Annotated in this window: 55 protein-coding genes, 1 tRNA gene and 2 pseudogenes; 26 read left to right on the top strand and 32 right to left on the bottom strand. The window is 59.9% G+C overall.

Annotated elements, in window-relative coordinates; translation table 11 throughout:
- Position 1 precedes the first annotated feature (1 nt).
- The 4 genes and pseudogenes from FH08_RS0126685 to FH08_RS0126670 form a co-directional block, all read left to right on the top strand.
- Positions 2 to 673, top strand: a pseudogene (locus tag FH08_RS0126685) (VOC family protein); the annotation flags it as partial.
- A gap of 425 nt (positions 674 to 1,098) precedes the next feature.
- Positions 1,099 to 2,295, top strand: coding sequence for a PLP-dependent aminotransferase family protein (locus FH08_RS0126680; protein ID WP_031361290.1), 1,197 nt, complete (start codon positions 1,099 to 1,101; stop codon positions 2,293 to 2,295).
- Positions 2,296 to 2,380: 85 nt separating this feature from the next.
- On the top strand, positions 2,381 to 2,845 hold the full coding sequence (locus tag FH08_RS0126675) for a RidA family protein (RefSeq protein WP_031361289.1): 465 nt from the start codon (positions 2,381 to 2,383) through the stop codon (positions 2,843 to 2,845).
- A gap of 609 nt (positions 2,846 to 3,454) precedes the next feature.
- A complete protein-coding gene (locus FH08_RS0126670) occupies positions 3,455 to 5,863 on the top strand; it encodes an EAL domain-containing protein (RefSeq protein WP_075583382.1) in 2,409 nt (802 codons plus the stop codon).
- 84 nt (positions 5,864 to 5,947) lie between these two features.
- Here FH08_RS0126670 and FH08_RS0126665 read toward each other — a convergent pair whose 3' ends face one another.
- From FH08_RS0126665 to FH08_RS0126640, 6 genes are all read right to left on the bottom strand, one after another.
- Positions 5,948 to 9,811: an autotransporter domain-containing protein gene (locus tag FH08_RS0126665; protein WP_031361287.1), complete on the bottom strand. Its 3,864-nt coding sequence runs from the start codon at positions 9,809 to 9,811 to the stop codon at positions 5,948 to 5,950.
- Between the two features lie 151 nt (positions 9,812 to 9,962).
- Complete coding sequence (locus FH08_RS0126660; RefSeq protein ID WP_031361286.1) at positions 9,963 to 10,421, bottom strand: CopD family protein; 459 nt, start codon at positions 10,419 to 10,421, stop codon at positions 9,963 to 9,965.
- Between the two features lie 211 nt (positions 10,422 to 10,632).
- Positions 10,633 to 12,945, bottom strand: coding sequence for a DNA topoisomerase IV subunit A (gene parC, locus FH08_RS0126655; RefSeq protein ID WP_031361285.1), 2,313 nt, complete (start codon positions 12,943 to 12,945; stop codon positions 10,633 to 10,635).
- A gap of 86 nt (positions 12,946 to 13,031) precedes the next feature.
- Positions 13,032 to 15,047, bottom strand: coding sequence for a DNA topoisomerase IV subunit B (locus FH08_RS0126650; RefSeq protein ID WP_031361284.1), 2,016 nt, complete (start codon positions 15,045 to 15,047; stop codon positions 13,032 to 13,034).
- Between the two features lie 336 nt (positions 15,048 to 15,383).
- A complete protein-coding gene (locus FH08_RS0126645) occupies positions 15,384 to 17,318 on the bottom strand; it encodes an ATP-binding cassette domain-containing protein (protein ID WP_031361283.1) in 1,935 nt (644 codons plus the stop codon).
- Between the two features lie 223 nt (positions 17,319 to 17,541).
- On the bottom strand, positions 17,542 to 17,946 hold the full coding sequence (locus tag FH08_RS0126640) for a DUF4399 domain-containing protein (protein ID WP_075583385.1): 405 nt from the start codon (positions 17,944 to 17,946) through the stop codon (positions 17,542 to 17,544).
- 375 nt (positions 17,947 to 18,321) lie between these two features.
- Between FH08_RS0126640 and FH08_RS0126635 the strand changes: the two genes are divergently transcribed.
- The gene (locus FH08_RS0126635; RefSeq protein WP_031361281.1) at positions 18,322 to 18,504 is read left to right on the top strand and encodes a rubredoxin; all 183 of its coding nucleotides are present in this window, start codon (positions 18,322 to 18,324) and stop codon (positions 18,502 to 18,504) included.
- Positions 18,505 to 18,539: 35 nt separating this feature from the next.
- On the opposite strand, the gene FH08_RS0126630 is transcribed toward FH08_RS0126635, so the two are convergent.
- Together FH08_RS0126630 and FH08_RS0126625 are read right to left on the bottom strand one after the other, a co-directional pair.
- A complete protein-coding gene (locus tag FH08_RS0126630; protein WP_235210510.1) occupies positions 18,540 to 19,304 on the bottom strand; it encodes a class I SAM-dependent methyltransferase in 765 nt (254 codons plus the stop codon).
- A gap of 17 nt (positions 19,305 to 19,321) precedes the next feature.
- Positions 19,322 to 20,125 carry a DUF4239 domain-containing protein gene (locus FH08_RS0126625; RefSeq protein ID WP_031361279.1) on the bottom strand — a complete coding sequence of 268 codons (804 nt, stop codon included), beginning with the start codon at positions 20,123 to 20,125 and terminating at the stop codon, positions 19,322 to 19,324.
- 159 nt (positions 20,126 to 20,284) lie between these two features.
- Between FH08_RS0126625 and FH08_RS0126620 the strand changes: the two genes are divergently transcribed.
- The 3 genes from FH08_RS0126620 to FH08_RS0126605 all read left to right on the top strand — a co-directional run bounded on the left by FH08_RS0126620 (position 20,285) and on the right by FH08_RS0126605 (position 24,568).
- The gene (locus FH08_RS0126620) at positions 20,285 to 20,569 is read left to right on the top strand and encodes a hypothetical protein (RefSeq protein WP_031361278.1); all 285 of its coding nucleotides are present in this window, start codon (positions 20,285 to 20,287) and stop codon (positions 20,567 to 20,569) included.
- Between the two features lie 433 nt (positions 20,570 to 21,002).
- Entirely contained in the window at positions 21,003 to 22,202 is a 1,200-nt protein-coding gene (locus tag FH08_RS0126615; protein WP_031361277.1) for a GGDEF domain-containing protein, read from the top strand.
- 443 nt (positions 22,203 to 22,645) lie between these two features.
- Positions 22,646 to 24,568, top strand: a complete 1,923-nt coding sequence (locus FH08_RS0126605; protein WP_031361276.1) for a hybrid sensor histidine kinase/response regulator — start codon at positions 22,646 to 22,648, stop codon at positions 24,566 to 24,568.
- 255 nt (positions 24,569 to 24,823) lie between these two features.
- On the opposite strand, the gene FH08_RS0126600 is transcribed toward FH08_RS0126605, so the two are convergent.
- The gene (locus FH08_RS0126600) at positions 24,824 to 25,945 is read right to left on the bottom strand and encodes a sensor histidine kinase (RefSeq protein ID WP_031361275.1); all 1,122 of its coding nucleotides are present in this window, start codon (positions 25,943 to 25,945) and stop codon (positions 24,824 to 24,826) included.
- Positions 25,946 to 26,068: 123 nt separating this feature from the next.
- Here FH08_RS0126600 and FH08_RS0126595 point away from each other — a divergent pair, with 123 nt between their 5' ends.
- Positions 26,069 to 26,467 carry a response regulator transcription factor gene (locus FH08_RS0126595; protein ID WP_035567211.1) on the top strand — a complete coding sequence of 133 codons (399 nt, stop codon included), beginning with the start codon at positions 26,069 to 26,071 and terminating at the stop codon, positions 26,465 to 26,467.
- A 252-nt stretch (positions 26,468 to 26,719) separates the two neighbouring features.
- Here FH08_RS0126595 and FH08_RS0126590 read toward each other — a convergent pair whose 3' ends face one another.
- Positions 26,720 to 27,499, bottom strand: a complete 780-nt coding sequence (locus FH08_RS0126590; protein WP_051888567.1) for a hypothetical protein — start codon at positions 27,497 to 27,499, stop codon at positions 26,720 to 26,722.
- Between the two features lie 109 nt (positions 27,500 to 27,608).
- Here FH08_RS0126590 and FH08_RS53550 point away from each other — a divergent pair.
- Positions 27,609 to 28,359: pseudogene (locus FH08_RS53550) on the top strand (IS30 family transposase); the annotation flags it as partial.
- 118 nt (positions 28,360 to 28,477) lie between these two features.
- Here FH08_RS53550 and FH08_RS0126580 read toward each other — a convergent pair.
- Positions 28,478 to 29,437, bottom strand: coding sequence for an SOS response-associated peptidase family protein (locus FH08_RS0126580; RefSeq protein WP_031361272.1), 960 nt, complete (start codon positions 29,435 to 29,437; stop codon positions 28,478 to 28,480).
- A 386-nt stretch (positions 29,438 to 29,823) separates the two neighbouring features.
- On the opposite strand from FH08_RS0126580, the gene FH08_RS0126575 reads away from it, so the two are divergent.
- Positions 29,824 to 29,898 (top strand) — tRNA-Arg (locus tag FH08_RS0126575).
- Between the two features lie 243 nt (positions 29,899 to 30,141).
- Positions 30,142 to 30,402, top strand: coding sequence for a hypothetical protein (locus tag FH08_RS0126570; RefSeq protein ID WP_031361271.1), 261 nt, complete (start codon positions 30,142 to 30,144; stop codon positions 30,400 to 30,402).
- 83 nt (positions 30,403 to 30,485) lie between these two features.
- Here FH08_RS0126570 and FH08_RS52650 read toward each other — a convergent pair whose 3' ends face one another.
- From FH08_RS52650 to FH08_RS0126545, 5 genes are all read right to left on the bottom strand, one after another.
- Positions 30,486 to 30,662 carry a hypothetical protein gene (locus FH08_RS52650; RefSeq protein ID WP_160172507.1) on the bottom strand — a complete coding sequence of 59 codons (177 nt, stop codon included), beginning with the start codon at positions 30,660 to 30,662 and terminating at the stop codon, positions 30,486 to 30,488.
- Positions 30,663 to 30,849: 187 nt separating this feature from the next.
- A complete protein-coding gene (locus tag FH08_RS0126560) occupies positions 30,850 to 31,128 on the bottom strand; it encodes a hypothetical protein (protein ID WP_031361270.1) in 279 nt (92 codons plus the stop codon).
- A gap of 37 nt (positions 31,129 to 31,165) precedes the next feature.
- Complete coding sequence (locus FH08_RS52645) at positions 31,166 to 31,339, bottom strand: hypothetical protein (protein ID WP_160172506.1); 174 nt, start codon at positions 31,337 to 31,339, stop codon at positions 31,166 to 31,168.
- A gap of 105 nt (positions 31,340 to 31,444) precedes the next feature.
- On the bottom strand, positions 31,445 to 31,648 hold the full coding sequence (locus FH08_RS0126550) for a hypothetical protein (protein WP_031361269.1): 204 nt from the start codon (positions 31,646 to 31,648) through the stop codon (positions 31,445 to 31,447).
- A gap of 43 nt (positions 31,649 to 31,691) precedes the next feature.
- Entirely contained in the window at positions 31,692 to 31,913 is a 222-nt protein-coding gene (locus tag FH08_RS0126545; RefSeq protein WP_031361268.1) for a hypothetical protein, read from the bottom strand.
- Positions 31,914 to 32,193: 280 nt separating this feature from the next.
- Between FH08_RS0126545 and FH08_RS0126540 the strand changes: the two genes are divergently transcribed.
- Together FH08_RS0126540 and FH08_RS52995 are read left to right on the top strand one after the other, a co-directional pair.
- The gene (locus FH08_RS0126540) at positions 32,194 to 32,592 is read left to right on the top strand and encodes a DUF1090 family protein (protein ID WP_031361267.1); all 399 of its coding nucleotides are present in this window, start codon (positions 32,194 to 32,196) and stop codon (positions 32,590 to 32,592) included.
- A gap of 94 nt (positions 32,593 to 32,686) precedes the next feature.
- A complete protein-coding gene (locus FH08_RS52995) occupies positions 32,687 to 33,031 on the top strand; it encodes a hypothetical protein (protein ID WP_200878791.1) in 345 nt (114 codons plus the stop codon).
- Between the two features lie 17 nt (positions 33,032 to 33,048).
- On the opposite strand, the gene FH08_RS52640 is transcribed toward FH08_RS52995, so the two are convergent.
- On the bottom strand, positions 33,049 to 33,216 hold the full coding sequence (locus FH08_RS52640) for a hypothetical protein (RefSeq protein ID WP_160172505.1): 168 nt from the start codon (positions 33,214 to 33,216) through the stop codon (positions 33,049 to 33,051).
- Between the two features lie 136 nt (positions 33,217 to 33,352).
- Positions 33,353 to 34,036: a TetR/AcrR family transcriptional regulator gene (locus tag FH08_RS0126525; RefSeq protein WP_031361265.1), complete on the bottom strand. Its 684-nt coding sequence runs from the start codon at positions 34,034 to 34,036 to the stop codon at positions 33,353 to 33,355.
- Positions 34,037 to 34,208: 172 nt separating this feature from the next.
- On the opposite strand from FH08_RS0126525, the gene FH08_RS0126520 reads away from it, so the two are divergent.
- Positions 34,209 to 34,706, top strand: coding sequence for a hypothetical protein (locus tag FH08_RS0126520; RefSeq protein ID WP_235210509.1), 498 nt, complete (start codon positions 34,209 to 34,211; stop codon positions 34,704 to 34,706).
- Between the two features lie 31 nt (positions 34,707 to 34,737).
- Here FH08_RS0126520 and FH08_RS0126515 read toward each other — a convergent pair whose 3' ends face one another.
- Positions 34,738 to 36,147, bottom strand: a complete 1,410-nt coding sequence (locus tag FH08_RS0126515) for a sensor domain-containing diguanylate cyclase (RefSeq protein WP_200878793.1) — start codon at positions 36,145 to 36,147, stop codon at positions 34,738 to 34,740.
- A 364-nt stretch (positions 36,148 to 36,511) separates the two neighbouring features.
- On the opposite strand from FH08_RS0126515, the gene FH08_RS0126505 reads away from it, so the two are divergent.
- From FH08_RS0126505 to FH08_RS0126480, 6 genes are all read left to right on the top strand, one after another.
- The gene (locus FH08_RS0126505) at positions 36,512 to 37,015 is read left to right on the top strand and encodes a YbhB/YbcL family Raf kinase inhibitor-like protein (RefSeq protein WP_031361261.1); all 504 of its coding nucleotides are present in this window, start codon (positions 36,512 to 36,514) and stop codon (positions 37,013 to 37,015) included.
- A 124-nt stretch (positions 37,016 to 37,139) separates the two neighbouring features.
- Positions 37,140 to 38,507, top strand: a complete 1,368-nt coding sequence (locus FH08_RS0126500) for an MFS transporter (RefSeq protein ID WP_031361260.1) — start codon at positions 37,140 to 37,142, stop codon at positions 38,505 to 38,507.
- 128 nt (positions 38,508 to 38,635) lie between these two features.
- Positions 38,636 to 39,190, top strand: a complete 555-nt coding sequence (locus FH08_RS0126495) for a type 1 glutamine amidotransferase domain-containing protein (protein ID WP_031361259.1) — start codon at positions 38,636 to 38,638, stop codon at positions 39,188 to 39,190.
- Positions 39,191 to 39,233: 43 nt separating this feature from the next.
- Positions 39,234 to 39,914 carry a DUF4142 domain-containing protein gene (locus FH08_RS0126490; RefSeq protein ID WP_235210508.1) on the top strand — a complete coding sequence of 227 codons (681 nt, stop codon included), beginning with the start codon at positions 39,234 to 39,236 and terminating at the stop codon, positions 39,912 to 39,914.
- A 65-nt stretch (positions 39,915 to 39,979) separates the two neighbouring features.
- A complete protein-coding gene (locus FH08_RS0126485) occupies positions 39,980 to 40,267 on the top strand; it encodes a DUF1488 domain-containing protein (RefSeq protein ID WP_081889584.1) in 288 nt (95 codons plus the stop codon).
- A gap of 77 nt (positions 40,268 to 40,344) precedes the next feature.
- A complete protein-coding gene (locus FH08_RS0126480) occupies positions 40,345 to 40,950 on the top strand; it encodes a hypothetical protein (protein WP_031361256.1) in 606 nt (201 codons plus the stop codon).
- 82 nt (positions 40,951 to 41,032) lie between these two features.
- Here FH08_RS0126480 and FH08_RS0126475 read toward each other — a convergent pair whose 3' ends face one another.
- The gene (locus FH08_RS0126475) at positions 41,033 to 41,278 is read right to left on the bottom strand and encodes a hypothetical protein (RefSeq protein ID WP_031361255.1); all 246 of its coding nucleotides are present in this window, start codon (positions 41,276 to 41,278) and stop codon (positions 41,033 to 41,035) included.
- Between the two features lie 235 nt (positions 41,279 to 41,513).
- On the opposite strand from FH08_RS0126475, the gene FH08_RS0126470 reads away from it, so the two are divergent.
- Complete coding sequence (locus FH08_RS0126470; RefSeq protein WP_031361254.1) at positions 41,514 to 41,966, top strand: PA2169 family four-helix-bundle protein; 453 nt, start codon at positions 41,514 to 41,516, stop codon at positions 41,964 to 41,966.
- Between the two features lie 213 nt (positions 41,967 to 42,179).
- On the opposite strand, the gene FH08_RS0126465 is transcribed toward FH08_RS0126470, so the two are convergent.
- Complete coding sequence (locus tag FH08_RS0126465; protein ID WP_031361253.1) at positions 42,180 to 42,497, bottom strand: hypothetical protein; 318 nt, start codon at positions 42,495 to 42,497, stop codon at positions 42,180 to 42,182.
- Positions 42,498 to 42,698: 201 nt separating this feature from the next.
- A complete protein-coding gene (locus FH08_RS0126460) occupies positions 42,699 to 43,031 on the bottom strand; it encodes a BON domain-containing protein (protein WP_031361252.1) in 333 nt (110 codons plus the stop codon).
- Between the two features lie 492 nt (positions 43,032 to 43,523).
- Here FH08_RS0126460 and FH08_RS0126455 point away from each other — a divergent pair, with 492 nt between their 5' ends.
- A complete protein-coding gene (locus tag FH08_RS0126455) occupies positions 43,524 to 45,008 on the top strand; it encodes an RNA polymerase factor sigma-54 (protein WP_031361251.1) in 1,485 nt (494 codons plus the stop codon).
- A 62-nt stretch (positions 45,009 to 45,070) separates the two neighbouring features.
- Here the strand turns inward: FH08_RS0126455 and FH08_RS0126450 are convergent, their stop codons facing one another.
- The 9 genes from FH08_RS0126450 to FH08_RS0126400 all read right to left on the bottom strand — a co-directional run bounded on the left by FH08_RS0126450 (position 45,071) and on the right by FH08_RS0126400 (position 52,208).
- Positions 45,071 to 45,952, bottom strand: a complete 882-nt coding sequence (locus FH08_RS0126450; protein ID WP_235210507.1) for a YihY/virulence factor BrkB family protein — start codon at positions 45,950 to 45,952, stop codon at positions 45,071 to 45,073.
- A gap of 189 nt (positions 45,953 to 46,141) precedes the next feature.
- Positions 46,142 to 46,498, bottom strand: a complete 357-nt coding sequence (locus tag FH08_RS0126445; protein ID WP_035567204.1) for a hypothetical protein — start codon at positions 46,496 to 46,498, stop codon at positions 46,142 to 46,144.
- 115 nt (positions 46,499 to 46,613) lie between these two features.
- Positions 46,614 to 48,068, bottom strand: a complete 1,455-nt coding sequence (otsA, locus tag FH08_RS0126440; RefSeq protein ID WP_031361248.1) for an alpha,alpha-trehalose-phosphate synthase (UDP-forming) — start codon at positions 48,066 to 48,068, stop codon at positions 46,614 to 46,616.
- Positions 48,069 to 48,268: 200 nt separating this feature from the next.
- On the bottom strand, positions 48,269 to 48,532 hold the full coding sequence (locus FH08_RS0126430; protein ID WP_031361247.1) for a hypothetical protein: 264 nt from the start codon (positions 48,530 to 48,532) through the stop codon (positions 48,269 to 48,271).
- A gap of 177 nt (positions 48,533 to 48,709) precedes the next feature.
- Entirely contained in the window at positions 48,710 to 48,994 is a 285-nt protein-coding gene (locus tag FH08_RS0126420) for a hypothetical protein (protein ID WP_235210506.1), read from the bottom strand.
- A 351-nt stretch (positions 48,995 to 49,345) separates the two neighbouring features.
- The gene (locus tag FH08_RS0126415; protein ID WP_031361245.1) at positions 49,346 to 50,752 is read right to left on the bottom strand and encodes a sigma-54-dependent transcriptional regulator; all 1,407 of its coding nucleotides are present in this window, start codon (positions 50,750 to 50,752) and stop codon (positions 49,346 to 49,348) included.
- A gap of 381 nt (positions 50,753 to 51,133) precedes the next feature.
- On the bottom strand, positions 51,134 to 51,412 hold the full coding sequence (locus tag FH08_RS0126410; protein WP_031361244.1) for a hypothetical protein: 279 nt from the start codon (positions 51,410 to 51,412) through the stop codon (positions 51,134 to 51,136).
- 71 nt (positions 51,413 to 51,483) lie between these two features.
- On the bottom strand, positions 51,484 to 51,801 hold the full coding sequence (locus FH08_RS0126405) for a DUF883 family protein (RefSeq protein ID WP_031361243.1): 318 nt from the start codon (positions 51,799 to 51,801) through the stop codon (positions 51,484 to 51,486).
- Positions 51,802 to 51,875: 74 nt separating this feature from the next.
- Positions 51,876 to 52,208: a hypothetical protein gene (locus tag FH08_RS0126400; RefSeq protein ID WP_051888564.1), complete on the bottom strand. Its 333-nt coding sequence runs from the start codon at positions 52,206 to 52,208 to the stop codon at positions 51,876 to 51,878.
- 488 nt (positions 52,209 to 52,696) lie between these two features.
- Between FH08_RS0126400 and FH08_RS0126395 the strand changes: the two genes are divergently transcribed.
- From FH08_RS0126395 to FH08_RS0126385, 3 genes are all read left to right on the top strand, one after another.
- On the top strand, positions 52,697 to 53,767 hold the full coding sequence (locus FH08_RS0126395) for a sigma-54 interaction domain-containing protein (RefSeq protein ID WP_031361241.1): 1,071 nt from the start codon (positions 52,697 to 52,699) through the stop codon (positions 53,765 to 53,767).
- Positions 53,768 to 54,036: 269 nt separating this feature from the next.
- Positions 54,037 to 54,591: a hypothetical protein gene (locus FH08_RS0126390; protein WP_031361240.1), complete on the top strand. Its 555-nt coding sequence runs from the start codon at positions 54,037 to 54,039 to the stop codon at positions 54,589 to 54,591.
- Complete coding sequence (locus tag FH08_RS0126385) at positions 54,588 to 55,103, top strand: hypothetical protein (protein ID WP_031361239.1); 516 nt, start codon at positions 54,588 to 54,590, stop codon at positions 55,101 to 55,103. Before FH08_RS0126390 ends, FH08_RS0126385 begins: the two co-directional genes overlap by 4 nt.
- Before the next feature lie 49 nt (positions 55,104 to 55,152).
- Here FH08_RS0126385 and FH08_RS0126380 read toward each other — a convergent pair whose 3' ends face one another.
- Positions 55,153 to 56,184, bottom strand: coding sequence for an autotransporter outer membrane beta-barrel domain-containing protein (locus FH08_RS0126380; RefSeq protein ID WP_075583381.1), 1,032 nt, complete (start codon positions 56,182 to 56,184; stop codon positions 55,153 to 55,155).
- Positions 56,185 to 56,324: the final 140 nt, after the last annotated feature.

Genomic DNA, 56,324 nt, shown 5'->3' with positions numbered 1-56,324 from the left:
TATGACCGCTCATCCGCTGCAACTCGACCACCTCGTTATCGCCGCCCGCACGCTGGAGGAAGGCGCGGATTTTATCGCCGCGAAACTTGGCGTGGAGATGACCGGAGGCGGCGCGCATCCGCTGATGCGCACGCATAACCGCCTGCTGAACCTGTGGGGCGGCGCGTATCTCGAAGTGATCGCGATCGACCCGAACGCGGAGCCAATCGAAACACCGGAAACACCGCGCCCTCGCCTCTTTGCACTCGACGACCCGGCGCAGCGCAAGCGTCTCGAAGCCGGCCCGCAACTCGTGCACTGGGTCGTGGGGGTGAACCGGCCGAAGTCGCTGACGCGCTGGCAGGCGCAATATCCGGAGCGCATTCCGGCTGTCGTAGCCATGACACGCGGCGGGAACGCATGGGGTCTCACCGTCCCGGGCGATGGCGCTTTTCCAGCGTGGCAAGGTGCCGGTGACGGGCTCCTGCCATCGCTGATCCAGTGGGACACGCCGCAGCATCCGAGCGAATCGTTACCGGAAACGGGTATTGCGCTGAAGTCACTCACGGGGTTCCATCCGCGTGCGCACCTGATCTCCGAGCAACTGGCATGGCTCGGGGTATCGCACTTGATGCAGGTCGAGGTGACGGCGGGCACGCCGGTACTGGTCGCCGAATTTGAGTTGGCGGACGGTTCCGTCGTTACGCTGGGTGAATCGGCGGAAGCGATCGAAGCGGTCAGACAGGCAGAGGTCGCGCCGGCAAAGCCCGCCCGCAAGCGCGCAAAGAGCAAGAAGACCGAGGACGCAACCACAGCGCATGACGTGGACACGCCAGAGGACACGGCCGAGCCTGTGCAAGACGAAACAGCGCGGGAAGACGAACAATAGACCATCCGGCTTGCTTCTTACCGCTGCTGGGTTTGACAAACGGGTTTAACAAACGGGTTTGACAAACGACCCCGACCAGCGGAACACCAGGCACGCGATAATAAGCGTCCGCCGCCGTTCATCTGTCGCGCTGAATTGCAGTACGCAAAACCTTATTCGAAGCACCGTGCAGCATTTTTATCAACCCGCATGCGCATTAAAACCGCTCACCGAGACCAACCGAGGACCCCATGAATCAAGCCGACCTTCAAGCCCAGCCGTGGCAACTTTCCGAACGTGCGAGAAAGCTCACCAGTTCGGCGATTCGCGAAATCCTGAAGGTCACCGAGCGGCCCGAGGTCATTTCATTCGCGGGTGGATTGCCGTCGCCGGCTACGTTTCCTGTCGAGGAAATGCGCGTGGCGTGCGACCGCATCCTGCGTGACAGCCCCGCCGCCGCGCTGCAATACAGCGCCACCGAAGGCTATCTGCCGCTGCGCGAATGGGTCGCGCATCGCTACTCGGTCAACGGCGCGTCGATCCGGCCATCTCAAGTGCTGATCACAACAGGATCGCAACAAGCGCTCGACCTGCTCGGCAAAGTGCTGATCGACCCCGCCAGCCGCGTGCTGGTCGAAACGCCCACGTATCTCGGCGCGCTGCAGTCGTTTTCCATGTATGAGCCAAACTACGTGCAAGTCCCGACCGACGAACACGGCTTGATCCCGTCCTCGCTCAACGCCACGCTGACGGCTAGTGCGCGCCTGCTGTACGCGCAGCCCAATTTCCAGAATCCGACGGGCCGTCGCCTGTCGCTGGAGCGCCGCACCGCACTGGCCGCGTTCGCGCAACGCGCCGGCTTCCCGGTGATCGAGGACGATCCGTACGGCGCCCTCGACTACGCGGGCGCACCCCTGCCAACCATGCTGTCGATGGCGCCCGATCACATCGTGCATCTGGGGTCGTTCTCGAAGGTCCTGTCGCCCGGCATGCGCGTGGGTTACATCATTGCGCCCGAAGAGTTGCACTTCAAGCTGGTGCAAGCGAAGCAGGCAACCGACCTGCATACGCCGAGCCTCACGCAACGCATCGTGCACGAGGTCGTCAAAGATGGCTTTCTTGAAACGCATATCCCGAAGATCCGCGCGCTGTATCGCGACCAATGCGCGGCCATGCTGGCGTCGCTCGAACAGCACATGCCGGCGGGCGTTGAGTGGAACCGTCCGGAAGGCGGCATGTTCGTGTGGGTGAATCTACCGAAACACATCGATACAATGAAGCTGCTCGAGCAGGCAATCGAGCAGCACGTCGCGTTCGTGCCCGGCGGCCCGTTCTTCGCGAATGAAGCGCAACACAACACGCTGCGCCTGTCGTTCGTGACCGTGCCGCCGGCGAAAATCGACGAAGGTGTCGCCAAGCTCGGCGCGCTGATCCGCGCGCTGGTCTGATCTCGTCGCACTGCAAGCGTGCCGCGGCGGGACGACCGCCCTGGCACGCTCTCGCTTCATCCTTTCCATTTCTAGGGAATACCCCATGGCCCAACTGAATGTCTACGACAAGCTGAAGGAACTCGGCATTGAATTGCCGACGGCCGGCGCCCCCGCCGCCGCCTACGTGATGAGCGCGCAAAGCGGCAACACGGTTTATCTGTCCGGCCACATCGCGAAGAAAGACGGCAAGGTGTGGGCGGGCAAACTGGGCGCCACGCTCACGACCGAGGAAGGCCGTGCCGCCGCGCGCTCCATTGCCATCGACCTGATCGCGACGCTGCACGCACACGTCGGCGACCTGAACCGGGTGACGCGGATCGTGAAGGTGATGAGCCTTGTCAACTCCACGTTCGAGTTCACCGAGCAGCATCTGGTGACCAACGGCGCGTCCGAGTTGATCGCCGATATTTTCGGTGAGGCCGGCAAACATGCACGCTCGGCATTCGGCGTAGCGCAGATTCCGCTGGGCGCGTGTGTCGAAATCGAATTGATTGCCGAAGTGAGCTGAAAGCGCTGCTTTAAACGCTTAAGAAGCATAAATCGCTGCAACGAATTTTAGTCTTGTTCTTAATCCCGATGCCGCCCGGCATCGGGATTCAAAATACCGCACTTCGCTCGCTTAAATTCACTTTCCAGAAACATGCGCCGCCCCGGCCGGAACCCCTCCAGATAAGCGCTTCAGCCTATCCGTGTATACCTCGATACATCGCCTCGCCGCCGCGCTTCCTTAAATGGGTGGCCTTCAGTAATATCTAAGCCGGCTGTCATTGGTATTATCTGACTCAGCCGCCATTATGGAAATCAGCCTCACGCGGGGGAGACTGGATAACCAGCGGCTATCGGTCAACCCGGGCCAACGCCGGACGGAGTTCTAAAAGCAGTAATACCAAAACCATCGTAAGCGAAATGCAAGCGTGCTTAACGCGCACGCTGGTCCCAGTCTGCGAAGAGGGGCTGCAAAATAAACTCGAACGATGGCCCGGATTTATTGGAAATCGGCAATAACACCCCGCCTCACCGGCATTGGACGCATTACTGCAATGCCGACACTCATTTGTGTTGTTCCGGACGCACTATCGGCGCAACCCGTCACAGGGTCCATGGACTGACCAAACCCATGAATCGATTACGGCCCAAAGCGCCACGCGACATGAAACAAGCGGATTTTCCGCGACGGCGCCGCGCATTGTTCGCCATTCCAGCGCTGGGCGCGCTCGTGCTCGTCCTGCTGTGGACGGTGATCTTCGCGCGCCTGTCGGTGGAGCGCGACGCCGCCACGCATGCGTCGATGGCCTCGGCGGCCATCCTCTCGTCCGCGCTCGAGCAACACACGATCAAGGCCATTCATCAGGTCGACCAGATCACGCGTTTCGTCAAATACGAGTTCGAGAAGACGCCTGGACAGTTCAACCTCGCAAGCACGGTTGAAAAAGGCGTGGTGCAAAGCGACACGCTCGTGCAGGTTTCCTTGATCGATGAACACGGCATGCTGATCGGGTCCACAGCCGGCGCTATAGCAAAACCAGTCGATCTTTCCGATCGGGAACATTTCCGGATTCACCAGCTTTCCAACGACGACCTGCTTTACATCAGCAAGCCCGTACTCGGCCGCGTTTCCCGCCAATGGACCTTGCAGATCACGCGCCGCCTGAATCATCCCGATGGGTCGTTTGCCGGCGTCGTGGTGGTGTCCGAAGATCCCAGCTACTTCACAAGCGACTTCTACAACGTGGCGTCGATCGGACGCGACGGCGTGGTTGCCGTGATTTCGGACAACGGCTCGGTACTCGCGCGCAGCACGGGTGTAGGTCCTGGTCCGGGCCCGGCGTCCGTCTCACCGGATGGCCGCCCGATGAAACAGGTCGACGGCAACGATCCGCGCGGCGGGTTCACAGCAAGCGGCGTGTACCCGACTTCCGAGCATGCGTCCGGCATCTATGTCGATCCGATCGACAACGTCACGCGCATCGTTTCGTATCGGCACATAGATGGCTATCCGCTCGGTGTGCTTGTCGGTCTGTCGCAGGCAGAAGAATTCACCGACTTCAATCACACGCGGCGCGTTTATCTGCTGATGGCGACTTTCATCTCGCTCGCCATGCTTGGCTTTTTCGCGGTCGCGACCGGGCTGATCGGCAAGCTGCTCGGGCGTGAGCGCGAGATGACGCATCTGGTTGAATACGATTTACTGACCGGTCTGCGAAACCGCTATTCCACGCTGCAAATGCTGCGTCACGACGTTGCCAAGCCGGAGAACGTCGGCCATCTCGCGCTGCTTTTCATCGATCTCGACAACTTCAAGACCGTCAACGATACCCTCGGCCATAACGCCGGCGACATCGTGCTGCAAATGACGGCGTCGCGGCTGGCGGAAACGGTCAGCGACAACGGCATGCTGTCACGTATTGGCGGCGATGAATTCGTCGTGGTGGTCAAGGGCGTCGACGTCGAACGGCAAGCAGTTGAACTGGCGGAAGCGGTTTCGCATATGTTCGCGACGCCGTTCGACGTGCGCGGCAGCGCCTTCGTGTTGCACGCGAGTATTGGCATTGCGTTGTATTCAGTGTCGAGCGAAAGCGAAATCGACTTGCTGAAGAAGGCCGATCTCGCCATGTACAGCGCGAAGGACGCGGGCAAGAACTGCTATCAGTTTTATTCGCCGCAGTTGTCACATCGCGCCGATCATTTGATGAAATGGGAACAGCAATTACGGGTCGCCCTGGCCCAGGATCAACTGTTCCTCGCTTATCAGCCGAAGATCGACCTGACCCGGCGATGTATCACGGGTTTCGAAGCGCTCGCCCGATGGAATCATCCTCAGCACGGTCTGATTCCGGCTAACGAGTTCATTCCGGTCGCGGAATCGACGGGACTGATCGTGCCTATCGGCGACTTCGTGATTCATACCGCTTGCCGGCAATTAGCCGTCTGGCAGCGTCAAGGCTACGACGGGTTGTCACTCGCCGTGAATATCTCAGCGGTGCAGTTCTGGCGCGGGGATTTGCTCGAGACCGTGGCGGCCGCTATTCGCGAAAACGGTATTGCGCCGGGGAAACTCGAACTCGAGATTACTGAAACCGTGATGATGGAGTTTCCGGATATCGTCGCGGAAAAGATCTCTGCGTTGAAGCGGCTTGGCGTCAGGATCGCACTGGATGATTTCGGTACCGGATATTCGTCGCTGTCTTATCTGAACCGGTTTGCCGTCGATACCCTCAAGGTTGATCGCTCGTTCGTTCAGGCGATTCCGCACGACCGCAGTGTTTGCGTGATGGTCTCCGCCATTGTCAATCTCGCTCGGTCGTTGGGATTGACGGTTGTGGTTGAAGGGACCGAAACCGAGGAGCAGGTTGCATGGCTGTCCCGGCTTGGACCGATCGAGGCCCAAGGCTTTCTCTTTTCTCGCGCGGTTCCGGCAGACGGGGTACAGGCGTTACTCGACCGGTTTGGGGTCTGCGGCCTGGGACTCATGGCCGACGTGGCGGCCCTGCCGTTGGGGGAAGCGCCGTCCAATGCGGTTGATTGATTCTGGGGGTCGACTAGATCGCAAAGGACGATGGGGCCGTGTTTAAGGTCGGAGCAAGGACCGGTTGAATCAGGTCTCCCTGCGTCACCATCGGTAATCGATGCCTGCGCTTCCCGCATGCGTGTGACCACCGCCGCCGAACTCACCGTCGTAGCGCAAAAAAGCGTGGATTTGCCGGCCCAATTCCACTCGGGCTCCAAGACCGACTTGTGCCATATCTCGCGCCGGTCCGCTGCCGTGAACCGTAAAATCACTGTCGGCTGCGCCTTCGAGGCGCGCATTGATCGCTTGTGTCTGCGTGCCATATTGATGAGCCCAGGCCAGTTGCCCGTTCAAGCTCCAGGCGCGGCCGAGCCACTCGACGGCTTTACGCCATTGCGCACCCAGTAACGAACGCATTGAATTCGCCGTATTCCCTGAGACTGCCAGATCCACCGAATCTGCACCGGTTTCAGTAAATGCCGGATTTTCAACGCTCTGTATTTCAAGCGCCACGAACGGTGTGAATACACCAAATGTTGCTACTGGAAAATCCACGCCGTTACTTAGCGATGCGAAGAACTGGTTTCCATCGACGTTGCCAAGGGCTGTGCGCGGGGTATCGGTGAAAAAGAGGGAGCGTTTCATTTCATCGTCATTGCGCGCATAGCCGATCGTGGCCTGGAGCCAATAAGCTCCCGGCACGTAGCTGCCGTAAAGCGCAGCCTGATAGCTATCGAATTGGCCGTGAACAGGCAGCGTGTCGATCGACGTATTACCGTGGACGGCAACCAACGCGGCTCCCAGCGTGAACCGCGGCGCGACGCGATAATCGACGCCGGATATCACGCCGGCCACGCTTGTTTGCTGGCCGAGCCACGTGTCATACCCGCCTGTCCTGCCAGTGCTGCCGATCACGCTGATCCACGAACATGCCCTCTCCCCGCTTGCAGACAACGCAGTCGCCTCGCCCGCAGCACATGCACCCGTGGTGCGGGCCACGGTCAATCTTGAATCGATTGCGTCCATGCCCAAGCGGGCGGCTTCGAAGAGGGCGTTCGGGAACGCGGTATAGGCTTCCGCGCCCAGTTGGTCGATTGCCGCGTAAGCCGATGAACCTTCGAGGTTCAGCAGGTCACCCGTGACGGACAGAAAATCGCGAGTGGGCAGAGCGCCCGTGCCAATGCCCGCTACACCATGATCAAGTGCCGCTTCGACCGCCATCTGGTTCGGTGTGCCACCGGCGAACTGGAAGCCGCGTTGGACGTGAATGTAGGCATTGTTCGCGTCGTAGATTAACGTTGGCAAAACGAATGGGCTAAACGTTGTGATGCCCGAGAAAGCGCCGTTTACACCAGAAGTTGTACTAAGTATCTTGTACGTGTCACTTTGCGTGAATAATCCGGCGCGCAAATGCGCTTCTACTGTGCCACCTTGTAGCGTTGCGGTGCCATCGACGCTGATGAGGTCGATTCCTTGCGGCGAGACATTGGCTTCGTAGCGGCTGCCGGCGGTCTGGATGTATGAGCCGGCGACCGACAGTGTGCCGATCGCCAAGGGCTGAAGACCTGTTGTCGCTGCGGTGCTCGTCACGCCGGGTGCAATGACGCCTTGCAACGTGAGCGCGCCATTCAAGGTTCCCGTTCCAGTCAGGGTGGCGCCCTGAGCGACGGTTATCACCGGGCTGGTCAAGGTGCCTGTCAGGCTCAGGGTGCCACTTTCAATCGCGCTTGAGCTACCTACCTGAACGGAACTGGATACGGTCCAGTCGGTGCCTTGCATCGCCAACGTGGAAAAGCCGTAGGTGCGACTGGACAGTGTTCCCGAACCCTGGATGACCAGCGCATTCGCCGAGCCGTTTCCGCCATCGAGGTCGCCTGATACCTGACTGCCGCTGTCGAGCGTCAGGCGATTGCCCGATCCTGTAAAACGAACCGCGGCGCCACTTCCGCTCAAGGTTCCGGCGTTATAGATCGAAACATTTGAACCGGCCTGTACGGCGACGCCTCCCGCGCTTGTAATCGAGCCGCCCTGCTCATTCGTCAGACTTGCTGAACCTGTTGATGCATCGATCGCGACGCCCGTTGCGTTTGCACCTTCCGCTGCGATAGACCCCGCGTTGGTGATCGAGACATTCGGGCCGGCCTGTACAGCAACGCCTGCTGCGCTTTTGATCGATCCGCCTTCTTGGTTCAGAAGGGACGCAGGGCCCGTTGGCGCATCGATTGTCACGCCCGCTCCATTCCCGCCCGTCGCCGCAATAGACCCTGCGTTGATAATCGAGACGTTCGAGCCAGCCTGGACGGCAACGCCTCCTGCACTTGTAATCGATCCGCCCTGCTCATTCGTCACGCTCGCTGAGCCGGCTGAAGCGTCGATCACAATACCCACTCCGTTTGGGCTTTGTGATGAGATAGCCCCCGCGTTATCGATCGACACATTCGAGCCCGTCTGCGCTGTGACACCGGCCGCACCTGTAATCGATCCGCCTGGTTTGTTTAGAAGAGTCGTAGGGCCCGACGATGCGTCGATCGTCATCCCGGCTGCGCTCCCGCCCTTCGCTGCGATAGACCCCGCGTTGACAATCGAGACATTCGAGCCGGCCTGCACGGCAACGCCGGCTGCACTTGTCACCGATCCGCCCTGCTCGTTCGTCAAGCTCGCCGCGCCCGTCGAAGCATTGATCGCAATTCCGGCTGCGTTCCCACCGCTCGCTGCAATGGAACCCGCGTTGACCACGCTCGTTCCCACACCATTTGCGGCCACCGCGGCGACACCCTCTGCACTGCTACTTATTGATCCACTATTGACTACGCGGCTCAACGCATTGACCGACACCGCGTTTCCCGACGAAGCGATAACCGCGCCGCCGGACAATACCTCGATGTCGATCCCCGCTGCCCCTGGCGTTGCAATGAGACTCCCGCTCAACCGCCCCGCCATCGCCACGCCGCCTCCGCTGACGAGCCATGTCTGAGCGGCGCTATTTGTGCCGGTCAAGGTCCAGGTGCCTGAATCGTTCTTTTGCAGGATGTCGAAGCCGCGATATTGCCCGGATGCACCAAGGCTCGATATATCGAATCTTCCCGGACTGGCTCCGCCGAGCATCAGCGTATTGGTCGTGGATGCGCCATGCGCACTCGCATCGACAATTCCGGTAATCACCGAGGTCCCCGCCAGAATCAAGGTATTGTCATTCGGGCCGAAGAGAATCGCCGTGCCCCCTTGTCCGGTGATGGTGCCGCTGTTGGAAACCACGCTGCCGACGCCGGCTGCGCCGACAGTCAGGTCAATTGCCGTACCGTTGAACGAACTGATAAGTCCGGCGTTCTGGATCGTAATAGCCGAATTTGAAATAACGCCTGGACCGTAAGCGGCAATTTTCCCTGTAGCGAGATTCGTGACGGTTCCGCCGTTCGGTAAGTGAATCCCCGACTGGGTTTGGGTAATATCCGATGCCGAGCCGCCAATATCACCCGCATTGGTGACTGAGCTGCTTGCGCTATTGGCAAACACGCCGTCGAACCGGCCCACAATAAAAGCGCCGACGGAATTAGTCACGGTACCGCCGCTATATAGCGCCACGGCTGTCGTGGCCCGGCTAATCAGCGATCCGTTATTGACAAGTACAACGGGGCTGTCGAATTCGACCGAGAAATAACCGCCGGTGACGGTTCCATTATTCGTGAGTGCCCACGTGGCTGACTTGTTGGACTGCCCATCAATCCCGATGCTGCCCTGTGCGGTCGTATCGATATTCGCGCCGGTGACGACGTTGTACGGATTGCCCGCCGGAGCCAGCACATAGCCGGTCAAGGAACTGTCGAGGTCAGTGGCACTCGCTTTCCCGGCTATACAATTGATCACGATCAGGATGGTTATCGGAACGTCCCGCCAGGGATGCCCCGTTTTCGACCAGGATACCGCCCAGCCGGAGCGTCCCCTTGCCAACTCGTCCAAAGCGCGCATTGCCCAGTTCCCAAAACGATAGGACTCAGCACTTTAGACTGTCGTGAAGGTGTTGACCATGAGCAGCAATAGCTTCAGACACGCAATGAAACGGTGGGACTTGTTGGTGCAGTCCACTGTCCATTTCTGCGAGCGATTGTGCAATAACGCGCTACATTCCCCGCGACAACACCGCTGCGCCAATGGTCACCACACCCAGCACGATATTGACCAGGACCAGCCTCCTGATCGTCCCCACTGCTCTTGCGCCATCCGGCCAGTTTTGCGCTTGCACTGCGCGCCGGATTTTAGGGAATACGCCAAAGCGGATATGGCCGAAAATCAGCATCATCACAATGCCGAGACCCGCCATGGCGTGTAACGGCAACGCCGCGTGGGCGCCGCCGAATTGCGTCAGCAAAAAGCCGCCGGTCAGCAGTATCACCAGCACCGATGCCGCCACCCAGTTGAAAAATCGAGCGAATACCGACTCCCATAACGGCAACCTCAATTGCGGCGATAAATCCGCTATGGCCGGCCGCAGACAGAAGTGAGCAAAAATCATCCCGCCAATCCAGACCGCTACCCCTAACAAATGCAGGAACAGCGCCACTTCAATCGCTTTATTCATTAACGTTCCTAAATGCAGGTGAATCACCGGTTCCCACTGCCGAGCCAAGCACTCAATCACCCAAGCACTTATCCGCCGCCTATTTTCGAAAGCTTCGGGCGTTCGACCCGACGAGGCGAAGCCAGTTCAAGTATTTTCGAGATAAACAAACGCCCCGGGGCCGGCTTAGCCAACCCGGGGCGCGCAATTACGCGTTATTGCGCGTCGTTTATCAGCCTTCGAACACCGGCCGCAACTCCGTCACCTTGATAGTCGACTCAGGCGCACGGCCCTTGCGCGCCCGCTTGCCTACGTGTGCTTCCAGGGCCGCGCCCGCGAGTTTCTCGTCACGCGCCTTGCCGCCGCGGCCTGTGCCGATCAGCACCAGGCCGCGTGCGTCGACAGCCAACGCCTGCCTCAACGTCTCCTTCGGATCGAGCGCCATCAAAATGACGCCCCGGCCGCCGCCCGACAAGGTCTTCATCTCGTCGATATCAAATGCCAGCAGGCGCCCGTTGCTCGACAAGCACACGACCCGAGTCGCGCCCGTCAGGACCGGCATGGGCGTAAGTGGCGCCGCGCCTTCGTCGATGGTCATGAACGACTTGCCCGCCTTCACCCGGCTCACCATGTCGCCCAGCTTGGCCATGAAACCAAAGCCGTTACTCGATGCCAGCAGCAGCGGCTGATCGACCGAAGCGGCGAAATAATGCAGCAGATGCGACCCCGACTCGAGCTCGATCAGCGACGTGACCGGAACACCGTCGCCCCGCCCGCCCGGCAGGATGGCGACGGGCACGGAGTACACACGCCCGTTGCTGCCCCACGCGATCAGCATGTCCGGCGTACGCGCCTGGAACGCGGCGTAAATGCCGTCGCCGGCCTTGAACTGGAAGCTGGCCGGATCGAGGCCATGCCCCTTCAACGCGCGCACCCAGCCCTTTTGAGACACCACCACCGTCACCGGCTCGTCGACCACCCGCACCTCGAACGTCGCCCGCTTTTCCGGCTGGATCAACGTGCGGCGATCGTCGCCATATTGCTTGGCGTCAGCTTCGATCTCCTTGATCAACAGCCGTTTCATGGCGGCGTCGCTGTTGAGCAACTCTTCGAGCTTTTCCTTTTCGCTGCGCAATTCCTTCAGTTCCTGCTCGATCTTGATTGCTTCGAGCCGCGCCAGTTGCCGCAAACGGATTTCAAGGATGTCGTCGGCCTGACGCTCGCTGAGGCTGAACCGGTCCATGAGCGCCTGCTTCGGATCGTCGGCTTCCCGGATGACACGAATCACTTCATCGATATTCAGGAAGACGATCATCCGCCCTTCGAGAATATGAATCCGGTCGTTCACCTTCCCCAACCGATGCTGCGTACGGCGCGTGACTGTCGTGAACCGGAAGTTGACCCATTCGTGCAGGATCTCGCCAATGCTTTTCTGGCGCGGCCGGCCGTCCGTGCCGATCATCACCAGGTTGATCGATGCATTCGATTCCAGACTCGTGTGCGCGAGCAGCGAATTCACGAACTCGGTCTGGTCGATACGGCTCGACTTCGGCTCGAACACAAGGCGCACCGGCGCATCGCGGCCAGATTCGTCGCGGACCGTGTCGAGCAGGGCGAGCAGCGTCTGCTTGGTCTGCAACTGATCGGGACTCAGCGCCTTCTTGCCGAGCTTGATCTTCGGGTTCGTCAGTTCCTCAATTTCCTCGAGCACTTTCTGGCCCGATGTGCTCGGCGGCAATTCCGTGATGACCAATTGCCACTGACCGCGCGCCATCTCTTCGATCTTCCAGCGCGCCCGCACCTTCAGGCTGCCGCGGCCGGTTTCATAAGCCGCCGCAATCTCGGCCTGACTCGAAATGATCTGCCCGCCGCCGGGGAAATCCGGACCGGGAATCAGCTCGACCAGCCGCGCATGATCGATCTTCGGATCGCGGATCATTGCAACCGCAGCGGCCGCGACTTCGCGCAGATTGTGCGAAGGAACCTCAGTCGCCATCCCCACGGCAATACCGGACGCGCCGTTCAGCAGCACGAATGGCAGGCGCGCGGGCAAAAGCTTCGGCTCCTGGAACGATCCGTCGTAGTTCGGCATGAAATCGACGGTGCCCATGTCGATTTCATCCAGCAGCAATTTCGCGATCGGGGTAAGACGCGCTTCCGTGTAACGCATGGCCGCCGCGCCGTCGCCATCGCGCGAGCCGAAGTTGCCCTGCCCGTCGATCAACGGATAGCGCATTGAAAACGCCTGCGCGAGACGCACGAGTGCGTCATAGGCCGACTGGTCACCGTGCGGATGGTATTTGCCCAGCACGTCACCCACCACCCGAGCCGATTTCACCGGCTTGGCGGTGTTGGCGAGGCCCATCTCGTTCATCGCGAACAGGATGCGGCGCTGCACGGGCTTCTGGCCATCGGAAACGTCGGGCAGCGCCCGGCCTTTGACCACGCTCACCGCATAGTCGAGATACGCGCGCTCGGCGTAATCGCCGAGCGTCAGTTTTTCGCCTTCAGGCGCGGCTTCTTGGTCCGCGAAGAGATCGTCCATCAGATTTCCAGTGTTATGCGTTGACGAGGTTCAGAGTGTGCATACAGCATCAGGCCGGGTGTCACGTGCGCCGAAGCATGAAAGCGTCAAATATCGGCTTCAACTTCGTTGCCCTTCTCCTCGAGCCAACTGCGCCGCGACGCCGCTTCGCCCTTGCCCATCAGCATCGTCATGCGTGTGACCGTGTCGTCAAACCCGAGATCGCCGACTTGAACCGGCAGCAGGCGGCGCGTGTCCGGGTTCATCGTGGTGTCCCACAATTGCTCCGCGCTCATCTCGCCCAGCCCCTTGAAACGGCTGATCGACCATTGCGTCTCGCGCACGCCGTCCTTCCTCAGTTTGTCCAGAATCGCCTCGAGCTCACCTTCGTCGAGTGCGTAGAGCTTTTGCGCCGGTTTCTTGCCACGCGCGGGGGCATCGACGCGAAACAGCGGCGGCCGCGCGATGCACACATTGCCCTGCTCGATCAGTTGCGGGAAGTGCTTGAAGAACAGCGTGAGCAGCAAGACCTGGATGTGCGAGCCGTCCACGTCCGCGTCCGACAGGATGCATATCTTGCCGTAACGCAGATTCGAGAGATCGGCTTTCTGGTCCAGGCTGTCCGGACCGTGCGGGTCCACGCCAATCGCCACTGCAATGTCGTGCACTTCGTTGTTCGCGAACAGCCGGTCGCGCTCGGTTTCCCACGTGTTCAGCACCTTGCCGCGCAACGGCAGAATGGCCTGGAACTCCTTGTCGCGACCCATCTTCGCCGAGCCGCCCGCCGAATCGCCCTCGACCAGGAAGAGTTCGTTGCGCGAGATATCGGTCGATTCGCAATCGGTCAGCTTGCCGGGCAGCACTGCCACGCCCGAGCTCTTGCGCTTCTCGATCTTCTGCCCGGCGCGCGTACGTGCCTGCGCCTGCCGGATTACCAGTTCCGCGAGTTTCTTGCCGTACTCCACGTGCTGGTTCAACCACAGTTCGAGCGCGGGCCGTGTAAATGACGACACGAGTTTCACTGCGTCGCGGCTATTGAGGCGCTCCTTGATCTGCCCTTGAAACTGCGGATCCAGCACCTTCGCCGACAACACGAACGACACCCGCGCAAACACGTCTTCCGCAAGCAGCTTCACGCCCTTGGGCTGAAGGTTGTGCAGTTCGACAAAACTCTTGACCGCTTGGAACAGGCCGTCGCGCAAGCCCGATTCATGCGTGCCGCCCGCGGGGGTCGGAATCAGGTTGACGTACGACTCGCGCAACAACGGGCCTTCTTCACTCCACGCGACGACCCAGGTTGCGCCCTCGCCTTCGGCGAAGGTTTCTTCATTCGACTTCGCGTTGCCCGCGAACCGCTCGCCTTCGAACAACGGGATAAGCAAGTCGCTGCCGCCCATGCCTTCGAGCAGGTAACCCCGTAACCCGTCCTCGTATTTCCAGGTTTGGCGTTCACCGGTCTTTTCGTTGATGAGCACGACTTCAACGCCCGGCAGCAAGACCGCCTTCGAACGCAAGAGCCGCTGCAATTCCCCGACCGGCAGGTTCGGCGAGTCGAAGTATTTCGGATTGGCCCAGGCGGTGACACGGGTTCCTGACTTCTTCTCGCCGCGGTTCATGGCACGGGTTTCGAGCGGCTTCACCACGTCGCCATTCGAAAAGCCGAGATCCGCGACCTTGCCGTCGCGCCACACGGTCACATCCATGCGTGTGGACAACGCGTTCGTCACCGAGACACCCACGCCATGCAGGCCGCCGGAAAACGTATACGCGCCGCCAGCGGCCTTGTCGAACTTGCCGCCTGCGTGCAGGCGCGTGAACACGATCTCGACGACCGGCACGCCTTCTTCCGGATGCATGCCAAACGGGATACCGCGTCCATCGTCTTCGACAGACACCGAATGATCGGCGTGCAGCGTGACCGTGATCTGCTTGCCGTAGCCGCCGAGCGCCTCGTCGGAGGCGTTGTCGATGACTTCCTGAATAATGTGCAGCGGATTTTCGGTGCGGGTGTACATACCGGGCCGTTGCTTGACCGGCTCGAGGCCCTTGAGCACCTTGATCGATGCTTCGCTGTATCCGCTGTTCTTGCCGCCGTCGGCGGCGCTGGGTTTTTTCGTGGACATGTCTGGACGTGGGTCCGGCGGTCCGGGTGGCCGCGGCTCGAATCCGGTAGCGGAATTCAGAGAGCGGCCACGCCGGACAACCGGCGAATGCGTGAACATAGCGGGCCAACCCGGCCAACCGAGACTAGGCCGGCCGCGCCGGATTGCGCGTTATTAACCTGGAACCGCGACGGCCTCCCGCCTGACTACAGCGTTTCACTACAAGGTGTCACCACGGTGTAACCGTGGCAATCCTTCGCAAATCCTGCTCGCGGCCGTGCGCCCGAAAACGCGACGTATTTTACTGTTTCCGACAAATTTTTCGATATGGGAAAGACGCCAGTCCCGAAGACCGGCTTACTTGCGCTTTGCTTCCAGTTCTTCCCACCGTTCGAGCGCGACCAGCAATTCCTCGTCGATAGCCGCATGCCGCGCGCTCAGCCGCGTGCCTTCTTTCGGATCTTTCGCGTACACCGATCCATCTTCGAGCTTTGAAGCAATCGACTTCTGCTCGGCTTCGAGCGCCGCGATCTGCGCGGGCAACGCTTCCAGCTCGCGCACTTCCTTATAGGGCAATTTGTTCGAGCGCTGCGAATTGCGCCCCGCACCGCTGTCCTTCGGGCCGTCTTCCTTCTTCGCCTGCTTCGCCGTGTCACGGGCGGCGTCCAGAGCGATTCTCTCCGAACGTTCGCGCTGGATCTGCCAGTCGGTGAAGCCGCCCACATATTCGCGCCACATGCCGCCGCCTTCGGACGCAAAGACCGACGTCACAACGTTATCCAGGAACTGGCGGTCATGGCTCACCAGCAGCACGGTGCCGTCGTAATCGGTGAGCAGTTCTTCCAGCAGTTCGAGCGTCTGTATATCCAGGTCGTTGGTCGGCTCGTCCAGCACCAGCACGTTCGCGGGCCGCGCGAACAGACGCGCGAGCAGCAGCCGGTTGCGTTCCCCGCCCGACAGCGAGCGTACAGGCGAACGCGCGCGCTCCGGGGCGAACAGGAAGTCGCCGAGATAACTCATGACATGCTTCTTCACGCCGTTCACCTCAACCCATTCACTGCCGGGGCTGATGGTGTCGGCGAGGGTCTTGTCGAGGTCGAGTTGCGCGCGCATCTGGTCGAAATACGCTACCTGCGTGTTCGTACCGGTGCGCACCGTGCCTTCGTCCGGCGCGAGTTCGCCAAGAATCATCTTGAGCAGCGTAGTCTTGCCAGCTCCGTTCGGACCGATAAACCCGAACTTGTCGCCGCGCATGACGGTCGCGGTGAAGTTGTCGACAATCGTTCGATCGCCGTATTTCTTCGTCACGTCGGTCAGTTCCGAGACGATCTTGCCCGAGCGCTCGCCTTGACCCACGTCCAGCTTCACGTTGCCCTGCACGTTGCGGCGTTCGGCGCGCTCATTGCGCATTTCCACCAGCCGTGCAATACGCCCAACGCTGCGCGTACGCCGCGCCTCCACGCCCTTGCGAATCCACACTTCTTCCTGCGCCAGCAGTTTGTCGAACTTGGCCGCTTCGACCTGTTCGATCTCAAGCTGCTGCGCCTTGCGCGTCTGGTACGCGGTGTAGTTACCCGGATACGACAGCAAGCGTCCGCGATCCAGATCCACGATGCGAGTCGCTACTTTGTCGAGAAAAGCCCGGTCGTGGGTAATGAACAGCAAACCGGTGCGCAACGTGACCAGCATTTCTTCCAGCCAGCGAATGCCGTCGAAGTCGAGGTGGTTGGTCGGTTCGTCCAGCAGCAGCACGTCAGGTTGCACGACCAGCGCACGCGCCAGCGCCACGCGCTTCTTCATGCCGCCCGAGAGCGCGCCCGAACGAATGTCGCCGTCCAGCCCGATCTGCTGCAGCGTGGTCGCCACGCGAGTTTGCCAGTTCCAGGCATCGTGCAGGTCGAGCGAAGACTGCAGCGTGTTCATGTCATGCAGCAGCGCGTCGTGCTCGGGACCTTCGGGGGTATCGGCGAGTTTGTGCGCCACGACGTCATATTCGTCGAGCAACTCCCGCTCGTGGGACAAGCCGGACGCGACGACGTCGAACACCGACGCCTCCAGGTCGAACTCGGGTTCCTGCGGCACGTACACGGTCGTGAGCTCGTTTTGCCGCGTGATGAGGCCGTCGTCCGGCTTGTGGAGTCCGGCGATAATCTTCAGCAGCGACGACTTGCCCGCGCCGTTACGGCCGATCAGGCCGACGCGTTCGCCCGCTTCGAGTGAAAAGTCAGCGTGATCGAGCAACGCAACGTGGCCGAACGCGAGTTGCGCGTTCGAAATGGAATAAAGCGACATGGGAGGCAGCCGGAAAAGTGCAAATACTGGAAGGGGCCATTGTACCGGTCTTGACCGGCGTGCCTGGAGGCCGCTTACAGGTCCTATGCCATCAGGACAAGGCGAGCGGCGCAGTAGGTTGAAAAATAAGCCGCAAAAAAAACGCGGCCGCGCCGCGTTTTTGAGATGAGCGCCAGTCCCAGAGCGGCCTCGCCCCGATCGGTGAAATCCGGCACAACAATCTTTATTTCACGTGGATCTTGATCGTCTGGCTCATTTCCGGTCCAAACGACTGGTGCGCGCCGTCGCCGAATTGCAGGGTGAGCGTGTGATCGCCCGGGGGCAGCGTCACGTCCGCTTCCGTCTGCATCTTGCCGAAATGCAGCGATTTATCGTTCATTGGGATCACGAGACCCTTTTGCATCGGGCCTGCATCGATCAGCAGATGGTGATGACCTTTTTGCGGGTCTTTATCGCCGGCCGGCGCGAGCGCCATGCCCTCCAGGCCGAAGACCACATGCACCGGGCTTGTGACGGTCGCGCCGTCTTTCGGTTCGACGAAAAACACCCGGGCTTGCTGCGCGTGCACCGCAACGGCCACAAGGAAAACGCTCGACAACACCGCTCCCGACAACAGTTTCTTGAACATCATTTTTTTGCTCCCAAGAGAATGCGGCTGCCTGATCAACTACCGGGCAGGCCAAAACGGTTTCGTGCGACATGCTTGGCGTAACACGCGCTGCGCTTGGTCCGACGCAGCACGATCCTCCAGACGCCACGCAAAGGACTCAAAAACCGCCGGGGAGAGGATACACCGAGCATAAGAAATCACGCAGATCCATGCTTTTACGCTGCCCCGGCGCTGTTCCACTTCGATGAACCGGTTCCGACATTCCGGTACTATGCGGGTCGCCGAATGTTTCGGCGACCGCGTGCGGTGCGCCCGAAAGGCGAACTTTCGGGCATTCAGCCGCCGAGTCGAATATTTAACGATGTTTTGTCGAACGAGAAAAAAGAGTCTGTCGTGAGTGAAGTTTTAGAATATAAAAGCTGGGTTTGCCTGATTTGTGGCTGGATATACAACGAAGAAGACGGTTTGCCGGAAGAAGGCATTGCGGCCGGAACCCGTTTCGCCGAGATCCCGGATACGTGGCGTTGTCCGCTGTGCGACGTCGGCAAAGACGATTTCGTAGCGGTCGAGTTCTGATCCGGCTGCAGGATCAGGTCGTTGCATTCGTCGATTCAGCGCGCGACCCCAATTAGTTCCCGGCTCGCGGCCGATACCGCTGCTCCATCCCAGTCGCCCTGCCACACGAGGTGGCGGAACCCTGCGGCTTCGAGCTGCGCGGTGAGTTCGTCCTGAGTGCGAAAGCGCAGTTCGCTCGCGGACGTCAGCGTCTCGCCTGTCGCCTCGAATCGATAATACGTGTTGAAGCGAATACCCGACTCCGGGCTTGCGCTCACGTCGTCCTGCCACACCTCCACCTCGCCGACCCCGTTCACTTCGATCAACCTGCGTGATTGCGCGGGCGTCCAGAAATCCCACGCTCGCGCGGCCGGATTACGGCTCTCGAACGCCAGGGTGCCGCCGTCGCGCAGCGCGTAGCGGGCGGCTTTGAGGGTATTGAGGAATGCGGTGTCGTCGAGAAAAACTTGCGCGACGTGGCCCGTCATCACCAGCAGGTCGGCAGGAGGCAGCAAGGCGAGCGCGCGAGCGTCGCCTTCAATCCACTGAACGCTATCGCCGTTCGGCCTATGTCGCGCCACATGCAACATCTCGGGCGCGGGATCGACCGCCATCACCCGATGCCCCCGCGACGCCAGTTCGCACGCGAGCAAACCCGTTCCGCAACCGAGATCAATCACGCGCTGCATGCCTGCAGCCAACGCCAGGTAGAAGTCGGTATCGGCGGCGAAGGGATTCAGGGTGTCATACAGCGCAACCAGGCGCGGGTCAGTGTAGAGCGTGGATGGCATCAGAAAATTGGGCGGGAAGTTAATCGTCACGTTAAGCGTCAAGCGTTTCAGCGGCTGAGATAAGCAAGCGCGTCGCGCATCGACTGGCTCGGCACGAGGATGGAACCCGTGAACGGTGTGTCGAGATCGAGGATCACGAGCACCGTGGACGCTATCGATAACGCCCCGAGCATGATCGTAACCAGCGCCAGTGCGTTACGTGGTGCGATCAGTCCGAAGCAAAGGAAGATGACGAGCAGCCAGAAGACGAGAATCCGGTCGAACGGCGACGAAGCCGAACCGCGCGCTTCCTCCACGATCTTCCAGCGTTGCTGGATCAGCCGGTCAAACCGGTCTTGCGCTTCTTCGGCAAGCTTCTGGTGGAACTGATCCGTCGGCTGCAACGCGCGAGTGTATCGTTGCGCTCGTTCAAGCATGGCGCCCAGCGCGCGGCTGTCAAGATTGTCTGTGCCTGTGCCCGGCACCAGCGTCTTCTCATAATAGTCGCCGGGAGGCGGCGGTTCCTGCGCCCAGGTGGACGCAATCGCGGCCGCCGTGTAGGCGCGCAGGATCCGGCGAGGAACGTCGGCATCGGGGCCGTACTCGCGCAGGGTGTTATCGAGTTGGATCAGCGCGGCGGCGTAGGTACGGATGTCGGTCGTGGTGGTATCGAAGGTTGTTTTCGACGATGCCGTCAGCAAACCCAGCACGAGCGCCGCAAACGTTACCAGCATGCCGACCACCAGCTTGAGCAATTGCACGGTTTCATGCGCCTTGTGTTCCTCAGGCAGCAGCGGGCGCACCATCACGCCAAGCCCCGTGGCCGCGAGCAGGCACAAGAACACGACGACAGAGGTTTCGAGTTCGGTCATGGCGGGAGCCGGGTGACATTTGTATTATCGGATGAAGTAGCGGGTTATTCCAGACGAATGAGTCAATGCAGCGGGGTGCGGCGTGACTCAGTTGACCCCGTTATGAGTTGGCCACGATAATCGCCAGTTCTGCTTGTTAATCGACCGGTGAGAGAAGGCATGAAACGGACGAAACACTGGGTTGCTGCATTTGCTTTGGCAGCCAGCGGGAGCGTGTTCGCAAACGTCGCCGCCGATAACGTCATTCGCAGCGCGGCGCCGCCGAGCGACCGCGTCAGGGGCAACGAGTGCACGGACAAGACGATCAAACCATTCGCGCGGCCAAAAGACAGCACAGTGTCCGACGATATGTTGCGAACGGCGTTGACCCTGATCTCGGGTTTTGCGCGCGGCAGCAATCCTGGAGCCGCGACTCGCGTGTGCGGCGATCAGTCGGCGCTTTAGGTTGTTGCCTCAAGATTCCCGACTTCCCAAGCCCGTCATTCCCGCCTTGCTCGAGCACTTCTTTAGCAGACCTGATTCGAGCGGTCGCGCAAACCCATCGCGCCAACCCGCTCCGCTGCTTCACGCTGCGCCAAAGCTATAAAGCAGCTGACAGCCAGAACGGCGCTCCGCTCAGTGCGCGGCCAGGAGAATTCGAGCGGAGCACGCCGGCTAGTCCCGGCTGATTCCAGCGTTGTGAACAAATGCCGCTCCGCCAGCGCGCGCGAACGCTGGATCGCCGCAGATTTCTATGAAGATTTAGTGCCAGAGCGTATTATCTCAGCCTCGGCGGCGTCGTTCAGCACCTTCGTACAACGCGAAAACGAGAGTGTCAGGCGCTTAACCTATTCGGCCTCGCGCGGATCTTTTCGGTCACCTTGCCTACTGAAAACCTATGTTCAGTTCTGTCACTCTCTACGTTGTCGGAATCATGTCCGGCGCGATCAGCGCAGTCGTATTCGGCTCGCTGGTGCGGTCCAGGATACCTGGATTGTTTCGCTGGATCAGTGCAAACGTCCTGATTGTGGCCGCACTTGTCGCATTGGCGTTCAGTGACAGTTCACCGACACCGCTCACGGTCGTATTCGCAAGTTCCCTATTCGCCGGCGCCGCATTCCTCGTACTGCAGGGTTGCCGATTATTCTTCGGCCTTCGACCTTCGCGGCTCCATGAAGTTGTGGCGTTCGTGCTATTGGTGGCCGGCATTGTCCACTGGAGCTTTTTCTCGCCGAATGCGGATGCCCGGATTGTCGTGATGTCCGGCTTCCTCGCCTATGTCCGTCTGATGGTGGCCTGGACCACCTATACGAAGAGGCCGCTGCATCGACCGGGATACAGTTACCAGTTCGTCGCGATTGTCGCCGCAGTCGGCGGGTTCGTTCATATTGCTCGCGGGCTCGCTGCTGGCCTTGGCTGGGAACATCACACGCGGTTTCTCGAGCCAACGCCAATGACCATTGCGTTTCTCGCGCTCGGCATTGTCACCCTGCCGTGTCTCTCGATCGGCGCGCTCATGCTTGCCTATGACCGCATGGCGGAGAGGATGGAGCGGCTGGCGGCTATCGATGAGTTGACTGGCGCCCTCGTGCGGCGCGAGTTCATGGCTCAGGCCGAGTTGCAGCTGGAGCGCACCAACCGCACAAAATCCCGGTTCGCGGTTGCAATCCTCGACATTGATCACTTCAAGGCAGTCAATGACGCTCACGGCCACGCGGCCGGAGATCGCGCACTCGCTCACTTTTCCTCGATTGTGTCGCAGGGCATCCGGCGAGGAGACATTTTCGGGCGGCTTGGCGGGGAAGAGTTTGCGATATTGTTCCCTGAGACAACCAGGGCGGACGCGCTCACGCTGGTGAACAGTTTGCGCCTGCATCTGGCCGCGTCGACGCTATCCGTGCTTCACGGAGAACTGACGTGCACCTTCAGTGCCGGCGTGGACGAATATCAAGCTAATGAAATGCTGGCAAACCTGATGGCGCGAGCCGACGCAGCGCTCTACTCGGCCAAGGCCATGGGACGAAATCGCGTCGTCTCTGCGGTCTCCACGGGCGACGAGACGGCCGACGTCACGAAGGACTCACCGAAACCGACCTGACCGTTTTTTGCGGGGGCATGTCAGCCCTTCCCTCGTTATCAGCGAGCCCGATTGTGGCAGCGTAGGTATCGCGACCGGCATAACGGCCGTGATCGATTGCGTCTTCCCCGCTCGAGCGCCGTGCCTGGCACCCTTCGTTTTAAACGTCAGAAAAAAGCGCTGTTCTGAACCCGAATTTGATCGAACGGCAAGAGGAAGACGGCTTCAATCCGCTTCGTTCGCGAGAGCATTCCCAGTCGATCGCAGAAGCCCTGACGCAACCGGGCACTGAAAAGGAAGCTGCGTGGCACGGTTTATTGCAGTATCTGAGATCCTGAGGTCTTTGAGGTTAATATGAATCTTTCGCTCGCCTTGCCTAGAATACAAAGGTAATAGCGTGCGCCGATTTTTGCGACGCAGCACCCTTTGATTACATCTCCACTAGAACACGTGGACCTAAAATAATGAAATCTGAAGAGTGCGGAAAGATCCGTGATCTGAGCGAGGAACAGCGCTTTCAACTACTCGTCACGGGCATCACCGATTACGCCATCTACATGCTGAACCCTGAAGGGATTGTCAGCAGCTGGAACGCCGGGGCGGAACGGTTCAAAGGGTATGCTGCGCACGAGATCATCGGCCAGCACTTTTCCCTGTTTTATACCGAGGAGGACCGGCGCTCGGGCAAGCCGACGCGGGCATTACAAACCGCCCGCGAACAGGGAAAGTTCGAAGATGAAGGCTGGCGGGTGCGAAGGGACGGCACGCGTTTTTGGGCAAGCGTCGTAGTCGATCCGATCTGGGGTCCCTCAGGCGAGCTGATCGGCTTCGCCAAGATCACGCGCGACATTACCGAGCGTAAAGCGGCCGAAGAGGCGTTGCGCGAAAGCGAGGACAGGTTCCGCCTGCTCGTTCAGAGCGTGACCGATTATGCGATCTACATGATCTCCCCGACGGGCGTGGTCACAAACTGGAATGCTGGCGGCGAACGCATCAAGGGCTACAAGCAAGAGGAAATCGTCGGTTCGAATTTCGCCGTCTTTTATACCGAAGAAGACCGGGCGAAAGGTCTGCCTGCTCAGACTCTGACAACGGCCGCAACCGAAGGGCGGTTCGAACAGGAAAGCTGGCGTGTACGGAAAGACGGAACGCGATTTTGGGCGCACGTCGTTGTCGACGCGATCCACGACGAGGCGGGAAAACTGCTGGGATTCGCCAAGGTCACGCGGGATATAACGGAACGAAAGCAGGCGTTGGAAGCCCTTGAGCGGGCCAATTCAGCGCTTTTCCAATCGCAGAAAATGGAAGCGATCGGCCAGCTCACCGGGGGCATTGCCCACGACTTCAATAACCTGCTGGCGATCATCTCAAGCAGCGTGGATGTGCTGGCCACGCGAACGCAAAGTTACGCCGACAAGAAAGTACTGGATGCCGTGCGGCGCGCCGTCGATCGCGGTGCGCTCATGACCCAGCAACTGCTTTCTTTCGCCCGTCAGCAACCGCTCATGGTCGAAAATTATGACCTGAACGCGGTGATCAGCAGTTTCGAACCCGTGCTTCGTCGCGCGGGAAATTCCGCCATCGAGATGAAAATACGGCCGGCGCGTGACGCCGGGACCGTTTCGCTGGATGCCGCCCGCTTCGAGGCGGCGTTGCTGAACCTGGTTGTCAACGCGCGCGATGCGATGCCCGATGGCGGAAAACTGGAGGTCATCGTCGAGAGTGTGCATTTGGGTGTTGGGGAGGTGGGAAATCTGGCGCCGGGTGCTTACGTCTGCGTTTCTGTCTCTGATACCGGCTCCGGCATGCCGCCGGCGGTGGTGGCACGGGCGTTCGAGCCGTTTTTTACGACCAAGGAAATTGGCAAGGGCACGGGGCTGGGCCTGAGCCAGGTCTATGGATTCATCGCCCAGTCCGGTGGCGACGTCGTGATCGACAGCGAAGAGGGCAAGGGTACGACCGTCAGCATGTACTTGCCCGTGGTTGAAGGCGCGCCAGATGACAGGATTGTCGCGGCTGACGAGCGCGTGGATACGGTCCTGATAGTGGAAGATGAGCCGGACGTACTGGACGCGGCGGGGCAGCTTTTTCGCAGCATAGGCTACGAGGTCGCGACTGCGGCCAACGGCGTCGACGCAATGGCGATCCTGGAGCGCCGTTCCGATATCGACATCCTGTTCACCGACGTAGTCATGCCGAAGGGCATGAGCGGTATTCAACTGGCGCGCCTGGCGCGCGAACTCCGTCCCGATCTCAAGGTGATACTGGCGTCGGGCTATCCGCTTCCAGCATTACGCGCGCAGTATGGACGCATCGACGATTTCACCTTCGTCGTCAAACCGTACCTTTTGGCTGAACTCGCCAAGGCGCTCAGGGCTGCGAGCTAAACTGACACGCCGCTTTTCGCGTTGAAGCAAAGCGGCGTGCGTTTTGAATCAGTATCGGTCTGGGGCAAAAGCGGAAGGGCAATACAGATGTGGGCATGGCTACGTCCTCCTTGCGGGCTGAATTAAGGCAGACAGCCCGCGTCCGCTAAAGCGCACTAATACCCGCCTGGATCAAGTCGTGGCGATGTAGGCAACGGTCTTGCTGTTGAAATCGTCACGTCCTTTAGAAAGTCAGCGCCGAAAACATGCCGCGCATTATTTGCGACGCGGCAGACGCACAGCGAACACCGTTTCGGCCTCGTCAGATCGCGCGTCGATGCCACCGCCGTGGGCCTTGGCAACCTCACGCGCTATATAGAGCCCGAGCCCCAAGTTGCCGTCTGCGTCATATTTGTTCTCTTGATCCGGGCCTCGCCGGAGAGGATCAAAGATCTGATCCAGAACCTGTTGCTCGATGGCGTTCCCGTTATTCTTGACCTCGAAACGGACTTCCTGCTCCTCGCCGGTGATTGTCACCCTTACCGGCGCGTCTGGCGTTCCGTACTTAATCGCGTTCAGGACCAGGTTGCCGAGCAACTGCTGCAAACGCCGGCCGTCCCAGACACCCTGGGAGTCCCCCTCCACTTCCAGATCGATCTGGTGGTCCGGGTGCGCTGCCCGCACCAGGTTCAATTCGTCGGCAAACAGATCGGCCAAGTCGACGTTGGTTGGAGAGATATTGATACCCAAACCCAGTTTGGTTCGATTGAAATCGAGCATATCGTCCAGCAGCGCTTGCATGCGAGCGCCGCTGTGGATCAAACGGGTCGCGGCTCCCGACACCTTTTCCCCCGCGTTCAGCGCCGCCAGATAGCCCGCTGTCATCTGAATGGTCTGGAGCGGACTGCGCATGTCGTGCCCAAGCATGCCAAGCAAGAGATTACGAGCCTGGTCTACCTGGGCACTGAAAAAGCTGATCGATTCGGCAAGCGCCTGGTCGATAGCCTCGTTGAATCGCATGATGTCATCGGGATTGGGCGTCTTGGGCTGACAGGCGTCCATCCACAACCGAAGAACGCTTGCACGCAGTGCGCGGTACTCGGCGGTCAGTTGGTTGATTTCGAAGCCGCTGCGCGCGCGCAGGACCGCATGCGTCTGTGCAGCGGTCTCCGAGGCTCCGATCAGTTGCGGGGCGCGGCCCATCGACTTTTCGCTTTGAGCTTCCCTGGTCTGGGAGGTCGTTAAGTCCTTGGCTACAGCCTCCAGAATTTGTTGCGCATGGTCCCGCAATTCCAGCGATTTCATGCTTGCCGCTGCTGGGAACAGGGTGAGAGCGAACGCCTCCCACTGTTCCAGGATCGTTTCCATGTCGCGCAAAATGAAGTCGGCCAGCCGCATGTCTGCTCCAACGAAAAGAGTCTTTTGAAGTATTTGCTGAACTCATGGTACGCGCATGTTGCTCACATAATTCTATTAGGCCTTCGAATTGCTGCGCATTAGGAGCAATGCGGAGAAAACTAAATGTCAATTGCGAAGCCGGACCGGCTGCTCATCGCCGATGATGACCCGAATCTGTTAGCGGCTTACGTGCTGTTCTTCGAGGCGTACGGTTACGAAATCCGAACCGCGGGAGATGGGGAGGACGCGCTCGCAGAATACGGTGCCTGGCATCCGAGGATAGTGGTTCTCGATATCCAGATGCCCCGTCTGGACGGTTGGGCAGTGGCGAGGGCAATCCGGAAACTCAAGGCTGGTGTGGTTCCGTTGCTGGTGGCGGTGTCGGCTCTGTCTGGGCCGGCGGATCTGGCCGAGTCGGTTAAATCAGGGTTTGACCATCACTTTGTGAAACCCGCCGAGCTGCCGGTTGTTTTGGCGGCGATAGTGGCAAGGGCAGGTGCTTACGGCGTGAGCTCTTCGTAGGTCGAAGCTGCGTACACAACGCGCCTTGGATTTTGTAGTCGGGCGTTTGTGGCTGTTTTTTGGGCAGTGGCGGTCGATTGCGGGAGTCTGTCGTGGGGCACCTCGCGTCAAAGCGACTTTGCAGGGCGTCGCCACGGACAATCAGATAAGGCCTCTACTCGCTGCTATAGAAAATCTGCAGCACGCAAACATCCCCAACAGCATCAGCGATGCTCCTATTCAGGCCGACGTGGCGCCACTTCTTGCGAAGGCCTAGTCTCGCGCCATGCGCCGCAGTCTCATTACGTGCAAACGCTGGGAGATACCTTTGAACACATTGCCCTCGTGCGGATCACCGAAATGCAGCAGTGCGGTACAGCGTACGCTGGACGGCAGGCAGGCCTCGTTCGCGTGGAATGAACGCATGCCCCAGAAGAAGTAGAGATTGCCCGGCGTCAGCGGCACGATTTTCGCTGAAAGCCATCGTTGCACGCGCGGCAAACGCCACGTCCGCTTCAGCAATCTTTCTACCATTAGTTTTTCGAGGATGTTGACAATCGCAAAGCGCCTCGCTTCGCGTAAATTCGGGAACATGATCAGATGGCCTCGGGGTTCATCCGGGCCGTTGGGGATCAAAATCGGCAGCAGTACGGTTACAACATACGAGTCGTAGTGAAAGTTGAGCGCGTGACGCAGCCCGTGCGTGCCGGTCAGCCCGCGCAGAACGGGAAAAATCCGGTCGCTGGGCGGCGATGCGCGCATCTTCCGTTCGTAAAGAGATCGCAATAGCGCGCGAAAGCCCGCGTCCTCAAATAGCGGATTGAGGCAGGTATCGGCGATCCATGCCTCGCCTTCAAGGCCGAAATATTGGCCGCTATGCTGCTCGATCTGCTGAGCGACGAAACTGCGCATCTGCGTGAGAATCGCTTCCGGCACGACATCATGCAGTATCCCTACGCCGGAATCGTCCATTGATTCGGCCAGTGCCTGCGCGCTCTCGACGCTCACCGGTAAGAATCCGTCGAGCGGCAACGCGTCATTCAATGCGGTCATCTATTTTCTCTTGGTCTTGTTTTGACAGCGAAATGCGAGTTCATACGCGTCTTACGAACCTTGGCGGAAAATTGTGTAGTCTTCCGTACGAATTCGCACAGATGAACCGATTGAGCACCGGATGCTGGCGCACAGCGTGGCAGGCAATTTGCTGCAGTGCTCGCCGCAGCAGATTGCCGGATGGCTCAAGCGCGCGTACCCGGACAATGAGGACTACCACGAGACTGTCTCTATCGCGCTCTCTTCATATAGGCACGTGGTGCCCTGAAGAAGGAGTTGCCGGAGCACCGGCGGCGTACTCGGGCTATGTGCCGTTCGCGGCACCACACGCAGAAGACGGCAGGATTCGCGACACGGTATCGAGCAGCGAACGCCCCCCCGCAGTTGAAGACCGCGCCGTAGCGGGCCACTGGGAAGGCGATTTGCTGTGCGGTAGTGGCAGCGGCCAGATAGCGGCGCGCGTCGAAGGCCAAACACGCTACGTCATGCTGGTTAAGATCCCCAGCGAGGATAGCGAGACGGTCATCAATGCACTCATCAGGAATCCGTACAAGTTACCGCAGGCGCCCTATAAGTCGATGACATAGGATCGGGGAACGGAAATGACCGGGCGCAAACGTTTCACCATGGCCACTGATATGAAGGTTTATTTCTGCGATCCCCACCAGCCATGGCAGCGCGGATCCTACGAAAATGCGAACGGGCTATTGAGGCGGTATTTGTCCAAGGTACCGACCTGTCAGTGTATTGCACAGGCCGAACTCAATGCCGTGGCGAGACGATTGAAGGAGCGTCTGAGAAAAACCTTGGACTACGAAACGCCAGCAGAACAATTCCCGCAAACGATTGCGTCGACCGGTTCAATCCGCCGCCGAACAGATACGACCAAAGTCATTTGGTCATTTCCCGTGTGCCGAGAAACGTGCTTGTTCGGCACCGCTCCGGGTCGTTCTATCCTCAACATAACAGCGAGCTGGTTCAGGCCGCCATCCGGTATTCGTAATAGGGTCGGTTGCGGTCGTCGAGAATGGCGTGCTGAGCCACGAGGTTCGCAGGATCTGGATTGAGCCACGCGTCGATGTGTTCAGGCTTGATGGGGATGATGCAGCGGTCGTGGCCGGCAAGCGCTATTTCCTGCGGTGGGTCGTCTGTGATGGCCGCGAACGACAGCAGGTCAGGATCGCCCTTCCCTTTCCAGTGCGACCACAGGCACGCGATCAGCATTTCTTGAGGCGGGTTAGGCCTGAATTCCAGGACCACGTTTTCATCTTTCTCCCCCTCAAGCGGCACGCGATTTTCGAGCCGAGACCGATTGACGTTTTCGTAGAATGCGGTCACTAGCATCAGGCCGTGCGTATAACCAAAAAGCTCCTTCCAGAAACCCTCCAGGTTGTCCCGCCGCGCGTTGTAGGTTCCGGGGTATTTCACGTCGTAGATCGCGGGCTTGCCCGCCGGCCTGCATTGATAGCGCATCGGCTTAATGACGCGCCGACCATTCTCCATCACCATGACGGGAGCGTATTGACCGGGGAATATCCGCGAGTCACGCTCCGCTGGTTCTGTTCGACGCAGGTCGTCGAGCCGGCGCATCGTGCCATCGATCTTGCTAGCGCCGATCCGTTTGCTCTCGATCGCCGCCTTTGTGGTTTTCGTCTGGAGTGTGCGCTCTGCATCAGCGAGCCGTGTGCGCTGCTTGAACAATTCCTGTTCAAGCTTCGTTATCTGAGTTGAGTCATATCGCTCGATCAGCTCCTTGATACCGCGCTCATCCTCTGTTTCCGGATTCATGAAGGTCACATCCATGCCCTTGGCAATCTTCGCGCCGCTGCCCTGGACACGCTCCCAGTAGAGTCGCGCGAACTCCCTGATATCGATGTCAGGACCGAACATCTTCACGTACTTGCGGTAGTCCGCCACGATCTGCGCCGAATAGCACATAGTGCGACCTCACATTGGAAGCTTCATCGCATGATGGAACGTTCCGCAGCCTGTTGTCACTCCGCAATCTACCGGACGATCGGCGACACCACGAGTTTCGAGCGAACGCCGCGCGTCCACGCCAGAGCCGCACTTAGGATTTAAACGTCTTTGATATACTCTGCCCGCTGCACCGGATCTATGCTCGCCAGCGTTCGGCGACGGGTAAAATCGACGCCGTAGTCTTTGCCCCGAAACCGTTGTTCGGCGGCAAGGTCGAGAAATACATAGGTTCACAGTGCGTCACGGCGCTTCGTTTAGGAAGAAGCAAATCAGCCGAAAGCGTACATTGGGCAAGGCCAAAGCCGGTATCCTCAAGGCTTGGGTCCGCCCACTGAAATATCCATCTCCCCGTAGTTCAATGGATAGAACAAGTGCCTCCTAAGCGCTAGATGCAGGTTCGATTCCTGCCGGGGGGACCATCGCTGCATCCCACACCGTCTCACCGAATCTCCAAGCCCCGTAAGCCTTGCGCTACGGGGCTTTTCGCTGCCGCTATCGTCCGGCGGCATTGTGCCGGTATCTATCCCGACACCAACACCGCCAAGCCGCGCGCTTAAGCGACCTGGACCGCTTATCCCACTGCACGAAGGCCCCGGAAAGCGCTACTCTTAGCGAGCCCTGTTTCGCCTCTCAGGGTGTCGATTTTTCTCCGGGACCCGACCATGGCCACGACCTTTACCGTTTTCAGGGCTCAACTCAACATGCTGCTTCGCGATCAGCCGCGCGGCGTGACCGCGGACCTGACCGATTTTGCAGTTGCTTATTGGAACGGGCGTCAGGTGGTGGGCGCCTACTTGCGTGACGCCGGCCATGTCGATGAAGTGTTCGACCTGGACGAGAACGCTTTCGAGCAGTGGCGTGATGAGTTTGTCGCGTGGCTGGACGAACCGCGCTTCACACGACGGCCTGACCTGCTGGCGTAGAAAAGAAGGAAGAAAGGGAGAAGCCGCCGTCCGATGCCGGCGGATATCAGTGCGCTCTGCTACTTACCGCGGCGCACACCGACTTACTGCGCACCGATCCAGAATTCGTCATCGAGTGCCTGGAAGAAAAACGTTTCCAGTGCTTCCTCCGACAAATCGTCGATCGTAATACCGCGCAGGCGGCAAAGCACGTGGAGGGTCTCGTCAGCAGCAATGACGAGATTGCGAAACGCGGTGGCGGTGGGGTTGGTCGTGTTCATGCATCCGCTAACGGCCTCTACTGACGAAACTTTAGACCCACACGCGCGATATTTTCAATTAGTCGCATCAAGCCTTACCACGGCACGCCAAGGTAATACCCGGTAAGCAGTCTGCGCCCAGGCACCTCGCGTAAAAACACCCGACGCGCATGATGAACACCGCCCACATCGGCGTCAAAAACAATCCCTAGATTCGCCCACCGATATAAGCCCCACCACCGAGCTCATCTTCAAGCGCATTGAAAAAGAACTCGCCCAATTGCGCATCCGACAAACTATTGAGCGGAATCTGCCTCAGGCGGCAAAGCAATTCCAACGCTTCGTCGGCGGCATTTAGTGCGATGCGGGTATCGGTATAAGAGAGCTTGTCGAGTTTCATAAGCGAAATAACGGTACGGGTCGAGGACGCTTTAATGCGTCGCTGAAACCCTGCAAAACCACGCCCTGCGATCCATGGCGGATTCACAGCGCGACTTCCTGTTCCCGCACGCAGTCCTTCCCACTCACCAGGGGCCGATGATGTCATCGCCAAGTGCATTGGAAAAGAACTCGTTGAGCTCGTCATCGGAGAGCTCTTCGATATCAACCCCACGCAGGCGGCAGATCAGTTCGAGCGTTTCACCCGCAGCTCGGATGAGATCGCGGGAGGCTTCTGGGGTGGGTTGTTTAGTATTCATGCCAACACTAACGGCGCCGCTGCAAGGAACTTTAAGCCCGCATTCCGCATGCGTTGAGCAGCAGCGCGGAGCAGCACGCGTGAACAAGTTCGAACCAACAACCCGTCACTCCGGCTCAACCGGAAAGCGTCGGTTCAACTCACGCTTCGCCCAGTGCAGCGCTTCGTTTTCGGCGACATTGCTGGTCGGCGCCATCTCTCCGGCATTCGTCTTCAGCGGCAAGCTGCCCGCCTGCACGGACCAGTCCCAGCGGGTGCCGCGTTGTTCGACGAACACGTCGATGACATGTTCATTGTGCATATAACGCATGGCTTCTCCCTTGGCAGGACGCGATCCTAGCATGATGACGCCGTCAGGCTTCGTGCTCGTCGCACCAGTCGAGCGCCCACGCCCGAGCGCACGCGATGGCATCGCCGTCGTTATCGAACGCATCGATATCGCCTGATTCGTGTTTTTCCGGATGCGCGTCGTCCGCTGTCGGCATGTGGATCATGCGAGCCTGCGCGTAGTACAAGCCATCTTGATCGTGTCGTGAGCGACAGTCGATGTGAAAGCCCTTGTAATCGAAACGCATCGGCGTATTCCTCGCAAAAATGTAAACGTTTGGCCAGTTCCAAACAGGTTCGCGCAAGACGCGTTCCGCATCGACGCAGAACAAGGCATTACCAGCCATCGCATTGCTCCCATCGGTCCCCACAAACTCGTTAAAATACGCCGACCTTTGGCCGGACGAATAAATGCGCGAGCGTTATTCAATATCCGTCCCGACCGAACAAAAGAACATCTCGTACAAGTTAAGTACCGATTAAGTACCGTTTGCACCCTGCCCAATCTCGTCAGCCACGGATTCCGCTATGAAATTGCTTGCCGCCGTCGCCTTAAGCCTGTGTTTGTCGACCGCTCATGCCTCACAGGAAACCGATGCCTGCGATGCCCATCGCCAGGCCCTCGAACGGCAGATGGCTACCGCGCTGAACCAGGACAACACGGCGCAACTCGACGCCCTGCAAGCCGACCTCAACAAGACCAACGCCGAATGCACGCCCGACGCGATCGCGCAAAAACGCGCAGACGCAGTGAGACGCCACGACAGCGCCGTGGCCGAGGCCAAGAATCGTTTGCGTGACTGGGAAGCGGAATTGGAGCGTGCCAGGAAAAAGGGCACGGATCAGCTGAACATAGCGGCCTGGGAGCGCAAGGTGAACCGGGCGCGCGCCGACTTGGACCGGGCAGTGGAAAGACCCATCCAATAAACTGCCTAATAAGGGTTTGTACCAACCCGAAATTCGCTAAAGGTTTAATCATCGATGCCGTTAGGCATTGATGACCTCCGTCCTCGACATCGACATGAAACTCCAGGGCGCGCCCTCCGCGCTGATGGCAGACCAGGAACTGACGCACCTAGAGCTGGTGCTGCGGCGTTCACTGCTCGACGACGCGTTGTGCCCCATCATGCCGCCGACCTACTGGCGCGAACGGCTTGCACTGCTCGCGCGAAGCTCGCATCTTTCGCACACGCAGCTCCAGACGATTCATCGGCTGTATCTGCAGATCGACGCCTGCGAGGCCGGCAACCGGACACTCGATACCGCGCCCGAACTCACGCCCGATCGAAAGTCGCGGATAACTTCAGTGCCACGCATGGTCCTGCAGGCGGCCCCCGCTCGTCCGTTCAGGAAAGACCGCTCTTAAACCGGTCACGCAGACGCTCAATGGCGGTGCCGAAGCCACCACTCGCGTAACGTGCCATACCCGGCGTGACTGCGGCGGCGCAGCATGCGATCGCGGAATTCGTCACGCCAATCGTGCGCCAGCACGGCGATCGCGAGCGCGGCAAGCGCCGCCAGCCCGACGAGGATATTCGCTAAACCCTCCATGGCGTCCTCCTTTTCGGTCGACTGCCATGGTTAAAGCATAGTTCACCCGTCCAGAATCGGAGCGTGGGCAGCGCATTAAATCCGCTCGTGGCATGTTGGCCGGGGCGTTCTTCGCGCAGCGCAACTGCCGATCAACTTAACGCTGCATGAACCGCATGACCGCGTCGACAATCATCTGGCGATGCCGGGCCCGCGATCTCGCGCCGGATGGATCGCGCCCGAAAGCGGCGGTGAATGTATGCCGGTTCGCGACGCGATGAAAACACAGCGAACTGATAAACAGATGGAGATCGACAGGGTCAATATCGCCACGAAACTGCCGCGCCGCCACGCCGCGAGTGATCAGGTCCGCGATGGTTTTCACCACACTCGCATTGCGCGTCCTGAAGGTCTTCAACTGGCTGACGTACTTCGCCCCATGAATGTTTTCGATGGTCACGAGACGGACGAAATCGCGGTGTTTATCGTGGAAGTCGAACGTGAATTCGACGAGCTCACGCAAACCCTCGCGCGGGTCTTTGGTATTGAGATGCAGCGACTGTTCAAGCGCGCGGATCTTGCCGTACGCCTCCTCCAAGACCGCTTCGTACAGCCCTTCCTTGCTGCCGAAGTAGTAATACAACATGCGCTTCGTTGTATTGGTGCGTTCCGCAATGGCGTCGACCCGTGCGCCGCTTAAACCCATCGCCGCGAACTCCTCGGTCGCGATGTCGATAATGTTTCGTTTGGTTTGTTCCGGGTCGTACTTTCGTTTGATGTCCGGTGCCTTAAGCACATGACCCGAACGGCCCGGCGCTCCAACTTTGCTTGCCGTTTTCATCGTTTATTGTGCAGAGCGCCTTAGGTTGGAAAATATTTTAGCATGGGCATTCGGGCGTTCATCGCAGAGGGACTCTTCACGAAAACCCTTGTTTCAAGGGGCTTCGCCGCGGTTTCGCTATACTTCCGCAGGATTTTGAAGACCCCGGTTGCGCGCCCCCACAAGGAACAGAATGACTCGTCGAAAGACTCACAAGCAAGCCCTGACCCGCGTTGCGTCGGCCTTCAACTCGATGCTCAAGCCGACCCTGATTGCATGCGTTATTGCAGGTGGCGCGTGTGCACTGTCATCGATCGCCAGCGCGCAAAATGCGCCCGCCCAAGATCCGTTTCCCGCTCAGACACTGCCGCCAGGCCATCCCGCGGTGCAACAGCCGTCACCGCAAAGTCTCGCTGCCGAAGGCGTGCGCACGAGCGCCAACATTGCACGCGGCGCCGCCGATATCTGCCACATCGACCGCGTGAAGATCGACAGGTTCAAGGTAATGACGCGCAAGAGTTTTCCCGCCGCGCCCGATTTCGACGGCGAGTGGAATCTCGGCTACACGGAAGCGCAAGCGACGGTCGATCGCTTCGCGGCAATGAAAACCAATAACCCCACCGAGTACGCAAAAGAGACTGGTGAGGCTTGCCCGGCGTTGACGCAGGGTATCGACGAAGTGACGAAATAAGCGACGAACCAAGTGCCGAACTAAGCCGCACTCAGTCGGGCGGGCCGCCGTAATGTGCACGCTTTTCTGCGTACATGGCGGCGTCGGCACGTTGGAGCATGACCTCCAGCCGCTCGCCGTCCTGCGCGGTGGCTGCGCCCATCGCGAAGCTCAATGGCATGCCCGAGTAGAACTGGTTATTGACCTCGAGCAGTTGCCGGATGCTGTCGATCACTGCTGCGCCGCCGCGTTCGTCCATGCCAGGCAGGAGCAGCACGAACTCGTCGCCGCCAATGCGCGCGGCGTGGCTCGGCTTCTCCACCGCCTTGCCGAGCACTTCGCCCGCACGTCGCAATAACGCGTCGCCGGCCGCGTGACCGAGTTGATCGTTGACGGCTTTGAGACCGTTCACGTCCACGGCCACGGCCGTCACCGGGAACGGGCCCTTGCGCTCAAGCCGGTTCATTTCATCGATGTAAAACGAGCGGTTCTTGAGTTTGGTCAGCGCGTCGTGCTTGCCGAGAAACTCGAGGTACGCTTCCGCTTTCTTGCGCGCGGTGATGTCGGTGAGCGCGACGAGGACGAGATCCCAATTGGCTTCGTGCCCGGGAAACACCGAGAATTGCAGATGCACATGCAACTGCTGCCCCTCCAGCGAATAGTTGACGACCTCGCGCTGGTGAAACAGGCGGTTCTCCCATAGATCGATGAGCTGTTCCTGGAAATGGCCCACCATTTCGTCGCGGAAAACGTCGCCCAGGCGCGAGAGCAACGCCGCTTTATCCAGTGCGCCGAACATGGTCAGCGTGTGCTGATTCACGTCGAGCACGTGGATCTCCTGCATGCAACGCTCGATGAATTCCGGATGAACATTCGTAAATGTCCGGAAGTCGACAATGCCGCGTTCACGAATATCGTCCAGCAACGCCTTCACACTGCTGAAGTCTTCAACCCACAGCGAAACGGGCGAATGCTCGAACAGGCCGCGCGCATAAAGCTCACTTAGCGCGGCCTTGCGACGCACATCCTCCAGTTCGGTAATGTCTTCCACGGTCACCAGCACGCGGTCCCAGGTTGCTTCGTGGCCCGGCAGGATCACCGCTTTCAGCAATACGTCGAGCCGCTTGCCGTCGAGCGTGTAGTTCACCGTCTTGCTGACGAACGTCGATTTGCCGGACCATAGTTGCTCAAGTTCGTCTGCATGGGTGAGGAGCATGTCGTCGCGAAAAACGGCGCCCAGATTACTCACCAGATGGTCGATATCCTTCGCGCCGAACAGCGCGAGCGTGCGCCGGTTGACCTTGATCACCCGGATGCGCGACGAGCATTCGGCAATCCGGGTCAGGTCCTCGAGCAGGAAAGCGCGCAAGTCGACAATGCCCTGCGCGCGCCAGCCTTCGAACACCTCGCGCACGGCGCTGAAATCTTCGAGCCACAGCGAAACGGGCGCGAGGTCGAACATATCGGCATCGTCCGCCGGTACGTTCGATCCACTCGTCGATGCCGTCGCCACACTCTGCAAAACGCGCCCCTGGTTGTTCGGCATGTCCATCCTTTTCCGATAATCAAGCTTGATATGTTCCGGTTTCGCCATTTTATGCGCAGACGTGGCGGAAATAAGCTGAAAGGAATTAACCGGGGTAACGCAAACGTTTCGGCGTTGAGCAACAATGAAGGAGTTCAGGCATGGTTGCTGCACGAAAGCGTTGAAAGGGCCGCATGCGTTGCGGCCTCGACGCACCTGCGCAAATGGCTGAACGCCGGCAGGTGCCGGGATATCAAACTCCTCAAACGCCTTTAAACCTCATCAAAGGAGACACGTTCCCATGGCTGACTTTCGCATCTGGTCCGATGAATTCGCGGCCAACGGATATCTTTCGAAGAATCATGAGTTCGATCAGCAGGCATTCGGCGTAGACGGCGAAAACATCTCGCCCGCGCTGCAATGGGACGGCGTGCCGCCCGAGGCCAAGAGCCTCGCTCTCACCCTCTACGACCCGGACGCGCCCACCGGCAGCGGCTTCTGGCACTGGATCGTGGTGAATATCCCGGTGGACACCCGCTCGCTGCCGCAGAATGCCGGCAAGGCCGACGGCAGCCTGCTGCCTGCCGGCGCGCTGCAAATGCGCAACGACTATGGCACGGTCGGTTTCGGCGGCGCTGCGCCACCGCGCGGCGACAAACCGCACCGGTATATTTTCCGGATCCATGCGCTCAATGGGGATCACCTGTCGCTCGACGTCTCAGCGACCAACGCGGTCGCGCGTTTCATGGTGCATCTGAACGAAATCGATTCTGCTACCTACACCGGCCTGTATCAGTTGAAATAGGTGCCGGAACTCGGGGTGGTGGGCGCCGGATTGCCTGGCGCCGCGCCGCCCTCCGCGTTTTTCCAGTAACCCGTATGAAAGGCGCGAGCCTTACACTTCGCCGCTCCCCTCCTCTTCCCTATCGATGGACGCAGAACAAGGCCTTCCTCTTCCTCAACGCTATTGGGCCATCCTGGTCGTAGCACTCGGCATTACGCTCGCCGTGCTCGACGGCGCCATCGCCAACGTCGCACTTCCCACCATCGCCCGCAACCTGAACGCCAGTCCCGCCGACTCGATCTGGGTGGTCAACGCGTATCAGCTCGCCATCACGGTCTCGCTGCTGCCGCTCGCCTCACTAGGCGACCGGATCGGCTACCGGCGGGTGTACATGGCGGGACTCGCGCTGTTCACCATTGCATCGTTCGGCTGCGCGCTCTCCGGGTCGCTGACGTCGCTGGCGATTGCGCGGGTGATACAGGGGTTCGGCGCGGCGGGCATCATGAGCGTCAACACGGCGCTCGTGCGCATGATCTATCCCAACGAGCATCTTGGCCGCGGCGTCAGCATCAACGCCTCCGTGGTGGCGATCTCGTCGGTCATAGGGCCCACGATTGCCTCCGGCGTTCTGGCGATCGCAACGTGGCCGTGGCTCTTTGCGATCAACGTGCCGATCGGTATCGCAGCGTACGCCGCCGGATGGAAAGCGTTGCCGCGCACGCCGGGACACCGGCAACCTTACGATTATCTCAGCGCGCTGATGAACGCGGCGGTGTTCGGCCTCGCGATCACGGCTGTCGACGGGCTTGGTCACGGAGAACATCGTCAGTACGTGCTTGGCGAATTTCTTGTTGCCGGCATAGTCGGATACTTTTTCGTGCGGCGGCAACTGACGCAAGCCGCGCCGCTCCTGCCTATCGACCTGCTGCGAATCCCGGTGTTCGCGCTGTCCATTGTCACGTCCTTCTGCTCGTTCACCGCGCAGATGCTGACCTTCGTCTCGCTGCCGTTCCTGTTGCAGGACACGTTTGGCATGAGCCAGGTCCAGACCGGATTCCTGATGACGCCGTGGCCGCTGGTGATCGTATTCATCGCGCCACTCGCCGGCATGCTGTCCGACAAATATTCAGCGGGGGCGCTCGGTGGAATTGGGCTCGCCATCATGACACTCGGCTTGCTGCTGCTCGCGACGACCGGGGTACATCCCGCGCCCGTCGACATAGCGTGGCGCATGGCAGTGTGCGGCCTGGGCTTCGGTCTGTTCCAGTCGCCCAACAATCGCCAGATGCTGTCCTCGGCGCCGCGACATCGCAGCGGTGGCGCAAGCGGCATGCTCGGCACCGCACGGCTCTCGGGACAAACGCTCGGTGCGGCACTCGTCGCGTTGATCTTCGGCATTGCGCCGCAGCACGGCACGATCATTACGCTGTTCGTCGCGGCGGGCTTCGCAGCCGCAGCGGCCATGGTCAGCCTGATGCGCATTTCGCGCAGCAACACGCCTGCGACTGCCTGACGTTAGCCCATCCGGTGCTTTCAGACCGCCCTGCCTTACAGCCTTGTAGGCACACCCTTTGCTGACCTGAACAAACCTGGCTCCGACTCTCAGAGCCGGTTCGTTCAATGCACCAAGGAGCTTATTTCATGGCTGGTTCCCTCGCTGGTTACAAGGTCGCGATTCTCGCTGTCGATGGTTTCGAACAGGCCGAACTCGTCGAACCGCAAAAGGCACTGAAGGCAGCCGGCGCCCAAGTCCATGTGATCTCGCAAAAGCCGGGACAGATCCAGGGTTTCGTCCACACCGACAAGGGCGACAAGGTCAACGTCGACGCCACCTTCGACCAGACGCGTGCATCCGATTACGACGCTGTCGTGTTGCCGGGCGGCGTGGTCAACGGAGATGCAATCCGCGTCGACGCGAAGGCGCAAGACATCGTGAAGCAGTTCGACAAGGACGGTAAGCCTATCGCCGTAATCTGCCACGGCGGCTGGCTGCCGATCTCGGCGGGCATTATTTCCGGCCGCACGCTGACGAGCTGGCCGACGCTGCAGGACGATATTCGCAATGCCGGGGGCACCTGGGTCGATGAAGAAGTCCATCGCGATCGCAATCTCATCACGAGCCGCAAGCCGGACGATCTCCCTGCGTTCAACAAAGTCATCATCGAAGCGCTCAGCGAACGGAAGAAAGCGGCTTGATTGCCGGATTCCAGATTGTTTGCGATGGGCTACGGAGAACCGAATGACGAAATCGATGCCGACGAATACGCGCCAAGGCTTGAACGCTTTGCATGCTGCGAAGGCTCCACGATTGCCGCGGCGCAGTGCTGGCGTGATCGCTGCCCTCGCAGCGCTCACACTCACCGCAAGTTTTGTGTCGATGAACGCAAGCGCGCAAAACGACAATGTGGTGGCGCCGGCCCATGAGAACGGCGCCAGCGCCGCGTCTGCACCATTGGCCGCCGCGGACCCTCCCCACCCCGAATTGTCACCGGCCGATCAGCAGTTCGTGCAGGAAGCAGGCACGGCGGGCGCAACCGAAATCGCGGCCAGCAAGCTGGCGTTGACGAATTCGTCGGATGCGCAAGTCAAGAGCTTCGCGCAAAGGATGATCGCGGATCACACCCGGCTCGCGCGCAACCTCGATATTGTTGCGCAGCGGCAAGGCATCACGGCGGCGCCAAGCGCGGACGCGTCGGTGACGGGAAGCCTGGAGTCGTTGCATGGCGCGGACTTCGACAAGGCTTACATCGCACAGGTGGCTGTGGACGGGCATCGAAAGGCCGTCGCCGTCTTTAGCACCGAGAGCAAGGCCGGCGGTAACGCCCAGCTCAAAAATATTGCCGCCAGAGCGCTGCCTATCATCAAGCATCACTATGCAATCGCCCAGCAGCTCGCCAAACTCAAGGGCGTGACATCATGACGGCCGCCTCCGCTCCGCTCGCCTCATCCTTTCCGCCGTCTCGGCCAGCCTATGAGGACTCCACCATGCACATCCAGTTTCCCGACACTGCGCCCACCTACGACGGCGACGATTACGCCCTTCATTTCGTCGCGCTGATCGACGGCCAGCCAGTGGTGTGTTCCATTTCCGCCGAAGCGCTCGAGGATCATTTCGGCGCTGCGTCGGCACGGGAGGACGACCTGCTGCCGGCGTTCGAGCAGGGCCGCGCGAGGATCCGCTCGGTGTGCGCTGAAGCGCTTGACAGCAATGGCGGAGAGAGCGTTGTATTACGTAGCGGACTGTTCCGCGTGGCGGGCATGGAGCCGGAATGAGCGGCGCGTTCCATCCGTCATCGGTTCAATCGGTTCATCGACCGGTTCACTGAAATAAACGCTTCCCGGAGGTCCTCATGTCTCTGATCATTGCAGGACGGTTTCAAACCTTTCCTAAAGCCGAAGCCGCAGCCCAGCGTCTTTTTGCGGGCGGATTTCTCGAAGAAGATGTCACGCTCTTTTATGTCGCCCCAAGCGGCCAGCACGCACGGCTCGAGACGGGCGGCGACCACTATGCCGACGCAGGCGCGAAGGACGCAGGCAAGGGAGCGGGCAAAGGCGCCACGATCGGCGCGGTGATCGGTGCGATCGTCGGTGCAGGCATTTTTGTGTTGACCAAAGCGCCCTGGCTGGCCGCCGTGCTTGCTGCCGGAGCAGGCGCCTATGTCGGGTCGCTGTTCGGCGCCATGTCGCACGCAAAGTCCGGCAAGCGCCCGGCTGCCGATTCGACCACTTCCGAAAACCATGGCTCGGCTAACGCCCTCGATGCAAGGCATTCCGGCGTTGTCGTCGCGGTTCATGTTGGACCGGAATTGCAGGCGCAAGCAGCAGCCATTCTTCGCGATGCGGGCGGCATGGAAGTCGAGCGTGCATCGGGCCAATGGCGCAACGGCCGCTGGGCCGACTTCGATCCGGTCAAGCCACCGGAGCCGGTCCGGGAATTCGCGGCGCCGCGTGCGTAAGCTTGGGTAGTTCAGAGGTTGAAGTAAATCGGGCCGCTCCGTGAGCGGCCCGATTTACTTTGAATGTTCGGAACGCTACGAATTACACCCACAGTTGAATCCGTACCTTCGGCTGGACACCTGCGCCTCGCACGTCGTTCGCCGGCTCGCAACTCGCGCGCAGAGGACCATTTCTCAATGCTGACGTCGCTGGGTTGCACAGGGCTTCGTGCGTCGATTGCGCATCCGCCGCCGTGAGACTCTCATCACGATGCTGACGCACTTGCAGCACGAGTGCAGATGTGACGATTGCGACGAACACAAGATACTCGCGCGTATTAATGGTCATTGCTCCTCCGACATTCAATTTTGGGCGATCTATTAGCAAAGCACATGCCACTAATTGCCGCTGTTTTCCAGGAAGCGTTGGCGAGGTTGATGACACCCCGTTACCCCCGAAAACCATAGACCCTCTACGACGAAAGAGCGGGGTATCGGGCACAGCCGTTGCGTCTCTGCCTAGGACCGCGATTCGGGGAAACAAGGGATCGCGGGCCATCTTCGATTACTCTAAGGAGCAACATATGAGCACTAATATCGTATCGGTACTGAACGATCTGGTTGAAACGTCGAAGGACGGCGAAAAAGGTTTCCGCAAAGCCGCTGAAGACACCAAGGACGTCACCCTGAAGCAACTGTTTTCAGGCCGCGCCGAGGACTGTGCACGCGGTGCGCACGAGTTGCAGGATGTCGTGCAGCGGTTGGGCGGAAAGCCGGAAACCGGCGGCACGGTTGGTGGAGCGCTGCATCGCGGCTGGGTAGATATCAAGTCGGCTGTGACCCACCGTAGCGATCACGGGATCCTCGAGGAATGCGAGCGCGGGGAAGACGTTGCGAAGAAAAACTATCGTGACGCGCTGGATAAGGAATTGCCCGCGGATGTGCGCGCCGTGGTTGAGCGCCAATACCAGGGCGTTATCGAAAATCACGACCGCATTCGCGATCTGCGCGACCAATACGCCGCTGCCAAGCCGTAATTAATGGACGTTCGCTGAAAGCAAGCCGGTGCGCCGAAAGGTGCACCGGCTTTTTTACATTCGCGCGTATAAATTCGCACAACCCTTCGGCATCCTCAATGGTTTTCATATTCGTCAAACCAACAAACGGAAACTAAAAAACCCGCCGGCTGCTGCCGCAGCCAGCGGGTTCTTGCGGGTATCTTTCAACCCGCGGACCAAAGACAACGCAGCTTATTGCGGCTGGCCCTTGTCGTTTGTGCCCAGCGCGGATGCCGCCGCCGCAGCCGAGGCGCCCTTGAGGTGCATAGCCTTATCCTGCTTGTGCAAGTTCGTTCCGTGCGTGCCCTTCTTGCTCATGCCCATGCTTCCAGAAGCGGCCATACCGCCTTCCGTAGGCGCCGCAGTAGCACCAGCGTGCCCACCTACTTCACTCGCGCCCGCACCGGCCGTCGGCCCACCTGACGAGCCTCCGGCTGATTGGGCCAGCACCGGGCCGGAGAGCGCAAAAGCGAACGCACCGAGCAAAGCGAACTTTTTCGTTTGAGTCATGAAAATCTCCTTTTCCCTGGGGAACCGGTTCAACGCGATTGAGCGAAGACCAGACCCGTTATGAGTGATTGACACCATTCAACATCCATATATATCGGACTTCTTACTAATTACTGCGTAAAACCGCGCTGCGAGCAACAAGATACCCACCAGATACAAACAGAACTGGCAGCGAGCACGCTGCCAGTTCCGAACCCACCCTTACTCTACGATCTTCAGGTGGTTGCGCACCGATGCCACGCCGTCCACCTTCGAAACCACGTCTTCCGCGCCGCTCTTGTCGTCAGCGGTGGGCACCGTACCCGTCAGCGACACAATGCCCGCACGCGTCTTAACGTGGATATGCGTGGACTTCACGTTCGTCGCACCAAGCAATTCCGCCTTGACCTTGGTCGTGATTGCCGAGTCATCGACCTTTGTACCAATCGACGTGGAGGCGCCTGTCGCCATCGTGGCGGCTTGTGCACTGACGTTAAGCGCAAACACGACACACGCGATACTGCCGGCTGCCTTCAGGATTTGGGTCGATTTCATCTTTACGCTCCTTCTAGTTGATTTAAAAAACTGCGGCGTTACCGCTGTCTTGTTTGAGCCAGGCCGCCTCGTACGGCCGCAGCTTGTTTGCTGCAAAGCCCCGCTCGTCTTCTTACAAGCAGCGCCGAAGACGCCACGAGTAGTGATACGTCAGACGCAAGGAGCGTGCCGCACCGGCCGTAGCAATCGGCAAACATGACGTCGAAAGACGTCTTGAAACGATACCCGGCAACGCCGCTGCGCTGTTTTGTCCATACGATGTTTACCCACGACGTAAGGTCCGAAGCGCCTCTCTTTAACCGCAGTGCTTTTGCTCGTGCACGTGTAAAAAGTGCGTGCATTTGCCGGCTGATCGAGCGCCCGGACGTGCCTTCCACAAACGAAAATCGTATTGATAGCTAGCGCTCACGCGCCCGGCAGCTCACATGGCATGACTGTTGCTCTTAAGGACCCACGCAAGACGAAAGTCCCAACACAAAGGAACAACACGCAATGCCGCCTTCCCTCGAACTACGCACCAAGCAAAGTCTTGCGCTCACGCCGCGCCTTCAGCAATCGGTGCGTCTGCTGCAGCTTTCATCGCTTGAGTTTCAGCAGGAATTGCGCAACGCGCTTGATACGAATCCGTTCCTCGAATACGACGAGACGCAAGCGGAAGACAACGCGCTGTCTACTGACAATGGCAACTCCATGGCCGACACGCCTGCCGCCGTTGATCAGAACGCCCCCGTCGATGCTCCCATGAGCGCTGAGAGTAACGCCGACACATCGGACAACAGCGACTCGCAATCACATGAGGACTCGATGAACGAGTTTTCATCCGATCCGTTCGGCCGGACTTCGACGCGCAATAACGGCGATGGTGAAGGCTCCGACCCGGCCGACTGGGTTCGCATTGAACCCTCGCTGCATGAAACGCTGCACGACACGCTGCGCCTCTATCCCATCAACGATCGCGACCGGGCAGTGGCGCAACTCATCATCGAAGCACTCGATGATGATGGGTATCTGCGTCAGGATGTGCAGGAACTGTCGGAGCTCGTGGATATCGAGCCGGCGTTGTCTACGGATGAGCTGAATATCGCTTTGAAGCTCGTGCAATCGCTCGACAAACCCGGCGTCGGCGCGCGTAACCTGTCCGAATGTTTGTCATTGCAACTCGTCGCGTTGGACGCGGAAACGCCAGGACGCGAAGTCGCGCTGGAGATCGTTACGCATCATCTCGAGCGGCTCGCGCGGCGTGAGCAGGCCGAGTTGCAAAAGAAGATTGGCTGCAGCGCGGACGAACTGCGCATTGCCTGTGCGCTCGTGCGCAAGCTCGACCCCAAGCCGGGCGCGAACTATGGCGCAGCGGAAGACAACTATGTGGTGCCCGACGTGATCGTGCGCCAGGTCAAGAAGAACTGGGTAGTGACGATTAACCCTGCCGTGCTGCCCCGTGCACGTATTCACCGCATGTATGCCGAGCTGTTCGCGCAGTCCGCGGGCGCAAGCCGCTCGCCGCTGGCGCAGCAACTACAGGAAGCGCGCTGGCTGATCCGCAACGCGCAGCAACGCTTCACGACCATCCAGCGTGTGGCGGAATGCATCGTGACGCATCAGAAGGCGTTCTTCGACTATGGTGAAATTGCGTTGAAGCCGCTGGTACTGCGCGATGTCGCCGACGAACTTGAACTTCATGAGTCCACTATCTCCCGTGCGACGGGCAACAAGTACATGTCCACGCCGCGAGGCATCTTCGAGTTCAAGCACTTCTTCCCGCGCGAACTCAGCACCGAAAGCGGCGGTACCTGTTCGGCTGCCGCGGTGCGTGCGCTCCTGAAGGAAATGATCGCGAAGGAGAGCAGCAGCGAGCCGCTGTCCGATGTGAGCCTTGCGAAAATGCTGGCAGACCAGGGCGTGATCGTGGCGCGCCGGACGGTGGCGAAGTATCGCCATTTGATGAAGGTGCCGCCTGCGGAATTACGTCGCGGTTGAAGCAAACGCTCCAGCTTGCTGGCTGCAAAAAAACGCCCCTCGCCTATTTCCAGGGGCGTTTTTTATCGCCAGCCGGAATTTCGTTGCGTGCGTCTGCGGGCGACCATTGCCGACACTTCCGCGCCCAGCAGGAACACCGCCGCCGAGTAGTACAACCACATCAGGATGATCGCAAGCGAGCCCGCCGCGCCGAACATATTCGCCGTGCCCGCGTGCTGTAGATAAAACGCAAAAAGCCGTTTCCCTGCTTCGAACAACAAGGCTGCGGTCAAAGCACCGAGCGCGGCGTCGCGCCATTGCATGCGCGCGCTGGGCAGGAATTTGAGCAGCACCGCGAACGCGAACACCATCATCAGCAGGGAAATTGCCCGCTGCGCTATCGCCGCGATCAGGAAGGACGGCCCGCTCGTGCCCAGCACCCATTGACCGACCAGAACCACGAGGGCATCGAGTACGAGCAACGCGATAATCAATACGGCCGCGCCCAGGACGAACGCGAAGGAAATCGCGCGGACCCGCAGAATGGCAATGATGCTGGCCCGAGTGCCCGTGATGGGCGCGGGCCAGATCACGTTGAGCGCGGTATAGAGCGACGAAAAGGTCGCCGAGGCTCCGACCAGCACGCCCACGCCCGACACGATCGCCGTGCGCGTCGCGATGTCCGCGTGCCAGGCATTGGCGACGATTGCTTCCAGCCCGTGCGCAGCGTCGGTACCCACGATTCCGGCGATTTCGCCGAACAGACGCCCCTGGACCGCATCCGCGCCAAAAAAGACGCTCGCCACGGCGATGATGATCACCAGCGTCGGCGCCAGCGAGAAAGCCGCGAAAAACGCGATCGCAGCAGAAAACATCAGCCCGTGGTCCTGCGACCACTGGACGACCGGGTCCTGGATCCACGACCAGACGGACTTCAGTCTTTGGTCTCTTGCTGCTGTGTTCAAGGTAAGGCGCTCCCGCAAGTTTTGCTTTTTGCGATGGTAGCGCGGATTTGAGGTTTGGCTGTTGCATGAAAATTGGTGCGAGTTGGTGTTAAATAGTGTCGCCTTATTGCTTAGTATTTCTTATTATTGTTTTTGAACACAAAACGGCGCGCCCTGACGGGCGCGCCGTTTTGGAGCGCTTGCCTTGGGCTAAACGTCTTCGTCAGCTTCGTCACCGTCCGGGTCGGCGGTTTCGTCGTCTATCGCCCGCGTCTCGTCCACTCCATCCGGCAGGATGTCCGAGTCGGGCTGCAGATTGTTGTCACCATCGGCGGACGCCATCTCGCCCGTTCCATACCGGTCCGTGTCGCTGTTCAGCTCCGCTGCGGACTGGCCGATCGCGTGCGCATCGAGTTCGTCCTCGATATCGCCCGGATAACGCTTTTCGCCCTGCACGTCAGAGCCGCTATCGGACGAATCGCTTGGGCCCAATGCGCCGGTCCCATGTCCCTTGCCTACCTCCACGCCGCCTTCTTCATCCGGGTCCAATGTGCTTCCACTCATGATCACCTCCTGATGAACGTCTCAACCACCGCGCAAGTCCTGTTCCGCGCTCATCGATTCCACCAACAAAAAGCCCCGCGGCGGTTTATCGGCGCGGGGCTGAATTTGTCGGAAGATTTTAACTTGATACTTGACTCGATACACGCGCCGGCCGTTTCGCCTCCGTGACCTGGCGCACCGCTTTCTTCGTCATCGATGCAGCTGTGGTCACGCTGCGCAGATCGGTCAGGAACGCGTCGCGCCACACCGATAGATTGTTCTCACGCAACGGCGCCATCATGTCCGTATGACGTGCCTGGCGCTCGGCGAGAGGCATCGACAACGCCCGCTCCAATGCCTCGGACATCTGCGACAGGTCGAACGGATTGACAACCAGCGCGCCCGGCAACTGATCCGCCGCGCCTGCAAACTGCGATAGCACGAGCGCGCCCGGGTCGGCCGGATCCTGCGACGCCACATATTCCTTCGCCACGAGATTCATCCCGTCGCGCAATGGCGTGACGTAGCCGACCTGCGACAAGCGGAACAACGCCATGAGCAAACTACGATCGTACTTGCGGTTCAAATACTGGATCGGCGTCCAGTCGAGCTGCGCAAAACGGCCGTTGATACGCCCAGCCTCCCCTTCCAGGTTCTGGCGGATGCGCTGGTATGTCTGGACGTCGGAACGCGTTGGCGGTGCAATCTGCACCATCGATACCCGCCCATGCCATCCCGGCGCATGCAGCAACAAACGTTCGAATGCCTGGAAACGCTCAGCGAGCCCTTTCGAATAATCGAGCCGGTCCACGCTCATGATCAGCTTGCGGCCGCGCAGACTGTCGCGCAGGCTCTTCACCGGTTTACGATTCGAAAATTGCTCGGCGGTCTTTGCAATGGCGTCCGGATAGATGCCGATGGGATAGGCTCCGACCTTCAACATGCGCCCGTGCGCCTGCAGCATCCCGTCTTCACTGAGATGCCCCAAGTGCCCGCGCTCGATGTAATCGACAAACGACTGTTTGTCCGACTCCGTCTGGAATCCGACGACGTCGTAGCTGCACATCGCCTTGATCAGCTCTTCGTGCGGCGGCACCGTCCGCAGGATTTCGGGTACCGGAAACGGTATATGCAGGAAAAACCCGATGGGGTTCGTGATGCCCGCCGCCCGGCATTCCTGCGCAAACGGAAGCAAATGATAGTCGTGCACCCAGATGATGTCGTCGGGTTCGAGCAGCGGCTTGAGCTGTTTGGCCAGCGCCTCGTTCACCCGTGCGTAACCGGCGTATTCCTCACGGTCAAATCGCGACAGGTCGTTGCGGTAATGAAATGTCGGCCACAACGTGGCATTGGAAAAGCCGCGGTAGTACTGGTCGTAATCGCGCCGGGTCAGCCCGACGGTCGCATACGTCACGTTGCCGCGCTTCTCGATGACCGGCGCCGAGGCCTCACCCACAATCTCGCCGCTCCAGCCGAACCACACACCGCCTGTCTCCTTCAGCGCGTCCAGAACGCCGATCGCCAAACCGCCCGCAGCAGGTTTGCCTTCCTGGATCGGCGCGACACGATTCGATACCACGATCAATCTGCTCATTACTGCTTCACCTCATCAGTTGTCGTTGCTCGTTCGAATTGATCGACATAGCAACGCAAGACACGTGCCGTTTTTACATTTTGGAAAATAAAAATTGTGTATAAATGTGACAGGCGAACAAAAACACGCGGCCATCATGCTTTGCGCAGAAGATTTTGATGGTGGCGCGCGTTGCGCAATCGGGCGGCTTCAAACCCAATTCAGGCGTCTTGCTCCGACCCGAGATCCCGCTGGTAATCGAGCCCTTCTTTCCGGATGCCACCCTGGTTATGGTCACCGTCCGGCGGAACGCCCGGCGCCGGGCGGTTCTGCGCGGCCGGGTCATGCGACGAATGCAGGTTGCCGGGACTGGCCGGATCGGCCGGGACAGCAGCGGCCTCGGGTGGAGTCATCTTGGCTGGATCAGGCCGCGGCTCACGCTTCGATGAATGGCGTGCTGAACGACGGAGTGCGGGGTGCCTCATGGGTGCCTCCAGAAAGAAGGCCGTCGGAGAAGTGTTCGGCGGCGAATACGATAACCAACCAACAAAATCCGGCAAGAACAACCGGACTCAGCGCGTCTATCCGGTCATTCTTGCTTAACACGTTGTAATGCTTACAGCGGCGATGAAATATGTTCAATGGCCCGCTAACCAGCGGTTTCAATGCAATTTGTCCGAGACATGCGGCGTTTCGTTCGGCCCCGGAGGCGGATCGCCGATCGGCTGACTCGGCGGTGACGGCGGCTCGCGCGTCGGGTCCGGAATCGTGTCCGGCGGCTCTTGCGGTGACGGAGGAGGCGGCGGGTCGGGATTAAATGGCGGGTCAGGCGGCTGCGGTGTCTGCGCGTGGACCGGCATCAAATGCGGCGATCGTGAAACACGCAACACCTGCCATACGTGCAGTACGTTCCGGGATTGGCGTTGAAGCGGGGTGAGATCGGTCATGGCGGGCTCCCTGGATCTTATGATGATGACACTCGTTCGGATCAGGTGCAGCGAAGACGCAAGCGCGAGTGCAGCGCGGGCGCAGCGGCCGATCCGGCCAAGGACTCTCGAACCGGGCACTTGTGTGGGCGAGGTACCGCATCGCCCGCGAGCCCAGCCATTCGGTCGCAGCAAGGGCCATGCCCCGGGTGCCGGGTGCCTCTCCCAATCCACCAAGGGCTTTCAAACATTATCGGCGCTGCGTTCGCGCTTACCAAAGAAAATCGCCCGTCCAAAGCGGACATCTTTCGAAGTCCCAATGACACGGGCGTCTCACTCATCCACTACTTTCTACCGCGATAAACGCAAGGCTCAGGAACGGCCCGCGCCGGCATCACCCACTTCGCTGGCTTCGCTTATAGCTGCCTTGTTGGCGGCGTCATCGCCATATTCAACCAGCCGGTTGTAGAGCGTCTTCAGGCTGATGCCAAGAATCTCCGCTGCACGTGTCTTCACACCGCCGCATTGCTCGAGCGTGGCGAGGATCAACTGGCGATCCGCATCGGCAAGCGACGTGCCGAATGGAATCGTGACAGCCGTTCCCGCCGATGGCTTCGCTAGCGAGATCTGCAGCGGCACGGTCGCGGTGCTGTCCGACTCGGCGCCCGACATGATGTACGCGCGCTGCACGTAGTTCTTAAGCTCCCGCACATTACCCGGCCACGGATACGACGCGAGCATGTCGCGCACAGCAGCCGGGAACGTCTTCTTGGTGTTGTAGCGTGAGTTGAGCTCGTCGAGGAACGCCTGGCCCAGCAAGTCGACGTCCGTGCCGCGATCACGCAAAGGCGGCAGGTTGATCGGGAACACGTTGAGCCGGTGATACAAGTCGAGCCGCAGCTTGCCTTCGAGCACTGCCTGCTCCGGATCACGATTGGTAGCAGCAATCAGGCGTACGTCGGTCTCCAGTTCTTTCGTTGTGCCCACCCGCATGAACATGCCGGTCTCGAGCACGCGCAGGAGCTTCACCTGCAATTCGATCGGCATTTCGGTGATTTCATCGAGGAACAGCGTGCCGCCGTTCGCGCGTTCGAAATAACCCTTGTGCTGACGGTCAGCGCCGGTGAAAGAACCGCGCTCATGCCCGAACATCTCGGACTCGATCAGGTTCGGCGAAATCGCTCCGCAGTTCACGGCAATAAACGAATGCTTGCGGCGCAGGCTCAACTCGTGAAGCGTCTGCGCGGCGACTTCCTTGCCGGTACCCGACTCACCGATCAGCAATACCGACGCCGCCGTAGGCGCCACCCGGCCGATCTGATCGTAGACCGTTTGCATGGCGGGCGAATTGCCGAGCATCAAGCCAAAACGGCCCATGCGACGCAGCTCGCCGCGCAAGGTGCCAATCTCCGCCTTCAGGTCGCCAGGACGCGGCAGGCGGCTCAGGATCGCCTTGACGCGCTGCATGTTGATAGGCTTGACGAGGTAATCGGTTGCGCCCATCTTGAGCGCGCTGACCGCCGACTCCACCGTCGCGTGTCCGGTGATGACGATGATTTCCACGCCGGATCGGGGATCGAGGTCCTCGAACAGATCGACGCCCGAACCATCAGGCAATTTAAGGTCAGTGAATACGACATCCGGCGTCTGGCGCACAAGCTGAATCCGCGCTTCGCGCAGATCGCCCGCAGTCGCTGTGGTCAGTCCGTCTTCGCCGATGATCGCGGCTAGTGCCTCGCGGGTACTGGGATCGTCATCGACAATCAATACATGTGGCATGCGTCTCGAATTTATCCAAAGTGTTGAGGGTCACGCGGCGCAGGAAGCGTCGCGGAGGTCTCTGGGACGGTGCAATGAAAGCAGGTCGCCGCCAGGCCGAATGCGCACCAAGAGAAAATCAAGTACGCAGAAAGATGAAAGTCTTTCCGGTTTCACCAATGGCGCCTGATTGCATCGCGCAATTATTGCCATATAGCGAACTTATTGCTGTGAGTTAATCGATTATAAGGCTTTATCAAGGTGAAACGCACACCGGAGCGTGCGTTGCAAATAGTCTCTTGAGTAAGCTCTTGCCGCATGGACGTGATGCTCCGGGTCGCGGGTTGAGAATGCGCAATGGACCCGGCGCGTCCGTTTCGCTGTTGCGCTATCAGCTATGCATCAGCTATGCGGGAAATTCCAAGCGTCCGGTGTACTGCCTAGCGCGCCATTACCGACACCGTTCGACAGCTTGGCCGGCGCCGCGGGCGTAACAGACGAAGCAGCCGAAGCAGCCGAAGCGCTTGCCGGCGTAACGACTTTGCCGCCCTCGTCTTCCCAACGGTGCAGCTCGCGGGCACCCCGTTTTGAAGCGTCGCGCTGTGCTTGCGCCCATCGCCAGGCGAGGACGCTGCCGATCGCGAACAACGCACCGAACAGGCCGAATTTGGGTCGTGCCATTGTGATTACTCCGTTTGTCTGTCGCGATTGAAGTGGTTATAGCGGTTGAAGTGGTTACGACGGTCGCGCGGTTATCGCGAAACCAGAATGCCCGCCAGGAAGCCGATGCCCGCAGCAATGCCAAGCGCTTGCCACGGGTTGTCGCGCGTGTATTGCACGGTGCCATCCAGACTAGCGCGATACCGCTCCTGCGCATTGGATTGCGCTGTTTCAAGCGCATTGCGCGCTGCATCTACGTGATCCCGCAAACGCGTACGCAACGCATCCACACCTTCCGCGGGCAACGTCGCGCTAAGCCGTACAAGTTCTTCCGAATCGTTCAGCAAGACCTTGATGTCTTCGATGATCTTTTGCTTGCCCAGGGACATCTGGACTGTGGTTTGACTCATGTTATGAAACCCCTTGCCAATAACTGATACGTCTGATGAATGTGCCGCCGAACGTGGCAGCTCCTGCGCCCGCATCACGATGCACCGGTATTGAATGGCGCCTGGTGTTCCGAACGGCGCAGTCGCATCGCGCGTAGCATGGCGCCAAGCATAAGCCCGCCGCCGAGTGCTGCAAACACGGCACTCGTGACGCTCGCTGCCCGCGTGAGCGTCGGCGTGCCGGCTGCGCAAGCCATGACCACGCACATCAGCGCAGTCACCAGCGCGACGGCGGCCCAGTGATAAAGGTTGATCGGCTCGATCGCCAGGAGTTCCGGACGCTCGGCCGCTCGCTGAGGCGCGCGAGCCCGGCGGACCGGGCGCAGGCGCGCTTGCGCGTGGATGTCGAAATGAAGGGAATCGTCCATGGTTTGGTGCCGGAACCCGGCCTTTCGTTTTGCAGATGCCACCCTATGCGCAGATTTCGTGCCATCCCGATCAAGACACATGGCGTTATGGCAATTACCATCGATTGGGTGAAAGCGCTGGGACTCCGGCACGGGTTGAACGCGTAACAATTACGCCCGCGCAGGTAATTTCCTGGCGATATCGGTGAAGCTTTCCGGCCCGCGGCCGGTGTTTTCAATTCGTGTGTAGATTCATCTATTTAATTGCGTTGCAAAGGCCAAAGCCCATGCAAAGCACATTGGCGCTAAGTCGTTTCGGATGGTTAAATACGGGTTATGAGATAAGCCGCATGCAAGCACCGGTTCCCGAAATGACGAGGCTGGTGCCCGTCGAACGATGCTTCGCCCACCCGAGCGGCAGTCACAACGGGCCTGCCATTCGACTGGCGGTGACCGCCTCGTCTTCCCCCGAGCTGTCGCCCGAATAACATTTGCAGGACAAAAGACTCATGGCGTCAATCGATCTGGACTCGCCGGCCGTCGCCTCCGGCGACACGCCTTCGCAAAAAAAACGCAACGCTGGTGAAATCGCCGGCCTGAAATCGTATGGACTTCTGTACGGTTCATCGCCCGTGATGATGGAGCTCTACTCGCAGATTGAACGCGTGGCCGCAACCGATGCCACCGCCTTGATCATCGGCGAATCGGGGACCGGCAAGGAACTGATTGCCCGCACGATCCACGATCAGAGCGCTCGCCGCGAAGCCCCGTTCGTCGCCGTGAATTGCGGTGCGATCCCCGATAACCTCATCGAACCCGAACTCTTCGGCCACGAGAAAGGCAGCTTCACGGGCGCCGTGCAGGGACGCCTCGGATACTTCGAGCATGCAAACGGCGGCACGCTGTTCCTCGACGAGGTGACCGAGATGTCGCCGGTCCGACAGGTCAAGTTACTGCGCGCGCTTGAAACAGGCACGTTCTTCCGCGTGGGCGGCAGCGACCTGATTCACTCCGATGTCCGCGTGATCGCGGCGACCAATCGCGACCCTATCGTGGCGGTGAGGGAGCACGGCTTGCGAGAGGACTTGATGTATCGCCTCGCTGTGTTTCCCCTGCGCGCGCCGCCTCTGCGTGAACGCGATACCGACCGTGAATATCTCGCGCAGCACTTCCTTTCCGAGATGAACGCGCAAGAAGGGACGAACAAGTCCTTCAGCAAACGCGCGCTCGACATGCTGCGCACGTACTCATGGCCGGGCAATGTGCGTGAGTTGAAGAACACCGTGTATCGCGCGTTCATCCTGGCTGAGAAGACCGTGGAGATCGCGCATCCGCACCTGGCATCGCGGGTTAAAAAGCCGGTCACGCAGGGCGATGCGATGAACGTGTGGGTCGGCACGCCGCTCGCCGATGCTCAAAAGCAAATCATTCTCGGCACGCTCAAGCATTGCGGAGGAGACAAGCGGCGCGCCGCCAAGGCGCTCGGCGTAAGCCTCAAGACGCTGTACAACCGCCTCGGCACTTATGAAAACGAAAGCGGCGATGGGGACTCGTCAACGCCGACAGGCGCGGACAGCTAGATCTCCTCAGGTTGATGAAGTCGATGGAGTCGATGGATCCCGATGCGACTCATCGACTCATTCGCACGTCAGACTGTCACGGCTAGTTTTCATTTTGCGCACCACGTTCCCCGCATTTGCAATTTCTTGCAAATTTCTTTGCCCTTCATTTCGCTGCGTACTTCAAAATGCGCGGGCGCTCCGATTGCTTAGTGTTCCTTCAGTGCCCGCACAAGCAAGCCGGTGGCCGTTATCGAAAGAATAAAGAAAGGCGAGGAAGGAACAGCACCATGCAGAAATTGATTCACCGGCGTCCCCCGAACGCCGTCGCACTGGCAACGCTCCTGGCCGGAGCGCTCGCATGCTCCGCGCTTTCAGGATGCAGCTCACTTTATAGCGAAGGCGCCGTGGCAGGCGCGGGTATTGGCGGCGCCGCGATCGCTGGCGCCGTGACGCGCAACGCCGCGGTCGCAACCGGCATTGGCCTTGGCGCCGTTGCCGCCGCCAAGGCGGGCGTGCAGTACAGCGAGCGCGTGATGCACACCTATACGCAGGACAGGATCGCTGGCGCGGCCGGACCGCTCGCCGTCGGCGCTGTGGCGCCGTGGTTTGCGGTGCATAGCGTACCCATCGAGCCGGACGAGAAAGGCCGCGTGACGGTAAGCCGGACCATCAGCACCGGAACGCTCGACTGCAAGGAGATCGTATTCTCCGTCGATACCGATGCCACCAAGGATCAGCCGGCGGACAGCGGTTTCTATGTTGCGTCCATCTGCCGTGACGGCCAGGTCTGGAAGTGGGCGTCGGCGGAACCCGCCACGCCGCGCTGGGGTGCGCTGCAATGAAGCCCGGCCTCAGTTTGATGCTCGCGACCGGCGTGGCTGCGAGCTGCGTCTTTCTCAGCGGCTGCGGGTCGATTGGTGCGGCAGCCGGCGCGGCGGCGGGCATATCCACGGGCGTGGTGACGACTAACCCGGCGATCGGGTTCGGCGTGGGTATCGCGGTCCAGGCCGCGACCGACGAAGCCGTCGCGCGTCTGATGAAACGCCTGCACAGCGACCAGCAGATCGCCATTGCGACCACCGCGGGCGATCTCCCTATCGGCGATACGAAACCGTGGCGGGTAAAGCACACGCTGCCGGTGGAGAACGGTCACGGTGACGTCCGCGTATTGCGCGAGTTCAGCAGCGCGCTGGCGACCTGCCGCGAGTTCGCGTTCTCGGTCGTGGACGGCGACAAGCCGGATGCGCATCAGGACTGGTTCCTCGCGCAGGCCTGCAAGGGTAATGACGATAGCGGCGGCTGGAAGTGGGCATCGGCGGAACCGGCTGTCGAGCGCTGGGGCAATCTGCAATAGTGGTTGAGGGTTCGCTGTGCGTTGCCGTGCATCGATGCTCAAAGGCGCTTCACCAGCGCCAGCGCACGCTGGCGTCCCCACCCACCGTCTCGCGGTGCGCGCCGCTTGCGTTCATTGCGTAGTGCACGCTCACGAAGACGCTGCCGCGCGCACTCAGGTTCACGGCAAGCCCGGCTGCAATATCAGCAATCGTCGATGATGATTGCGCCGGGATGTCGGTCGTACCGTCGAAGGTTACGTGGCTCGTGGCATTGAAGTAGCGCCAGAGATTCACGCCTGCATACGGTCGCCAGGTCGCGCCCAGTCCTTGAATCCGCCCCGTCAAGCGCACGCCGAGGCGGGCTGCGACGGCGTTGGGGTTAGTGAAGGCGACGTTCGAAATGCCGTCGTTGAGATCATCGATGGCCACGTGTTGCCAGATCACTTGCGCCTGCGGTTCAATGCTCAGGCCTGCGGTCAGGGGCAACGGCAAGCCGGCCTCGATGGAACCCGCTATCGACCGGCCATGGGTGGTCGGGCTGACGCCGTCGTTCGACGATGGTTTGATCGTCAATGTGCTACCGATCACGATGGTGTCGGTGTACCAGCTACCCGCGCCGATATGCGTCCAGTAAGCGCCAATGCTCCCGGCATCGATACTCAGGCTGCCCACCTGCACGGCCGGCATGCCGAGCGCGAAACCGCTGACATCGCCTGATGCATGCGCTACACCGAGCAGAAATCCATAGTGGTTCCGTTGCCCGTCGGCGTTGGTATCGGCATAGAGATCCTGACCGATTTGCATGCCCCCGATCGCGCCGTTGAAATGCGGATCGACGCCCGAGTCGCTGCTTGTGATCGTCCGATTGCCCCAGACACGGCTCCACGCCGCACGTAGCGCGCCCGTCTCGTTTAGCTGCGATTGCTCGCCCGAGCGGTCTTGAAAAGTACCGATCTGCTGAATGCCGAGTTCGCGCGTCAGCGATGAAATCTCTGCATAGAGCGGTACCTCGATTCGATAGAGCGGCGTCGGGTCGGCCAGGAGCGGTGGCGTCACGGGCGGTGGCGTCACGGGCGGTGGTGTAACGGGCGGTGGTGTCACGGGTGGTGGTGTCACAGGCGGTGGTGTCACAGGCGGGGGGTTTCTCTTTTTAACATCTCCGCGCCCCCCGGGCGGGCTCCCCTTTCGTATTTCCGCTTCTTCTTTTAAAAAAAAAAAAACACATATGTAGCTGGTGTGAT

The organism is Caballeronia sordidicola (assembly GCF_000729995.1).
Taxonomy (GTDB): domain Bacteria; phylum Pseudomonadota; class Gammaproteobacteria; order Burkholderiales; family Burkholderiaceae; genus Caballeronia; species Caballeronia sordidicola_A.
This window is presented reverse-complemented; position numbering and strand designations above follow the sequence as displayed.

Bases quoted from the DNA above. Each gene is read 5' to 3' on its own strand.
- FH08_RS0126670 (WP_075583382.1), top strand. From the start codon at position 3,455: ATGAATCGATTACGGCCCAAAGCGCCACGCGACATGAAACAAGCGGAT.
- FH08_RS0126520 (WP_235210509.1), top strand. From the start codon at position 34,209: ATGACTCGTCGAAAGACTCACAAGCAAGCCCTGACCCGCGTTGCGTCG.
- FH08_RS0126605 (WP_031361276.1), top strand. From the start codon at position 22,646: ATGAAATCTGAAGAGTGCGGAAAGATCCGTGATCTGAGCGAGGAACAG.
- otsA (WP_031361248.1), bottom strand. From the start codon at position 48,068: ATGAGCAGATTGATCGTGGTATCGAATCGTGTCGCGCCGATCCAGGAA.
- FH08_RS0126470 (WP_031361254.1), top strand. From the start codon at position 41,514: ATGAGCACTAATATCGTATCGGTACTGAACGATCTGGTTGAAACGTCG.
- FH08_RS0126465 (WP_031361253.1), bottom strand. From the start codon at position 42,497: ATGACTCAAACGAAAAAGTTCGCTTTGCTCGGTGCGTTCGCTTTTGCG.
- FH08_RS0126475 (WP_031361255.1), bottom strand. From the start codon at position 41,278: ATGACCATTAATACGCGCGAGTATCTTGTGTTCGTCGCAATCGTCACA.
- FH08_RS0126570 (WP_031361271.1), top strand. From the start codon at position 30,142: ATGGCCACGACCTTTACCGTTTTCAGGGCTCAACTCAACATGCTGCTT.
- FH08_RS0126480 (WP_031361256.1), top strand. From the start codon at position 40,345: ATGTCTCTGATCATTGCAGGACGGTTTCAAACCTTTCCTAAAGCCGAA.
- FH08_RS52650 (WP_160172507.1), bottom strand. From the start codon at position 30,662: ATGAACACGACCAACCCCACCGCCACCGCGTTTCGCAATCTCGTCATT.
- FH08_RS0126625 (WP_031361279.1), bottom strand. From the start codon at position 20,125: ATGACCGAACTCGAAACCTCTGTCGTCGTGTTCTTGTGCCTGCTCGCG.
- FH08_RS0126430 (WP_031361247.1), bottom strand. From the start codon at position 48,532: ATGAGGCACCCCGCACTCCGTCGTTCAGCACGCCATTCATCGAAGCGT.
- FH08_RS0126665 (WP_031361287.1), bottom strand. From the start codon at position 9,811: ATGCGCGCTTTGGACGAGTTGGCAAGGGGACGCTCCGGCTGGGCGGTA.
- FH08_RS0126660 (WP_031361286.1), bottom strand. From the start codon at position 10,421: ATGAATAAAGCGATTGAAGTGGCGCTGTTCCTGCATTTGTTAGGGGTA.
- FH08_RS0126580 (WP_031361272.1), bottom strand. From the start codon at position 29,437: ATGTGCTATTCGGCGCAGATCGTGGCGGACTACCGCAAGTACGTGAAG.
- FH08_RS0126600 (WP_031361275.1), bottom strand. From the start codon at position 25,945: ATGCGGCTGGCCGACTTCATTTTGCGCGACATGGAAACGATCCTGGAA.
- FH08_RS0126395 (WP_031361241.1), top strand. From the start codon at position 52,697: ATGGCGTCAATCGATCTGGACTCGCCGGCCGTCGCCTCCGGCGACACG.
- FH08_RS0126675 (WP_031361289.1), top strand. From the start codon at position 2,381: ATGGCCCAACTGAATGTCTACGACAAGCTGAAGGAACTCGGCATTGAA.
- FH08_RS0126595 (WP_035567211.1), top strand. From the start codon at position 26,069: ATGTCAATTGCGAAGCCGGACCGGCTGCTCATCGCCGATGATGACCCG.
- FH08_RS0126680 (WP_031361290.1), top strand. From the start codon at position 1,099: ATGAATCAAGCCGACCTTCAAGCCCAGCCGTGGCAACTTTCCGAACGT.
- FH08_RS52640 (WP_160172505.1), bottom strand. From the start codon at position 33,216: ATGGAGGGTTTAGCGAATATCCTCGTCGGGCTGGCGGCGCTTGCCGCG.
- FH08_RS0126405 (WP_031361243.1), bottom strand. From the start codon at position 51,801: ATGAGTCAAACCACAGTCCAGATGTCCCTGGGCAAGCAAAAGATCATC.
- FH08_RS0126390 (WP_031361240.1), top strand. From the start codon at position 54,037: ATGCAGAAATTGATTCACCGGCGTCCCCCGAACGCCGTCGCACTGGCA.
- FH08_RS0126455 (WP_031361251.1), top strand. From the start codon at position 43,524: ATGCCGCCTTCCCTCGAACTACGCACCAAGCAAAGTCTTGCGCTCACG.
- FH08_RS0126410 (WP_031361244.1), bottom strand. From the start codon at position 51,412: ATGGCACGACCCAAATTCGGCCTGTTCGGTGCGTTGTTCGCGATCGGC.
- FH08_RS0126545 (WP_031361268.1), bottom strand. From the start codon at position 31,913: ATGCGTTTCGATTACAAGGGCTTTCACATCGACTGTCGCTCACGACAC.
- FH08_RS0126590 (WP_051888567.1), bottom strand. From the start codon at position 27,499: ATGACCGCATTGAATGACGCGTTGCCGCTCGACGGATTCTTACCGGTG.
- FH08_RS0126495 (WP_031361259.1), top strand. From the start codon at position 38,636: ATGGCTGGTTCCCTCGCTGGTTACAAGGTCGCGATTCTCGCTGTCGAT.
- FH08_RS0126400 (WP_051888564.1), bottom strand. From the start codon at position 52,208: ATGGACGATTCCCTTCATTTCGACATCCACGCGCAAGCGCGCCTGCGC.
- FH08_RS0126490 (WP_235210508.1), top strand. From the start codon at position 39,234: ATGACGAAATCGATGCCGACGAATACGCGCCAAGGCTTGAACGCTTTG.
- parC (WP_031361285.1), bottom strand. From the start codon at position 12,945: ATGGACGATCTCTTCGCGGACCAAGAAGCCGCGCCTGAAGGCGAAAAA.
- FH08_RS0126500 (WP_031361260.1), top strand. From the start codon at position 37,140: ATGGACGCAGAACAAGGCCTTCCTCTTCCTCAACGCTATTGGGCCATC.
- FH08_RS52995 (WP_200878791.1), top strand. From the start codon at position 32,687: ATGAAACTCCAGGGCGCGCCCTCCGCGCTGATGGCAGACCAGGAACTG.
- FH08_RS0126645 (WP_031361283.1), bottom strand. From the start codon at position 17,318: ATGTCGCTTTATTCCATTTCGAACGCGCAACTCGCGTTCGGCCACGTT.
- FH08_RS0126420 (WP_235210506.1), bottom strand. From the start codon at position 48,994: ATGACCGATCTCACCCCGCTTCAACGCCAATCCCGGAACGTACTGCAC.
- FH08_RS0126460 (WP_031361252.1), bottom strand. From the start codon at position 43,031: ATGAAATCGACCCAAATCCTGAAGGCAGCCGGCAGTATCGCGTGTGTC.
- FH08_RS0126640 (WP_075583385.1), bottom strand. From the start codon at position 17,946: ATGTTCAAGAAACTGTTGTCGGGAGCGGTGTTGTCGAGCGTTTTCCTT.
- FH08_RS0126550 (WP_031361269.1), bottom strand. From the start codon at position 31,648: ATGCGTTATATGCACAATGAACATGTCATCGACGTGTTCGTCGAACAA.
- FH08_RS0126385 (WP_031361239.1), top strand. From the start codon at position 54,588: ATGAAGCCCGGCCTCAGTTTGATGCTCGCGACCGGCGTGGCTGCGAGC.
- FH08_RS0126415 (WP_031361245.1), bottom strand. From the start codon at position 50,752: ATGCCACATGTATTGATTGTCGATGACGATCCCAGTACCCGCGAGGCA.
- FH08_RS0126620 (WP_031361278.1), top strand. From the start codon at position 20,285: ATGAAACGGACGAAACACTGGGTTGCTGCATTTGCTTTGGCAGCCAGC.
- FH08_RS0126650 (WP_031361284.1), bottom strand. From the start codon at position 15,047: ATGTCCACGAAAAAACCCAGCGCCGCCGACGGCGGCAAGAACAGCGGA.
- FH08_RS0126615 (WP_031361277.1), top strand. From the start codon at position 21,003: ATGTTCAGTTCTGTCACTCTCTACGTTGTCGGAATCATGTCCGGCGCG.
- FH08_RS0126485 (WP_081889584.1), top strand. From the start codon at position 39,980: ATGCACATCCAGTTTCCCGACACTGCGCCCACCTACGACGGCGACGAT.
- FH08_RS52645 (WP_160172506.1), bottom strand. From the start codon at position 31,339: ATGAATACTAAACAACCCACCCCAGAAGCCTCCCGCGATCTCATCCGA.
- FH08_RS0126540 (WP_031361267.1), top strand. From the start codon at position 32,194: ATGAAATTGCTTGCCGCCGTCGCCTTAAGCCTGTGTTTGTCGACCGCT.
- FH08_RS0126525 (WP_031361265.1), bottom strand. From the start codon at position 34,036: ATGAAAACGGCAAGCAAAGTTGGAGCGCCGGGCCGTTCGGGTCATGTG.
- FH08_RS0126505 (WP_031361261.1), top strand. From the start codon at position 36,512: ATGGCTGACTTTCGCATCTGGTCCGATGAATTCGCGGCCAACGGATAT.
- FH08_RS0126515 (WP_200878793.1), bottom strand. From the start codon at position 36,147: ATGTTCGACCTCGCGCCCGTTTCGCTGTGGCTCGAAGATTTCAGCGCC.